Source organism: Lentzea sp. NPDC036955 (assembly GCF_055608005.1).
Genome location: NZ_JBVJRC010000003.1, coordinates 351,917 through 406,594, shown reverse-complemented (window position 1 = coordinate 406,594; position 54,678 = coordinate 351,917). Strand labels below are relative to the sequence as shown.

Annotated in this window: 62 protein-coding genes, 1 tRNA gene and 1 riboswitch (2 of these 64 only partly in view); of the genes, 42 read left to right on the top strand and 21 right to left on the bottom strand. The window is 70.9% G+C overall.

Features of this window, described 5'->3' with window-relative positions; genetic code table 11:
* A protein-coding gene (locus tag ACZ7CF_RS11150) for a response regulator (protein ID WP_065914918.1) crosses the window boundary here: on the top strand, positions 1–485 show its 3' portion. Its footprint begins 163 nt before the window's first position; the window shows 485 of its 648 coding nt (coding positions 164–648); the start codon falls outside the window, past its left edge; the stop codon is at positions 483–485.
* Between the two features lie 36 nt (positions 486–521).
* Here ACZ7CF_RS11150 and ACZ7CF_RS11145 read toward each other — a convergent pair whose 3' ends face one another.
* Both ACZ7CF_RS11145 and bluB read right to left on the bottom strand, forming a co-directional pair.
* The gene (locus ACZ7CF_RS11145; protein WP_360385739.1) at positions 522–2,021 is read right to left on the bottom strand and encodes a tetratricopeptide repeat-containing diguanylate cyclase; all 1,500 of its coding nucleotides are present in this window, start codon (positions 2,019–2,021) and stop codon (positions 522–524) included.
* A gap of 44 nt (positions 2,022–2,065) precedes the next feature.
* Positions 2,066–2,698: a 5,6-dimethylbenzimidazole synthase gene (bluB, locus tag ACZ7CF_RS11140; protein ID WP_360385741.1), complete on the bottom strand. Its 633-nt coding sequence runs from the start codon at positions 2,696–2,698 to the stop codon at positions 2,066–2,068.
* An 83-nt stretch (positions 2,699–2,781) separates the two neighbouring features.
* Here bluB and ACZ7CF_RS11135 point away from each other — a divergent pair, with 83 nt between their 5' ends.
* The gene (locus ACZ7CF_RS11135; RefSeq protein ID WP_360385743.1) at positions 2,782–3,138 is read left to right on the top strand and encodes a hypothetical protein; all 357 of its coding nucleotides are present in this window, start codon (positions 2,782–2,784) and stop codon (positions 3,136–3,138) included.
* Here ACZ7CF_RS11135 and rpsR read toward each other — a convergent pair.
* From rpsR to rpmB, 4 genes are read right to left on the bottom strand one after another with little or no spacing between them, the layout of a single operon-like run.
* Positions 3,086–3,319 carry a 30S ribosomal protein S18 gene (gene rpsR / locus ACZ7CF_RS11130; RefSeq protein WP_360386651.1) on the bottom strand — a complete coding sequence of 78 codons (234 nt, stop codon included), beginning with the start codon at positions 3,317–3,319 and terminating at the stop codon, positions 3,086–3,088. The two genes, ACZ7CF_RS11135 and rpsR, sit on opposite strands and share 53 nt — an antisense overlap.
* A complete protein-coding gene (gene rpsN, locus ACZ7CF_RS11125) occupies positions 3,313–3,606 on the bottom strand; it encodes a 30S ribosomal protein S14 (RefSeq protein ID WP_360385745.1) in 294 nt (97 codons plus the stop codon). Before rpsN ends, rpsR begins: the two co-directional genes overlap by 7 nt.
* On the bottom strand, positions 3,606–3,773 hold the full coding sequence (gene rpmG / locus ACZ7CF_RS11120; RefSeq protein ID WP_065914914.1) for a 50S ribosomal protein L33: 168 nt from the start codon (positions 3,771–3,773) through the stop codon (positions 3,606–3,608). The genes rpsN and rpmG overlap by 1 nt, the downstream gene beginning before the upstream one ends.
* Positions 3,773–4,003: a 50S ribosomal protein L28 gene (rpmB, locus tag ACZ7CF_RS11115; RefSeq protein WP_360385748.1), complete on the bottom strand. Its 231-nt coding sequence runs from the start codon at positions 4,001–4,003 to the stop codon at positions 3,773–3,775. The genes rpmG and rpmB overlap by 1 nt, the downstream gene beginning before the upstream one ends.
* 66 nt (positions 4,004–4,069) lie before the next feature.
* Here rpmB and ACZ7CF_RS11110 point away from each other — a divergent pair, with 66 nt between their 5' ends.
* Genes ACZ7CF_RS11110 through rpmF form a run of 3 tightly spaced genes read left to right on the top strand, consistent with a single transcriptional unit; the run spans position 4,070 to position 5,363 of the window.
* The gene (locus tag ACZ7CF_RS11110; protein ID WP_360385750.1) at positions 4,070–4,954 is read left to right on the top strand and encodes a GTP-binding protein; all 885 of its coding nucleotides are present in this window, start codon (positions 4,070–4,072) and stop codon (positions 4,952–4,954) included.
* A complete protein-coding gene (locus tag ACZ7CF_RS11105) occupies positions 4,951–5,202 on the top strand; it encodes a type B 50S ribosomal protein L31 (protein ID WP_360385751.1) in 252 nt (83 codons plus the stop codon). Before ACZ7CF_RS11110 ends, ACZ7CF_RS11105 begins: the two co-directional genes overlap by 4 nt.
* Positions 5,202–5,363, top strand: coding sequence for a 50S ribosomal protein L32 (rpmF, locus tag ACZ7CF_RS11100; RefSeq protein WP_360385753.1), 162 nt, complete (start codon positions 5,202–5,204; stop codon positions 5,361–5,363). Before ACZ7CF_RS11105 ends, rpmF begins: the two co-directional genes overlap by 1 nt.
* Here rpmF and ACZ7CF_RS11095 read toward each other — a convergent pair.
* Positions 5,360–6,007, bottom strand: coding sequence for a histidine phosphatase family protein (locus ACZ7CF_RS11095; protein ID WP_360385755.1), 648 nt, complete (start codon positions 6,005–6,007; stop codon positions 5,360–5,362). The genes rpmF and ACZ7CF_RS11095 overlap by 4 nt on opposite strands.
* Positions 6,008–6,081: 74 nt before the next feature.
* Here ACZ7CF_RS11095 and ACZ7CF_RS11090 point away from each other — a divergent pair, with 74 nt between their 5' ends.
* The 8 genes from ACZ7CF_RS11090 to lepB all read left to right on the top strand — a co-directional run bounded on the left by ACZ7CF_RS11090 (position 6,082) and on the right by lepB (position 12,876).
* Positions 6,082–6,402 (top strand): EthD family reductase, encoded by a 321-nt coding sequence (locus ACZ7CF_RS11090; protein WP_458429470.1) that lies wholly within the window; start codon positions 6,082–6,084, stop codon positions 6,400–6,402.
* On the top strand, positions 6,399–7,214 hold the full coding sequence (locus ACZ7CF_RS11085) for a 3-hydroxyacyl-CoA dehydrogenase family protein (protein ID WP_470369490.1): 816 nt from the start codon (positions 6,399–6,401) through the stop codon (positions 7,212–7,214). The genes ACZ7CF_RS11090 and ACZ7CF_RS11085 overlap by 4 nt, the downstream gene beginning before the upstream one ends.
* Positions 7,215–7,224: 10 nt before the next feature.
* Positions 7,225–8,394 (top strand): GNAT family N-acetyltransferase, encoded by a 1,170-nt coding sequence (locus tag ACZ7CF_RS11080; RefSeq protein WP_458429468.1) that lies wholly within the window; start codon positions 7,225–7,227, stop codon positions 8,392–8,394.
* A 69-nt stretch (positions 8,395–8,463) separates the two neighbouring features.
* Positions 8,464–9,225, top strand: coding sequence for a nucleotidyltransferase domain-containing protein (locus ACZ7CF_RS11075; RefSeq protein ID WP_360385763.1), 762 nt, complete (start codon positions 8,464–8,466; stop codon positions 9,223–9,225).
* 19 nt (positions 9,226–9,244) lie between these two features.
* Positions 9,245–9,856 carry a trimeric intracellular cation channel family protein gene (locus ACZ7CF_RS11070; RefSeq protein WP_360385765.1) on the top strand — a complete coding sequence of 204 codons (612 nt, stop codon included), beginning with the start codon at positions 9,245–9,247 and terminating at the stop codon, positions 9,854–9,856.
* 81 nt (positions 9,857–9,937) lie between these two features.
* Positions 9,938–10,633, top strand: a complete 696-nt coding sequence (locus ACZ7CF_RS11065) for a response regulator transcription factor (protein WP_360385767.1) — start codon at positions 9,938–9,940, stop codon at positions 10,631–10,633.
* Positions 10,630–12,015: a sensor histidine kinase gene (locus ACZ7CF_RS11060; protein WP_458429467.1), complete on the top strand. Its 1,386-nt coding sequence runs from the start codon at positions 10,630–10,632 to the stop codon at positions 12,013–12,015. Before ACZ7CF_RS11065 ends, ACZ7CF_RS11060 begins: the two co-directional genes overlap by 4 nt.
* Positions 12,016–12,024: 9 nt before the next feature.
* Complete coding sequence (lepB, locus tag ACZ7CF_RS11055) at positions 12,025–12,876, top strand: signal peptidase I (protein ID WP_360385769.1); 852 nt, start codon at positions 12,025–12,027, stop codon at positions 12,874–12,876.
* Between the two features lie 56 nt (positions 12,877–12,932).
* Here the strand turns inward: lepB and ACZ7CF_RS11050 are convergent, their stop codons facing one another.
* Genes ACZ7CF_RS11050 through ACZ7CF_RS11040 form a run of 3 tightly spaced genes read right to left on the bottom strand, consistent with a single transcriptional unit; the run spans position 12,933 to position 16,092 of the window.
* Positions 12,933–13,835: a carbohydrate ABC transporter permease gene (locus ACZ7CF_RS11050; RefSeq protein ID WP_458429466.1), complete on the bottom strand. Its 903-nt coding sequence runs from the start codon at positions 13,833–13,835 to the stop codon at positions 12,933–12,935.
* Entirely contained in the window at positions 13,832–14,788 is a 957-nt protein-coding gene (locus tag ACZ7CF_RS11045; protein ID WP_360385773.1) for a carbohydrate ABC transporter permease, read from the bottom strand. The genes ACZ7CF_RS11050 and ACZ7CF_RS11045 overlap by 4 nt, the downstream gene beginning before the upstream one ends.
* Positions 14,785–16,092 (bottom strand): ABC transporter substrate-binding protein, encoded by a 1,308-nt coding sequence (locus ACZ7CF_RS11040; protein ID WP_458429465.1) that lies wholly within the window; start codon positions 16,090–16,092, stop codon positions 14,785–14,787. The genes ACZ7CF_RS11045 and ACZ7CF_RS11040 overlap by 4 nt, the downstream gene beginning before the upstream one ends.
* Positions 16,093–16,343: 251 nt before the next feature.
* Between ACZ7CF_RS11040 and ACZ7CF_RS11035 the strand changes: the two genes are divergently transcribed.
* The 8 genes from ACZ7CF_RS11035 (at position 16,344) to ACZ7CF_RS11000 (ending at position 24,324) form a co-directional block, all read left to right on the top strand.
* Positions 16,344–18,326 (top strand): beta-galactosidase, encoded by a 1,983-nt coding sequence (locus ACZ7CF_RS11035; RefSeq protein WP_470369489.1) that lies wholly within the window; start codon positions 16,344–16,346, stop codon positions 18,324–18,326.
* 1 nt (position 18,327) lies between these two features.
* Positions 18,328–19,125 carry a DeoR/GlpR family DNA-binding transcription regulator gene (locus ACZ7CF_RS11030; RefSeq protein ID WP_360385779.1) on the top strand — a complete coding sequence of 266 codons (798 nt, stop codon included), beginning with the start codon at positions 18,328–18,330 and terminating at the stop codon, positions 19,123–19,125.
* Positions 19,122–20,204: a galactose-1-phosphate uridylyltransferase gene (gene galT, locus ACZ7CF_RS11025; protein WP_360385781.1), complete on the top strand. Its 1,083-nt coding sequence runs from the start codon at positions 19,122–19,124 to the stop codon at positions 20,202–20,204. The genes ACZ7CF_RS11030 and galT overlap by 4 nt, the downstream gene beginning before the upstream one ends.
* A 66-nt stretch (positions 20,205–20,270) precedes the next feature.
* Positions 20,271–21,830 (top strand): S1C family serine protease, encoded by a 1,560-nt coding sequence (locus ACZ7CF_RS11020; protein WP_470369488.1) that lies wholly within the window; start codon positions 20,271–20,273, stop codon positions 21,828–21,830.
* A gap of 224 nt (positions 21,831–22,054) precedes the next feature.
* Positions 22,055–22,741: a response regulator transcription factor gene (locus tag ACZ7CF_RS11015; protein ID WP_360385785.1), complete on the top strand. Its 687-nt coding sequence runs from the start codon at positions 22,055–22,057 to the stop codon at positions 22,739–22,741.
* Between the two features lie 23 nt (positions 22,742–22,764).
* Entirely contained in the window at positions 22,765–23,625 is an 861-nt protein-coding gene (locus ACZ7CF_RS11010) for a sensor histidine kinase (protein ID WP_470369673.1), read from the top strand.
* Between the two features lie 5 nt (positions 23,626–23,630).
* Positions 23,631–24,131, top strand: coding sequence for a MogA/MoaB family molybdenum cofactor biosynthesis protein (locus ACZ7CF_RS11005; RefSeq protein WP_360385787.1), 501 nt, complete (start codon positions 23,631–23,633; stop codon positions 24,129–24,131).
* A gap of 7 nt (positions 24,132–24,138) precedes the next feature.
* Positions 24,139–24,324, top strand: coding sequence for a hypothetical protein (locus ACZ7CF_RS11000; protein ID WP_458429462.1), 186 nt, complete (start codon positions 24,139–24,141; stop codon positions 24,322–24,324).
* Positions 24,325–24,518: 194 nt separating this feature from the next.
* Here the strand turns inward: ACZ7CF_RS11000 and mscL are convergent, their stop codons facing one another.
* The 4 genes from mscL to ACZ7CF_RS10980 form a co-directional block, all read right to left on the bottom strand.
* Positions 24,519–24,968 carry a large-conductance mechanosensitive channel protein MscL gene (gene mscL, locus ACZ7CF_RS10995; RefSeq protein WP_458429461.1) on the bottom strand — a complete coding sequence of 150 codons (450 nt, stop codon included), beginning with the start codon at positions 24,966–24,968 and terminating at the stop codon, positions 24,519–24,521.
* Entirely contained in the window at positions 24,968–25,522 is a 555-nt protein-coding gene (locus ACZ7CF_RS10990; RefSeq protein ID WP_360385793.1) for an SAF domain-containing protein, read from the bottom strand. The genes mscL and ACZ7CF_RS10990 overlap by 1 nt, the downstream gene beginning before the upstream one ends.
* A gap of 72 nt (positions 25,523–25,594) precedes the next feature.
* The gene (locus tag ACZ7CF_RS10985; RefSeq protein WP_470369487.1) at positions 25,595–25,915 is read right to left on the bottom strand and encodes an FmdB family zinc ribbon protein; all 321 of its coding nucleotides are present in this window, start codon (positions 25,913–25,915) and stop codon (positions 25,595–25,597) included.
* A 94-nt stretch (positions 25,916–26,009) separates the two neighbouring features.
* Positions 26,010–26,576: a 5-formyltetrahydrofolate cyclo-ligase gene (locus ACZ7CF_RS10980; protein ID WP_360385797.1), complete on the bottom strand. Its 567-nt coding sequence runs from the start codon at positions 26,574–26,576 to the stop codon at positions 26,010–26,012.
* Between the two features lie 38 nt (positions 26,577–26,614).
* Between ACZ7CF_RS10980 and ACZ7CF_RS10975 the strand changes: the two genes are divergently transcribed.
* From ACZ7CF_RS10975 to ACZ7CF_RS10945, 7 genes are all read left to right on the top strand, one after another.
* Positions 26,615–27,499, top strand: a complete 885-nt coding sequence (locus ACZ7CF_RS10975; RefSeq protein WP_360385799.1) for a UTP--glucose-1-phosphate uridylyltransferase — start codon at positions 26,615–26,617, stop codon at positions 27,497–27,499.
* A gap of 32 nt (positions 27,500–27,531) precedes the next feature.
* Positions 27,532–28,755, top strand: a complete 1,224-nt coding sequence (gene glp / locus ACZ7CF_RS10970) for a molybdotransferase-like divisome protein Glp (RefSeq protein ID WP_360385801.1) — start codon at positions 27,532–27,534, stop codon at positions 28,753–28,755.
* Positions 28,755–29,408, top strand: a complete 654-nt coding sequence (locus ACZ7CF_RS10965) for a GNAT family N-acetyltransferase (protein ID WP_360385803.1) — start codon at positions 28,755–28,757, stop codon at positions 29,406–29,408. Before glp ends, ACZ7CF_RS10965 begins: the two co-directional genes overlap by 1 nt.
* Positions 29,409–29,563: 155 nt before the next feature.
* The gene (gene sepX, locus ACZ7CF_RS10960) at positions 29,564–30,292 is read left to right on the top strand and encodes a divisome protein SepX/GlpR (RefSeq protein ID WP_360385805.1); all 729 of its coding nucleotides are present in this window, start codon (positions 29,564–29,566) and stop codon (positions 30,290–30,292) included.
* Between the two features lie 58 nt (positions 30,293–30,350).
* Positions 30,351–30,423: transfer RNA gene (locus ACZ7CF_RS10955), tRNA-Ala, on the top strand.
* A gap of 130 nt (positions 30,424–30,553) precedes the next feature.
* On the top strand, positions 30,554–31,315 hold the full coding sequence (locus ACZ7CF_RS10950) for an excalibur calcium-binding domain-containing protein (RefSeq protein ID WP_470369486.1): 762 nt from the start codon (positions 30,554–30,556) through the stop codon (positions 31,313–31,315).
* Between the two features lie 89 nt (positions 31,316–31,404).
* On the top strand, positions 31,405–31,776 hold the full coding sequence (locus tag ACZ7CF_RS10945; protein ID WP_360385809.1) for a cupin domain-containing protein: 372 nt from the start codon (positions 31,405–31,407) through the stop codon (positions 31,774–31,776).
* A gap of 595 nt (positions 31,777–32,371) precedes the next feature.
* Here ACZ7CF_RS10945 and ACZ7CF_RS10940 read toward each other — a convergent pair.
* Genes ACZ7CF_RS10940 through ACZ7CF_RS10930 form a run of 3 tightly spaced genes read right to left on the bottom strand, consistent with a single transcriptional unit; the run spans position 32,372 to position 35,867 of the window.
* Positions 32,372–34,384: a hypothetical protein gene (locus ACZ7CF_RS10940; RefSeq protein ID WP_470369485.1), complete on the bottom strand. Its 2,013-nt coding sequence runs from the start codon at positions 34,382–34,384 to the stop codon at positions 32,372–32,374.
* Positions 34,381–35,109: a nucleotidyl cyclase domain-containing protein gene (locus ACZ7CF_RS10935; protein ID WP_360385813.1), complete on the bottom strand. Its 729-nt coding sequence runs from the start codon at positions 35,107–35,109 to the stop codon at positions 34,381–34,383. The genes ACZ7CF_RS10940 and ACZ7CF_RS10935 overlap by 4 nt, the downstream gene beginning before the upstream one ends.
* Entirely contained in the window at positions 35,106–35,867 is a 762-nt protein-coding gene (locus tag ACZ7CF_RS10930; RefSeq protein WP_470369484.1) for a Crp/Fnr family transcriptional regulator, read from the bottom strand. The genes ACZ7CF_RS10935 and ACZ7CF_RS10930 overlap by 4 nt, the downstream gene beginning before the upstream one ends.
* Positions 35,868–35,930: 63 nt before the next feature.
* Between ACZ7CF_RS10930 and ACZ7CF_RS10925 the strand changes: the two genes are divergently transcribed.
* The 4 genes from ACZ7CF_RS10925 to ACZ7CF_RS10910 all read left to right on the top strand — a co-directional run bounded on the left by ACZ7CF_RS10925 (position 35,931) and on the right by ACZ7CF_RS10910 (position 39,871).
* On the top strand, positions 35,931–36,764 hold the full coding sequence (locus ACZ7CF_RS10925) for a hypothetical protein (RefSeq protein WP_470369483.1): 834 nt from the start codon (positions 35,931–35,933) through the stop codon (positions 36,762–36,764).
* Between the two features lie 45 nt (positions 36,765–36,809).
* Positions 36,810–37,073, top strand: coding sequence for a hypothetical protein (locus ACZ7CF_RS10920; RefSeq protein ID WP_360385821.1), 264 nt, complete (start codon positions 36,810–36,812; stop codon positions 37,071–37,073).
* The gene (locus ACZ7CF_RS10915; RefSeq protein ID WP_360385823.1) at positions 37,070–37,654 is read left to right on the top strand and encodes a hypothetical protein; all 585 of its coding nucleotides are present in this window, start codon (positions 37,070–37,072) and stop codon (positions 37,652–37,654) included. Before ACZ7CF_RS10920 ends, ACZ7CF_RS10915 begins: the two co-directional genes overlap by 4 nt.
* A gap of 243 nt (positions 37,655–37,897) precedes the next feature.
* Positions 37,898–39,871, top strand: coding sequence for a serine/threonine-protein kinase (locus ACZ7CF_RS10910; RefSeq protein ID WP_360385825.1), 1,974 nt, complete (start codon positions 37,898–37,900; stop codon positions 39,869–39,871).
* Positions 39,872–40,046: 175 nt separating this feature from the next.
* Here the strand turns inward: ACZ7CF_RS10910 and ACZ7CF_RS10905 are convergent, their stop codons facing one another.
* Positions 40,047–41,588, bottom strand: coding sequence for a dolichyl-phosphate-mannose--protein mannosyltransferase (locus ACZ7CF_RS10905; RefSeq protein ID WP_360385827.1), 1,542 nt, complete (start codon positions 41,586–41,588; stop codon positions 40,047–40,049).
* A gap of 24 nt (positions 41,589–41,612) precedes the next feature.
* On the opposite strand from ACZ7CF_RS10905, the gene rsmI reads away from it, so the two are divergent.
* Positions 41,613–42,458 carry a 16S rRNA (cytidine(1402)-2'-O)-methyltransferase gene (gene rsmI, locus ACZ7CF_RS10900; RefSeq protein ID WP_458429452.1) on the top strand — a complete coding sequence of 282 codons (846 nt, stop codon included), beginning with the start codon at positions 41,613–41,615 and terminating at the stop codon, positions 42,456–42,458.
* Positions 42,459–42,525: 67 nt separating this feature from the next.
* Here rsmI and ACZ7CF_RS10895 read toward each other — a convergent pair whose 3' ends face one another.
* From ACZ7CF_RS10895 to ACZ7CF_RS10885, 3 genes are read right to left on the bottom strand one after another with little or no spacing between them, the layout of a single operon-like run.
* On the bottom strand, positions 42,526–43,239 hold the full coding sequence (locus tag ACZ7CF_RS10895) for an ABC transporter permease (RefSeq protein ID WP_360385831.1): 714 nt from the start codon (positions 43,237–43,239) through the stop codon (positions 42,526–42,528).
* Entirely contained in the window at positions 43,229–44,161 is a 933-nt protein-coding gene (locus tag ACZ7CF_RS10890; protein WP_470369482.1) for an ATP-binding cassette domain-containing protein, read from the bottom strand. The genes ACZ7CF_RS10895 and ACZ7CF_RS10890 overlap by 11 nt, the downstream gene beginning before the upstream one ends.
* A gap of 58 nt (positions 44,162–44,219) precedes the next feature.
* Positions 44,220–44,771 (bottom strand): PadR family transcriptional regulator, encoded by a 552-nt coding sequence (locus ACZ7CF_RS10885; RefSeq protein WP_470369481.1) that lies wholly within the window; start codon positions 44,769–44,771, stop codon positions 44,220–44,222.
* Between the two features lie 54 nt (positions 44,772–44,825).
* Between ACZ7CF_RS10885 and metG the strand changes: the two genes are divergently transcribed.
* From metG to ACZ7CF_RS10840, 9 genes are all read left to right on the top strand, one after another.
* Positions 44,826–46,619 (top strand): methionine--tRNA ligase, encoded by a 1,794-nt coding sequence (gene metG / locus ACZ7CF_RS10880; protein ID WP_360385837.1) that lies wholly within the window; start codon positions 44,826–44,828, stop codon positions 46,617–46,619.
* Positions 46,620–46,645: 26 nt separating this feature from the next.
* Positions 46,646–47,440 (top strand): TatD family hydrolase, encoded by a 795-nt coding sequence (locus tag ACZ7CF_RS10875; RefSeq protein WP_470369480.1) that lies wholly within the window; start codon positions 46,646–46,648, stop codon positions 47,438–47,440.
* A gap of 301 nt (positions 47,441–47,741) precedes the next feature.
* Positions 47,742–49,151, top strand: a complete 1,410-nt coding sequence (locus ACZ7CF_RS10870; RefSeq protein ID WP_360385841.1) for a transglycosylase family protein — start codon at positions 47,742–47,744, stop codon at positions 49,149–49,151.
* A gap of 191 nt (positions 49,152–49,342) precedes the next feature.
* On the top strand, positions 49,343–50,164 hold the full coding sequence (rsmA, locus tag ACZ7CF_RS10865) for a 16S rRNA (adenine(1518)-N(6)/adenine(1519)-N(6))-dimethyltransferase RsmA (RefSeq protein ID WP_360386659.1): 822 nt from the start codon (positions 49,343–49,345) through the stop codon (positions 50,162–50,164).
* An 88-nt stretch (positions 50,165–50,252) separates the two neighbouring features.
* Positions 50,253–50,346, top strand: a riboswitch (SAM riboswitch).
* 218 nt (positions 50,347–50,564) lie between these two features.
* A complete protein-coding gene (locus ACZ7CF_RS10860) occupies positions 50,565–51,563 on the top strand; it encodes a methionine ABC transporter ATP-binding protein (protein WP_470369479.1) in 999 nt (332 codons plus the stop codon).
* Positions 51,560–52,243: a methionine ABC transporter permease gene (locus tag ACZ7CF_RS10855; protein WP_360385845.1), complete on the top strand. Its 684-nt coding sequence runs from the start codon at positions 51,560–51,562 to the stop codon at positions 52,241–52,243. Before ACZ7CF_RS10860 ends, ACZ7CF_RS10855 begins: the two co-directional genes overlap by 4 nt.
* A 28-nt stretch (positions 52,244–52,271) precedes the next feature.
* Complete coding sequence (locus ACZ7CF_RS10850) at positions 52,272–53,072, top strand: MetQ/NlpA family ABC transporter substrate-binding protein (RefSeq protein ID WP_470369478.1); 801 nt, start codon at positions 52,272–52,274, stop codon at positions 53,070–53,072.
* A gap of 57 nt (positions 53,073–53,129) precedes the next feature.
* The gene (locus tag ACZ7CF_RS10845; RefSeq protein ID WP_360385849.1) at positions 53,130–54,092 is read left to right on the top strand and encodes a 4-(cytidine 5'-diphospho)-2-C-methyl-D-erythritol kinase; all 963 of its coding nucleotides are present in this window, start codon (positions 53,130–53,132) and stop codon (positions 54,090–54,092) included.
* 245 nt (positions 54,093–54,337) lie between these two features.
* Positions 54,338–54,678, top strand: the 5' portion of a protein-coding gene (locus tag ACZ7CF_RS10840) for an ABC-F family ATP-binding cassette domain-containing protein (protein WP_360385851.1). 1,426 nt of this gene lie beyond the right edge of the window; the window shows 341 of its 1,767 coding nt (coding positions 1–341); the start codon lies at positions 54,338–54,340; the stop codon falls past the right edge of the window.

The window sequence follows — 54,678 nt, the reverse complement described above, 5'->3', positions numbered from 1 at the left end:
TCCGGATGCGCACCTCGGACGGACTCGCGGCCCTGCGGCGGCTGCGGACCCTGCCGGAACCACCACGGGTGTGCATCCTGACCACGTTCGACGTCGACGAGTACGTCTCGGAGGCGTTGAGACTCGGGGCCTCCGGGTTCTTGCTCAAGGACACCGAACCGGAACAGCTCGTGAAGGCCGTGCGCGACCTCGCGCGCGGGGGAGCGGTGCTCGACCCCGGTGTCGCGGCCCGCGTCCTGGCCGCGGTCGCCGACGGTGAGCGGATGGCCGAGCCGGCCCGCCGGTTGCTGGCGTCGCTGTCGGAACGCGAGCGCGAGGTGCTCGTGCTGATCGGGCAGGGCATGTCGAACGCGGAGATCGGTGGCACGCTGCACCTGTCGGAGGCGACGGTGAAGGGCTACGTGTCGTCGGTGCTCGGCAAGATCGGCGCGGTCAACCGCGTGCAGGCCGCCCTGGTGGCCTACCGAGGTGGGCTGATCGCCTGAGGACGGGCTGGGCCGGGCTCCCGCACGGGGCCCGGCTCAGCCACCGGAAACGATCTCCTGCACCTCGTCGGCGGAGGGCTCGACCTCGACCCGGTTGCGGCCGTGCCGCTTGGCCCGGTAGAGCGCCATGTCCGCTGCCGCGAACAGCTGGTCGAGCTTCGCGGGGCCGGCCGCCACGCCGATGCTCACGGTCGGGCGGCGGACCGCGCCGAGCACCATGGTCCAGTCGTGGCCGTCGACGGCCGCGCGGATGCGTTCGGCCACGGTGGGGCCCACGTCCATGTTCGGGCCGGTGTCGCCGAGCAGCACCACGAACTCGTCGCCCGCCCAGCGGGCGACCAGGTCGTCGGAACGGCACTCGCGACGCAGCAGCGCGGCGATCTCGCGCAGGGCGGCGTCGCCCGCGGCGTGACCGGCGTCGTCGTTCACGCCCTTGAACCAGTCCACGTCCACCAGCACCAGCCACGGAACCCGGCCGCGGGCCGCGGTCGACTCCAGCAGTGCCTGCGCCGCGCGTTCCAGGCCCAGGCGGTTGGCCAGGCCGGTCAACGGGTCGCGGGCCGCGGCTTCCTGGGCGGCCACCGCCAGGCGTTGTGCCTGGACGGCCACCCGGCGTTGTTCGAGCGCCTGGCCGAGTCCCTCCTGGAGGGTCTCGGTGGCGGTGCGGGCCGCGGTCATCGACCGGCGCAGCGCCTCGGCCTCCCCGACGGAGTCGCCCAGTGCGTGGCAGATGTCGGCGAGCTCGGTGGAGAAGCGCAGCAGCAGCGAGGTGTCGTTGATGCGCTCGGCGTTCGCCACCGCGCGGGCGGCGAACGTGCGGGCCTCGTCCAGCACGTCCTTCTCGCGGCGGACCACGGCGAGGACCCAGTTGCCGACCGAGATGCCCCACAGGTCGGCGGCGTCGAGCGCCAGGCGCAGCGTCTCCTCGCCGAACTCGTCGGCCTTCTCCAGCTGGCCGACGCCCGCGAGGGAACGACCGCAGGCGCCCATCAGGGCACGGCGGATCTTCTCGTCCTTCACCAGCCCGAGGCCTTCCTCCAGGTGGGCGAGGGCCTCCTCGAAGATCGCCGGTGCGGCGGCGGGCGGACCGGAGCAGGCGCGGAAGTTCAGCGAGCCGCCGAGGCGCTGCAGGCAGCGCGCCAGGGTGTCGGTGTTGCCCGCGCGGCGGGCCACCTGCACCGACAGCCGCAGCATGTCGAGCGATGCCCGGCGGTTGCCGATGCCCTCCATGAGGTAGCCCAGGCCGGCCATGGTCTCGGCGACGGCGGGGCTGTCGGCGCGGTCGGTGTCGAGGTCGGTCCAGCCCTCCGCGGCCAGCTCCAGTGCGAGGGGGATGCGGCCGAGGCGCCACGCCATGACCGCGCGGTTCACCAGCACGGCCGACCGCACCCAGCGGTCTGCTCCGGGGGACACCTTGGTGACCACCTCGTCGAACAGGCTGTTGGCCTCCGGCTTGCGGCCAGCGTCGAGCAACGCGCGGACCTCCCGGTCCAGCCGCGGTACCTCGCCCGCTACCAGCGGATCGCGCTGCTCCACTCGTTCATCGACTCCGTTCCGACTCGCCGAGCGGCCCGCACAGGCTACCGGGTCGGTCGCGCCCCGTACCGATCGTGGTGCAGGACGTCATCGAGGGGTAGGCGGTTGCGCCAACCGTGACGTTCCAGATCAGGCGTGTCGGGCAGTGATCGGACCGGACCCACGCACAGCCACGCGACCGGGCGGACCCTCGTGGGGATGCCCAGCAGCCGGCGCAGCACATCCTCCCGGTAGAAGCTCACCCAGCCCACACCGAGGCCCTCCTCGGTGGCGGCGAGCCACAGGTTCTGGATGGCCAGGCACACCGAGTACAGCCCGGCGTCGGCGATGGCGTGCCGGCCGAGCACCGCGGGCGAGCCGCGGTCGGGGTCGTAGGTGACGACGATGCCCAGCGAGGACTCCAGGACGCCCTCGACCTTGATGCGGGAGAACGTCTCGGCGCGCTCGGCGTCCAGCGAGGCGGCGAACACGCTGCGCTCGGCCTGCACGTGGTCGCGGAACGCGCGGCGCACGGAGTCGTCGCGCACCAGCACGAAGTCCCACGGCTGGGAGAGCCCCACGCTGGGGGCGGCGTGGGCGGCGGTCAGCACGCGGCGCAGGACGTCGGGCGGGATCTCCGCACCGGTGAACTCCGCGCGGGTGTCGCGGCGGCGGTGCACAGCTTCGTACAGGTTCATTCGCGTGATCGTGCCTCACACGAAAGCACCAACTTCACACCGGAGAGGTGGCGCCGATCTCAACTTCGCGATATGGACCACGGATGACGAGAATGGCAGGTGGTTATGGCTCCGCCCTGGGTTTCGGCGCCGGGGTCGGTGTGACCGCGTTCACCGGTGCCTGGCCGGTGCTGGCGCTCGCCGGGCTGGCCGCGGTCGTGGTGGTCGTGTCGCTGCGCACGACGGTCCTCGGTGCCGCGCTGGCCGCGTTGCAGTGCTGGGGTCTGTACGCGACCTTCCTGGTCGGTGTTCGGGGCGATCTCACGGTCGACGAACACACGACCTGGGTGCTCGCGTTGCTGGTGCAGCTCGCCGCGCTGGCCTTCCTGGCCAGCGCGGCGATCCGCGTCATCGCCCTTGTGACGGGTACGGCAGCAAAGCCATCTCCCGTGCGTTTTTGACCGCGGTGGCGACCTGGCGCTGCTGCTGCGGCGTCAGGCCGGTCACCCGGCGCGACCGGATCTTGCCCCGGTCCGAGATGAACTTGCGCAGCAGCGCGACGTCCTTCCAGTCGACGACCGCCACGCCCTCCCTCGCGAGCAGGTTCTGCCTGCGCTTCGCAGGCCGCGGCGGCTTCACCAGCTGGCCTTCGACACGCCGGGGAGCTCACCGCGGTGGGCCATCTCCCGCAGCCGCAACCGCGACAACCCGAACGCGCGGAAGTAGGCGCGCGGCCGTCCGTCCACGACGTCCCGGTTGCGCAGCCGGGTCGGCGACGCGTCCCGCGGCAGCTTCTGCAGCCCCCGCAACGCTTCCGCGCGCGTCTCCGGGTGCCGCAGCATCTCCTTGAGCTCGGCGCGGCGGGACGCGTGACGCGCCACGACCTCGCGCCGGCGCCGGTCGGCCGCGATCTTGGACTTCTTCGCCATCAGCGCTCCTCCTTGAAGTCGACGTGCTTGCGCGCCACGGGGTCGTACTTGCGCAGCACCAGCCGGTCCGGGTCGTTGCGGCGGTTCTTGCGGGTCACGTAGGTGAACCCGGTGCCCGCGGTCGACCGCATCTTGATGATCGGCCGGACGTCGTTGCCCTTCGCCATCAGACCTTCACCCCCTGCTTGCGCAGCTGGGCCACCACGGCTTCGATGCCGCGCTTGTCGACGGTCTTGACGGCCTTCGTGGACAGCGTCAGCGTCACGAACCGGTTCAGCGACGGCACCCAGTACCGCTTGCGCTGGACGTTCGGGTTCCAGCGCCGCCGCGTCTTGCGGTGCGAGTGCGAGACGCGGTTGCCGAAGCCGGGCTCACGGCCCGTCAGCTGGCAGCGCATTGCGTACCTCCCAGGTCGGAACAACACAGATTGAAACGACATTCGTTTTCAACTACGGTAGCGCACATGGAAACCGTTGTCGTCATGGTGGCGGGGCTGGTCGAGCACGACGTGGCCGTGCGGGTGTGGCGCGACCGGCCCGGATCGGTGCTGGTGCGGCACGTCGCCACGCCCACCGCGGTCCGGCGCTGGGTCGACGGCGTCGCCACCGAGGTCGACCTGCTGCACGGCTGCGTGTCCTGCACCGTGCGCGACGACCTGAAGGCGTTGCTCGAAGCACTCCGAGGTCACACGGTCGTGCTGCACCTGGACCCGTTGCTGGAACCGGACGTCGTGCGCCGCGACCTCGACGTGGACGTCGAGTGCGTGATCACCGTGCTGGACGCGGCGACCTGGCTGGACGACGCGCTGGGTGACGCCTCGGTGGTCAGCGACCAGCGCACGGTCGCCCAGGTCGTGGTCGCGCAGGCCGAGGCCGCCGACGTGCTGGTGCTGAAGGGCGACGCCGACGACCGCACCCTCGCCGTGCTCGACCGGCTGGCTCCCGGCGCGCACCGCTGCACGCCCGACACCGTGGAGGTCAGGCGCGGCACCAGGCCGCGGATGATCCCGCTCGTCCCCGAGTGCGGTGTCTCCACGGCGGTCTTCACCGCCGACCGCCCGTTCCACCCGAAGCGGCTCGACGACGCGCTGGACGCGTTGCTCGACGGCACGGTCGTGCGCTCGCGCGGCCGGCTGTGGGTCGCCGACGAACCGGACACCGCGCTGCACCTGGAGTCCGCGGGCGGTGGCCTGCACGTCGGCACCGGCGGGCCGCGCGAGGGCAGGACCACCCAGATCGTGGCGATCACCGTGGGCGAGCCGGACGGCATCACCGCGGCGTTCGCCGACGCACTGCTCACCGACGACGAACTGTCCTTCGTGGACTCGATCAGGAAGTTGCAGACATGAAGCCCGGCATCCACCCCGACTACCACCCGGTGGTCTTCCAGGACGCGTCCACCGGAAGGACGTTCCTGACCCGCTCGACCGCCACCTCGAACCGGACGGTCGAGTGGGAGGACGGCAACACCTACCCGTTGCTCACCGTCGACATCACCGCCGACTCGCACCCGTTCTGGACGGGCACGCAACGGCTCGTCGACACCGCGGGCCGGGTCGAGAAGTTCAACCGCCGCTACGGGAAGCGTGAGCGCTGATGGCCGTTCCCAAGCGCAAGACCTCGCGTTCCAACACCCGCCACCGCCGTTCGCAGTGGAAGGCCACCGCACCGGACCTGGTGCGCGTGAAGACGTTGGACGGCAAGGAACTCCTCGTCCCACGCCGTCTCGTCGCCGCCTACAAGCGCGGACTCCTCTAGTGGGCCAGCTGGGTCGTCCCGTCCGGTGAGTCGCGCCACTGGACGAACGGGCGATCCAGCCTCCACCGCGTCCCGTCGTGGTCGAGCACGCGGTGCTCGCACGTGTCCGGGTTGGACAGCGACTCGAACAGGTCGATGCTCCAGTCGAAGAACCTGCGGCACAGCAACCTGATCGTCAGCCCGTGCGACACGACCAGCACGGTCTTCGGGTGCTCCTCGTCCTCGTGCATCCGCACCGTGAGGCCGTCGAGGAACGCCGCCACGCGGTCGTCCACGTCCGCGCCGGACTCGCCGTTGGGCAACCGGAAGAAGAAGTGCCCGAACGCGTGCCGCTGGTGCTTGAGCACCTCCTGCTGCACCGGGTCCTGGAGGTTGCCCCAGTCCTGCTCGCGCACCCGCGGCTCGGTGACGACCCGCTCGGTGTCGAGGCCCAGCAGCTCGAACGTCCGCCTCGTCCTGCGGTACGGCGACACGTAGGCCGCGACCGGCTCGTCGCCGGCCAGCGCCCTGATCACCGGGCCGGCCGCGCGGGCCTGCTCCTCACCGGTCTCAGTCAGCGGCAGGGCGTGGTCGGGGATGCGGCAGTAGGCGAGCTCGTCGACGTTGCCGAGGCTCTGGCCGTGGCGCAGCAGGATGATCCGCACCTCCCCATCGTGCCCTGCGCCCGCGGGTGCCGTCGGCGTTACAGTGCTCGGCGAGTCGAGGAGGAAGCCGTCACATGATCAAGTACATCGCGCTGTACAAGAGGCCCGCCGACCCCGAGGGCTTCGACCAGAGGTACTTCGAGTCGCACCTGCCGATCGTCGCCTCCGTGCCCGGATTGGTGCGGGCCGAGGTCGCGAGGGTGCAGCAGGTGTTCTTCGCCGGATTCCTGGGCGACACCGAGCCGCACCTGGTCGCCGAGATGTACTTCGAGTCCGCCGAGTCGATGAGGGCCGCCGTGCAGACGCCGGAGTGGGCCTCGTCGGGCGCCAACCTCGCCGAGATCGGCGGCATGGAGCTCGTGGCGATGTTCAGCGCCGAGGTGGTCGAACGGTGAAGGCCGTCGTCATCGGCGGCGGCACGATGGGCGCCGGCATCGCCCACGTGCTGCTCGCGGGCGGCCACCAGGTCACGCTGGCCGAGGCGGACGCCGAGCGGGCCGAACAGGGCGCGCGCACCGTCAAGCGGTCGCTCGACAAGGCGCAGGAGAAGGGCAAGCTCGCGGACGCCGACGCGGTGTTCGCGAACCTGAGCACCGGTGAGCTGCCCGCGGACGCCGAGCTGGTCGTCGAGGCCGTGCCGGAGAACGTGCCGCTCAAGCAGCAGGTCCTCGGCAACGCCGCCCGGCGGTGCCCGGACGCGGTGCTCGCGTCCAACACCTCGTCGCTGTCGATCGCCGAGATCGCCGCGGGACTGCCCGGCGAACGCGTGCTGGGCATGCACTTCTTCAACCCCGTCCCGGTGCAGCAGCTCGTCGAGCTCGTCCACCACGACGGCGTCGACCCCGCCACCGTCGCCAAGGTGCGGACCTGGGCCGAACAGCTGGGCAAGACCGTCATCGAGGTCAGGGACTCGCCCGGCTTCGCGACGTCCCGGCTCGGCGTCGCGGTCGGCCTGGAGGCCATCAGGATGCTGGAGGAGGAGGTCGCCTCCGCGGCCGACATCGACACCGGCATGAAGCTCGGCTACCGCTGGCCGATGGGCCCGCTGGAGCTCACCGACCTGGTCGGGCTCGACGTGCGGCTGGCCATCGCCGACCACCTCGCGGCCCAGCTCGGACCGCGCTTCGCGCCGCCGCGGCTGCTGCGCGACAAGGTGGCGGCCGGTGAGCTGGGGCGCAAGACCGGCCAGGGCTTCTTCACCTGGTAGAGAGGTGCCCGTGCACATCCGTGAGTACGGCGAGGACGACCTGGACGCGGTGTTCCGGCTGCGGAGGGTCGCGTTCAACTCGACCGAGCGGCCGGAACGGCTGGTGCGCCCCGGCACGCACGGCCTGGTCGCCGAGGTCGACGGCCAGGTCGCCGGCGTCCTCGGCATCGGCGCGTACGCCCAGTTCTACGGCGGCGCCGCGGTCCCCATGGGCGGGATCGGCGGTGTCGCCGTGGACGGGTCGTTCCGCGGCAGGGGCGTCGCGGGCGCGCTGCTCGACGCGGCGCTGGGCGTCATGCGGGAGCAGGGTCAGGCCGTCTCCGCGCTGTACCCGACCGTGCCCGCGCTCTACCGGGGTTTCGGCTGGGAACGCGCGGGGCGCTTCGAGTGGGTCGAGCTGCCGATGGACCGGGTGCTCTCGATCCCCGGCCCCGCCGAGCGGGTCCCGGCGCGGCCCGCGCGGGAGAGCGACCTGGCGGCGATCCACGAGTGCTACCTGGAGGTGGCGCGGACCGTCGACGGCCTCGCCGACCGGCGGCCACCCCGGATCGACCCGGCCGAGGTGCTGGAGCTGGACGTCGTCACCGTGCTGCCGGGACCGGACGGGCTGCGCGGCTACCTCACCGCCAAGCGCGAACCCGGCGACGGCATGGGCCGGCTCAAGGTGTTCGACCTCGTCGGCGCCGACCTCGACGCCCAGCTGACGCTGCTCGCGTCGCTGAAGTCGTGGGCGGGCACGCTGGAGGCCGTCGACCTGCGGATCGTGGACCCGGCGACGGTCGACCTGCTCGGCGCGACCCCGGTGCGCCACTCGGTGCTGACCTCGACCTGGATGCTGCGGGTCGTCGACCTGCCCGCCGCCGTCGCCGCACGGGGCTGGTCGTGCACCGGCGACCCGGCCGCGGACCTGGCCGTGGACCTGGAGGTCGTCGACCCGCGGGCGCCGTGGCACGCCGGACCGTGCCGGATCGTCGCCTCGGACGGCGTGGTGCGGGTCGAACCGGGCGGGTCGGGCGCGGTGCGGGTGCACGCCCGTGCGCTGGGACCGTGGTTCTCCGGCCTGCAGAACACGCACGCGCTGCGGCGGGCCGGGCTGCTCGAAGGCGACCCGGCGGACGCGGTGGCGCTGGACCGGCTCGTCGGCTCGGCGGGCGTGCCGCGGCTGGCCGACTTCTTCTGACGGCGCCGTTACCGGCCGTCCCGCATGTCACTCGTCGCCCGACCGCCCCCATCGGGTGACAATGGCGGCATGTCTGGGGAGATCAGGCGTGCGCAGTGGTACCCGAACGGGCACCCGCTGTGCCGGGACCGGGAACCGGTGGCCGCCGCGCGGGACCTGCTCGACGAGCACTTCGCGCTCGCACGGGCCGCGTTCCTCGGTGGCAGTGCCGCCGCCGGTGACTACACACCGAACTCCGACCTCGACCTCGTCGTGATCATCGACGGGCTGCGCGGCGCGTACCGGGAGACGTTCGTGCACCGCGGCTGGCCGGTCGAGCTGTTCTGCCACACCGTCGAGTCCTTCCTGGACTTCGTCGCCCGCGACACGAAGGAACGCCGCCCGCCGCTGCTGTACATGTGCGCGGAGGGGCTGATGATGCTCGACGCGGACGGCACCGGCGCGCGGCTGCGGGCCGAGGCGCGGCTCCTGCTCGACGCGGGCCCGCCGCCGCCGACCGTGACCGAGCTGGAGGACCGCCGCTACGCCGTCACCGACATGCTGGAGGACCTCGTCTCCGCGCGGGACGACGACGAGCTGCTGTTCGTCGCGGCGAAGCTGCTGACCGGCGCGGGCGAGCTGGCGCTGGTGGTGCGCAACCGGTGGCTCGGCCACGGCAAGTGGCTGCTGCGCCGGCTGCGCGACGCGGGCGAGGGCGAGCTCGTGGACGCCTACCGGGCGCTGGCGCGCGGCGGTGACCCGAAGTGGTTCGCGCAGTGCGTCGAACGCGTGCTGGCCGCCGCGGGAGGGCGGCTGGAGGCCGGTTACCGCAGGGAGGCGCCACCCCGGTGACCACGTACCCTTCTCGTCCGTGCTGCTCACCGCACTCGAGCTGATCGGGATCGCCGTCTTCGCCGCCTCCGGCGCGCTCGCCGCCGTGCGGGCCAGGCTCGACGTGTTCGGCGTCGTGATCCTGGCGCTCACCACGGCGCTGGGCGGCGGCATCGTGCGCGACGTCCTGCTCGGCGTGCACCCGCCCACGAGCCTGCGGACCTGGCCGTACCTGCTGGTCGCCGGCGTGACCGGGGTGCTCGTCTTCTGGTTCAGCCCGCAGGTGGCGAAGCTGCGGCGCTCGGTGCTGGTGCTCGACGCCGTCGGCCTGGGGCTGTTCGTCACCTCCGGCACGACGACCGCGCTCACCCTCGGCGCACCCCCGTACGCGGCGTGCCTGGTCGGCATGACCACCGGCATCGGCGGTGGCGCGTTGCGCGACTTGCTGCTGCGGGAGATCCCGTTGGTGCTGCGGCGGGAGATCTACGCCGTCGCCGCGCTGGCCGGAGCGGTGGTCGTGGCGGTCGGCGAGTGGGCGCGGCTGCCGAAGGGCCTGGTCGCGCTGGCCGGTGCGGTGCTGATCATCACCGTGCGGCTGGTGGCGCTGTGGCGGAAGTGGAACGCCCCCGTCGCGCGGGGCCTGGACGGCTGAGCGGCGGCTAACGCCGAACTCACACCCGCTGTTGAGGACCTTCTCAGGCGCCTCTCAGTTCCCTCGGCAAGACTGACCCACATGCGCATCCTCGTTGTCGATGACGATCGGGCGGTCCGGGAGTCGCTCCGGCGCTCGCTGCAGTTCAACGGCTACCAGGTCGAGACCGCCGGTGACGGCATGCAGGCACTGGAGTCGGTGACCGCCGCCAGGCCGGACGCGATGGTGCTCGACGTGATGATGCCGCGCCTCGACGGGCTCGAGGTGTGCCGCAGGCTGCGCAGCACCGGTGACGACCTGCCCATCCTCGTGCTCACGGCGCGGGACGCGGTGAGCGACCGGGTGTCCGGTCTGGACGCCGGTGCCGACGACTACCTGCCCAAGCCGTTCGCGCTGGAGGAGCTGCTCGCCCGGCTGCGGGCGCTGCTGCGGCGGGCCACCCACGACACCGAGGCCGCGTCCGGCTCCGCCGCCGTGCTGAGGTTCGCCGACCTGGAGCTCGACCCGTCCACGCGGGACGTGCGCCGCGGCGAGCGGCCGATCAGCCTGACCCGCACCGAGTTCGCGCTGCTCGAGCTCCTGCTGGCGCACCCGCGCCAGGTGCTCACCCGCGGCCGCATCCTGGAGGACGTGTGGGGATACGACTTCCCGACCTCGGGCAACGCGCTGGAGGTCTACGTGGGCTACCTGCGCCGCAAGACGGAGGCGGAGGGCGAGCCCCGGTTGATCCACACGGTGCGCGGGGTGGGCTACGTCCTGCGGGAGACGCCTCCGTGATCGCCGAACCCCAGGGACGGCTGCAACGGGCGTCGCTGCGGGCTCGGGTCACCTGGCTGGCGGCCTTCTGCGTCGCCGGCGCGGTCGCACTGGTGTCGTTCGGCGCGTACATGATCGTGCGCAAGAACGTCTACGACGCCCTGGACGAGAGCCTGCGCGAACGCGCCGTGGCCGTCGTCAACGGCGTGGCGATCAACGACGCCCAGGTGACGACGTACCCGGCGGCGTTCCTCGCGGCCGGTGACGTGCGGATGGGCCTGCTGTCCGGCTCGACCGGCACGTTGCGCTACCCGGAGAACTCGCAGGAGCCGCCGAACGCACCGCAGGCGCGCGAGGTCGCGCAGGGCCTGCGCAGCGACTTCCTGTGGACCGACTACAAGACGGACACGCGGGCGATCGCCGTCGGCTACCGCAACGGCTCGGCGATCGTGATCGCGCAGTCGCTGGAGCCGCAACGCGCCACGCTCGCGAAGCTCAGCATCGTGCTGCTGCTGATCGGCGGTGCCGGCGTGCTGCTCGCTGCCATCGCGGGCACGGCCGTGGCACGCACCGGTCTGCGGCCGGTGCAACGGCTGACCGAGGCCACCGAACGCGTCGCGAACACCGGTGACCTCACGCCGATCCCGGTCTCCGGCGACGACGAGCTGGCCCGGTTGACGCACAGCTTCAACGCCATGCTCGGCGCGGTCGCGGAGTCGCAGGAACGGCAACGCCGCCTGGTCGCCGACGCGGGCCACGAGCTGCGCACCCCGCTGACGTCGATGCGCACCAACCTGGAGCTGCTGCTCGCGTCGGAACGCCCGGATTCACCCACGTTGTCCGAAGAGGACAAGCGGGAGATCCAGTCCGATGTGCGCGCTCAGCTCGACGAGCTCACCACGCTCATCGGTGACCTGGTCGAACTGGCCCGTGAGGACGCACCTCAGGTCGTGCACGAGCCCGTCGACCTCGTGGAGGTCGTGGAACGGGCGCTGGACCGCGCCCGCCGCCGTGCCTCCGGTGCCGTCACCTTCGACGTGCGGCTGCAACCGTGGACACTTCTGGGTGATTCGAGTGCGCTCGAACGCGCGGTGCTGAACCTCCTCGACAACGCGGTGAAGTTCAGCCCCTCGGGCTCGGCGGTGCGGCTGGAGCTCCGCCAGCTCGGCGACGGCAGTGCCGCGGTGGAGGTGGCGGACGCGGGCCCCGGCATCGCGGATGCCGATCTACCTCACGTTTTCGAGCGGTTCTACCGTTCGTCGGAGGCGCGCACGCTGCCGGGTTCCGGGCTGGGGCTCGCCATCGTGAAGCAGGTCGCGCAACGGCACGGCGGCACGGCCACCGCGGGCAGGGCGCCCGAGGGCGGTGCCCTGTTCACGTTGCGCCTACCCGGACGTCCGTAAGGTGGGGGTGTGAGTCATCGCGTGAACGACGATTCTTCGTCGACCTGGGAGACGACCCCGCCGGCCGGGGACGGTCCTGCCGAGCCCACGTCGCGCTTCTCCACGTCCGCGTCCCGGTCCTCCGCGCAGTCGTCGTCGTCCTCACCCGACGACGACTCGACGCCGGGGTTCTCGAAGAAGAAGCCGAAGAAGAAGCAGCCGTTCTGGAAAGAGCTGCTGGTCATCTTCGGCGTGGCGCTGCTGCTGACCGTCGTCATCCAGACGTTCATCGCGCGCGTGTTCGTCATCCCGTCGGCCTCGATGGAGACGACGCTGCACGGCTGCACGGGCTGCGTGAACGACAAGGTGCTGGTCGAGAAGATCACCTACCTGTTCCGCGACCCCCAGCCCGGTGACGTGATCGTCTTCCGCGGCCCGCCGAACTGGACCGGCGGCAAGCAGCCCCCCGGTTTCGTGCAGGGCACGCTGCAGGACCTCGGCTCGATGGTGAACCTCTCCGAGCCCAGCGGCACCGACTTCATCAAGCGCGTCATCGCCGTCGGCGGGCAGACCGTCGAGTGCTGTGACGACAAGGGCCGCGTCCTCGTCGACGGCAAGCCGCTGGACGAGCCGTACATCAACTTCGGTCCCGGCCCGAAGCAGCAGGAGACGTTCGAGAAGGTCACCGTTCCCGCGGGCAAGCTGTGGGTGATGGGCGACAACCGCAACAACTCGTCCGACTCGCGCAAGCACGGCGACCCGACGCCCGCCGACGGTGCGATCCCGATCGACAACGTCGTGGGCAAGGCGCGGGTGATCGTGATCCCGGTCAGCCGGTGGGGCACGATCTCGGACCACAACCCGCAGACCGGCGGCAAGTAGTCCGCACACGACAACGCCCCCGAGCCGATGGCCCGGGGGCGTTGCGCGTTGCCCGGTCAGCCCTTCGTCGACCCCAGCGTGAGGCCGCCGACGAACTGCCGTTGCAGCACGAAGAACACCACCAGCGTGGGCAGTGCCACGAGCAGCGAGCCGGCTGCGACGAGGTTGTTGTCGGTGAAGAACGTGCCCTTGAGGTTCTGCAGCGCCGAGGTGACCGGCATCTTGTCGCCGTCCTGGATCAGCACCAACGCCCACAGGAAGTCGTTGTAGATCCAGGTGAACTCCAGCGTCGCGAGCGCGGCGAGCACCGGACGGCACAGCGGCAGGGTGAGCTGCCAGTACTGCCGGAACACCGACGCGCCGTCCACGCGGGCGGCCTCGGTCAGCTCGTACGGGATGGTCTTCATGTAGTTCGACAGCACGAACGTGCAGAAGCCCATCTGGAACGCGATGTGGATCAGGATCACGCCGAGCGGGGAGTCGATCAGCGACTCGCTCTCCGACAGCCACGCCGGCAGCTCGATCAGCCGGTACAGCCGCCACAGCGGCGTCACGATCACCTGCTGCGGCAGCAGGTTGCCCGCCGTGAAGACCATCAGCAGCGCGATGTTGAACTTGAAGCTGAACCGGGACACGCCGAACGCGACCATCGAGCTGAGCACCAGCGTGACGACCAGCGCCGGGACGGTGATCAGGAACGTGTTCCAGTAGAAGTGCGGCAGGTCGCCGACCTCCCACGCCTTGGCGAAGTTGTCGAGCGTCAGCGACTTCGCGATGGAGAAGTAGCCGTTGACCGACGTGTCGTCGTAGGTGCGCAGCGAGGCGTAGACCGCCCACAGCAGCGGCGCCAGGGTCACCAGGCAGGTGAGGACCAGGAACACGTGCAGTGCGACCCGCGCGGGGGTCACCGGGTGCTTCTTCACGGCCGGCACCGAGGGCCGTTCCAGCGTGGCCGTCACGTCCGGTTCTCCTTGCTGAACACCTGGTACAGGTACGGGATGATGACGCCGAGCGAGATCGTCAACAGGATCACCGCGACCGCGGAGCCGCGGCCGATGCGGGAGGCCTCGCCGATGATGTTGTCGGTCACCAGCACCGACAGCAGCTCCAGTCCGTTGCGGCCCTTGTTGATGACGTAGACGATGTCGAACGCGCGCAGCGCCTCGATCACCGTCACGACGGCCACCACGATGTTGACCGGCTTCATCACCGGGAAGGTGACGCGGAAGAACGTCTGCGCCGCCGACGCGCCGTCCAGTGCCGCGGCCTCCTTGAGCGCCGGGTCCACCGCCTTCAGGCCCGCCAGGTACAGCAGCATGATGTAGCCGGTGTGCCGCCACGCCGCCGCGACGAGCACCGCGTACAGGTTGATGTCCGAGTCGCCGATGAAGTCGACCGGGTTGTCCCCGAGCCCCAGCAGCGAGTTGAGCAGGCCGCCGTCGGGCGTGTAGATCAGCTGCCAGATGAAGCCGACCAGCGCGAGCGACAGCACCATCGGCATGTACAGCGCGCTCTGGTAGACCCGGCTGAACCGCAGCTCGCGGTCGAGCAGCACGGCCAGCAGCAGACCGGCGCAGGTCGGGACGACCAGCAGGAACGCCAGCCACACCAGGTTGTGCTGCACCGCGGGCCAGAACCGCGGGTACTCGGTGAAGATCTCGGCGTAGTTCCCGACACCGATCCACTCGATGTCCTCGAAGCCGCCGATGCCGTTCCACTTGCTGAACGACAGCGCGACCGAGCCCAATGCCGGGACCCACACGAACATGAGGTGCACGAGCGTGGGGATGCCGAGCATGAGCGCCAGCACCAGCTTGTCCGTGCCCGCCAGCGCGGTGGCGCGCTTCCCACGCCGGCGAGGCGGCGGCCCGCTGGGGACCACCGCCTTCGGCTTCTCCTGGACCGCGGTCACTTGAAGATGTTCTTCGCCTGGTCGGCCATGCCCTTGAGCACGGAGTCGACGCTGTTCGGGTCCTTGATGAACGCGATCAGCCCGTTGGTCGCCGCCTCGCTCGCGAAGCCGGGGTCGGTGTCGCGGTCGAGGAACTGCGTGATGTGCTTGGCGTTCTTGATGGTGTCCGCCACCTTCTTCTGCAGCGGGCTGTAGCTCGCCTGGTCCGCCTTCTGGTTGGTCGCGACCGCGGTCGGGTCGGCCTTGAGGTAGGCGAGCTGCGGCTCGGCGGAGGACAGGTACTCCAGGAGCTTGAGCGCGCCCTCGGAGTTGGCCGGCTTCTTCGCCATCAGGTAGCCGTCGATCGGCGCCTCGACCGTGTCGGTGCCGTGCGCGGGGTTGATCTCCGGGAACGGGAAGAAGTCGAGGTCGGCCTTGTCGGCGTCGGGGAACTGCTGGCCCACGAACGCGCCCAGCAGGTACATGCCGGACTTCTTCTGCTGCAACGTCTGCGCGGCTTCCTGCCACTCGCGGCCGAGCGCGTTCTCCTGGTGGAACGGCAGCAGCCGCTTCCAGGTGTCGAAGACGTCCTTGACCCGCTTGTCCTGCCAGTCCTCCTTGCCGGCCAGCAGGTCGACGTGGAACTGGTAGCCGTTGATGCGGAAGTTGAGCTGGTCGAACGTGCCCATGCCCGGCCAGCCCTGCTTCTGCGCGAAGGCGATCGGGATCAGGCCGTCCGCCTTCATCCTCGTGGACAGCGCCACGAGCTCGTCGAGCGTCTTGGGCACCTCGTAGCCGCGCTCCTGCCACAGGCTCTTGCGGTAGAACATGCCCCACGCGTACTGGGTGAACGGCACGAAGTACTGCTTGCCGTCGGTGCCGGTGGAGGCCTGCTTGAGCGCGTCGGAGTAGTTGCCGCCGACCTTGCCCCACAGGTCGCTGAGGTCGCCGGTCAGGCCCTGGTCGGCGAAGAACCGCATCCGGTAGCCGGCGAACCACGCCAGTACGTCGTCCGGCTTGCCCTGCAGGTAGTTGTTGATCTGCTCCTGGTACTGCTCGTGCTGCTTGGTGTTGATCGTGACCGACAGGCCGCCCGAGCTCGCCTCGAACGCCTTCAGCGCCGCGGTGATCGCGTCCTTCGGCACCTGGTCGCTGAGGTTGTTGCCGAACGTCACGACCTTCGAGTCCGCACCGGAGCCCGAGCCGCCGCCGCAGGCCGCGAGGCCACCGGTGGCGGCGACACCCGCACCGGCCAGCATGACGCGCAGCATGGTGCGCCTGCCGAAGTGCGGCAGGGGAGTGGAACCCGACGCGTACCGAACCATCATCGCTCCTACAGGTGACACTCGCTCGTGCGAACCGAACAGGACTCCAACAAAGTTGCGCACAATGTGGTCCCAGCCACACAGCATGTCAAGTCCCGTTACGGAGCTGTTAAACCAGTGCACACGCAGTGCACGCGCTGTGTCCGGACCGTTCCCGGTACTCGTTGCGGTCAACCGCCGAACAGAGCCAAACGCGAAGTGTTGTTTGCTTGTGTTGACGTTGGGGGTTGTTGTCGGCCACGCTTGCCGCCGTGACGACTTGGCCCACGGGCATGCCAGGCCTCGGCTGGGGTGCCGACTACAACCCCGAGCAGTGGCCGGAACACGTCTGGGCGGAGGACGTCGAGCTCATGCGCGGGGCCGGGGTCAACCTGGTCAGCGTCGGGATCTTCTCCTGGGCGAAGATCGAGGTCAGCAAAGGTGAGTACCGGTTCGGCTGGCTCGACCGGGTGCTCGACCTGCTGCACGACAACGGCATCCGCGCCGACCTCGCCACCGCCACCGCCGCACCCCCGCCGTGGCTGACGACCGAGTACCCCGAGATGCTCCCCGTCCGCGCGGACGGCGTGCGGCTCTCGCACGGCTCACGGCAGGCCTACTGCCCGTCGTCGCCGGTCTACCGCGACCGGGCGACGGCGCTCGCGGCCGAGATGGCCGGGCACTACCGCGACCACCCGGCGCTGGCCGCGTGGCACGTCGGCAACGAGTACGGCTGCCACGTCAACCGCTGCTACTGCGACACGTGCGCGGCGTCGTTCCGCGAGTGGCTGGCCGCCCGCTACACGCTCGACCAGCTCAACGACGCGTGGTCCACGGCGTTCTGGAGCCAGGGCTACACCGACTTCGCGCAGGTCCTGCCGCCGCGGGTGACGCCGACGTTCGCGAACCCCGCGCACGTGCTCGACTTCGACCGCTTCAGCGACGACGCGCTGCTGGAGCTCTACAAGGCCGAGCGCGACGTGCTGCGGATGATCACGCCGGACGTGCCGGTCACGACCAACTTCATGGTCAACTGGACGTTCGGCGCGCTGGACTACTGGAAGTGGGCGCGCGAGGTCGACTTCGTCTCCAACGACCACTACACGCAGGCGGAGTCGCCCGACCGGCACGTCGAGCTCGCGATGTCCGCCGACCTCACCCGCGGGCTGGCCGGCGGCAGGCCGTGGCTGCTGATGGAGCAGTCGACGTCGGCGGTCAACTGGCAGCACCGCAACATCGCGAAGCTGCCCGGCGAGATGCGCCGGCACTCGTTCCAGCACGTCGCGCACGGCGCGGACGGGACGCTGTTCTTCCAGTGGCGGCAGTCGCGCGGCGGCAGCGAGCGCTACCACTCGGCGATGGTCCCGCACGCCGGCCCGGACACCGAGGTCCACCGCGAGGTCCGCCAGGTCGGCGCGGAGTACGCGAAGCTGGCCGACGTCGTCGATTCCACTGTGGACGCCGCGGTGGCGGTGCTGTTCGACTTCCAGTCCGGCTGGGCGCTGCGCCAGGACGCGCACCCCACCGCGGACTTCGACCACTGGCAGCACGTCTTGGGTTACTACAGGGCGCTCTGGCAGGCCGGCGTCACCGTCGACTTCGTCGCACCCGGCACGAACCTCTCGAAGTACGCCCTGGTCGTGGTCCCGGCGTTCTACGCGGTGTCCGACGCGCACGCGGCGGTGGTCGCGGACTACGTGGCCGGCGGCGGTCATGTCCTGGTGACCTACCTGTCCGGGGTCACCGACGAGCACACGCGGGTGCGGCTGGGCGGCTACCCCGGTGCGTTCCGCGATGTGCTGGGCGCGTACTCGGAGGAGTTCTTCCCGCTGCGGCAGGGAGAAACCGTCTCGCTGACCGACGGGTCGACCTGCTCGTTGTGGACCGAGCACCTGCACACCCGCAGCGCCGAGGTCATCGCCTCCTACGCCGACGGGCCGCTGCCGGGCGTCGCGGCGGTCACGCGGAACGCGTTTGGGAACGGCGTCGCGTGGTACGTCGCATGTGACCTCGACGAGGCAGGTCTCCGCCGAACGGTGGAAAGCGCGCTTTCCGGTGCGGGGGTCGCGGTGTCACGGACCGGGATCGAGCTCGTGCGGCGGCACGGGGCCGTATCGTGGCTCTTCGCCGTCAACCACACCGACACCGACGCGGAGATCGAGGCGTCCGGTGTCGACGTGGTGTCCGGCACGCAGGTCTCCGGGCGCCTCACCGTGCGGGCCGGGGACGTCGTCGTCCTCAGGGAAGAGGTGTGAGGTGCTGGCACGTCAACGGCAAGCGGTGATCCTGGAAGAGGTCAGGCGGACGGGAGCGGTGCGCGTCAGCGACCTGGTCGTCCGCCTCGGCGTCTCCGACATGACCGTGCGCCGCGACCTCGACGTGCTCGCCTCCCGCGGACTGGTGGAGAAGGTCTACGGCGGCGCCACCACGGTGGTCGGCCGCTCGACCGACGAGCCCGGGTTCGAGGCGAAGTCGGTCCGGCAGCTGCCGGAGAAGGAGGCGATCGCGGCCCAGGCCGCGGGCCTCGTGCGGCCGGGGACCGCCATCGGCCTGTCCGCGGGCACCACGACGTGGACGTTGGCCAGGTTCCTCGACGACATCCCCGACCTGACGGTCGTCACGAACTCGATCCGGGTCGCGGACGTGCTGCAGCAGAGCGGGCGCACCGACCGCACGGTGGTGCTCACCGGTGGCGTGCGCACGCCGTCCGACGCGCTGGTCGGCCCGGTGGCCGTGCAGGCGCTGCGGTCGCTGCACCTGGACGTGGTGTTCCTGGGCGTGCACGGCATGGCCGAGCGCTCCGGCTTCACCACCCCGAACCTGAACGAGAGCGAGACGGACCGCGCGCTGGTCGACGCCGCGGGCCGGGTCGTGGTGGTCGCCGACCACACCAAGTGGGGCACCGTGGGCATCTCCACGATTGCCGATCTCGACGAGGCGGACGTGCTGGTGACCGACGAGGGTCTGCCGGACGCCGCGCGCGCAGTGCTCGCCGAGCAGGTGGGCGAGATGGTGCTGGCCCATGTACCGGGAAGTGGCGAGGAGTTGGCGTGAGGCGTACCGCGGGGAAGCTGGCGGACGGCCGGGAGATCATCTACTTCGACGACAGCGCTGAGGCACCACCGCGGGTCGCGGCGGACACGCGGGACCTGCCCGCGACCCAGCCGATGTCCGAGGTGCGGCTGGACCCGTTGACCCGCGAGTGGGTCGCCATGGCGGCCCACCGGCAGACGCGGACCTACAAGCCGCCGGCCGACCTGTGCCCGCTGTGCCCGTCGACACCGGGGCGGCCCACCGAGATCCCCGAGGCCGACTACGACGTCGTCGTGTTCGAGAACCGGTTCCCGTCGCTGGCGCAGAACGTGCCGGACGTGCCGTCCACTGTGGATGGCGAGGAGCTGTTCGTGCGCGCGCCGGGGCGTGGGCGGTGCGAGGTCGTGTGCTTCACCTCGGACCACGGCAAGTCGTTCGGCGAGCTGTCCGAGTCGCGCGTGCGGACCGTCGTCGACGCGTGGGCGGACCGCGTCGCCTTCTTGTCAACGTTGCCAGGGGTCGAGCAGGTCTTCCCGTTCGAGAACCGCGGCGAAGAGATCGGCGTGACGCTCTCGCACCCGCACGGGCAGATCTACGCCTACCCGTTCGTGACGCCGCGGACCGAGCGGATGCTCTCGGCGGCGCTGGACTACCACGAGCAGCACGGGCGGCCGTTGTTCGGCGACGTGCTGGAGGCGGAGCTCCGCGCGGGCACGCGGGTGGTGGAGGAGTCGGCGCACTGGGTGGCGTTCGTGCCCGCCGCGGCGCGGTGGCCGGTCGAGGTCGTGCTGGCACCCCGCCGCCAGGTGCCCGACCTGGCCGCTCTGTCCTCTGTGGAGCGTGACGACCTGGCCGCGCTGTACCTGAAGGTGCTGCACCGCCTGGACGCGCTCTACGACCGGCCGCTGCCCTACATCGCGGCCTGGCACCAGGCGCCGGTGAACGCCGGTCGCGCGGAGATGTGGCTGCACCTCCAGGTGTTCTCGGTGCTGCGGACCAAGGACAAGCTGAAGTACCTCGCCGGCTCCGAGTCCGGCGAGGCGGTGTGGATCAACGACGTGACGCCGGAGCAGATCGCGGAGCGGCTGCGCGCGCTCTGAGGAACCCTCACGGACCTCAAAGGCTGGTTTAAGGCTGCTCTCAGGACGGCACCCGACACTATGGGTATGACCGAGAGCAACGAGCCAGCGCAGCAGCCGGACGAGTCCCGCTCCGTGCCGCCGACCGCCGGTCACCCCGACTCCGGTGCGCGGGAGCAGGGCCCGCAGCCGCCGGAACCCGGCCAGCCGGATCCTTTGCAGGGGGGATCCGGCCAGGCCGGGACAACTTCTCCACCGGCCCAGCCGCAGGTGCACGCACCTGACGCGGGCCAGGCGCAGCTCGGCGGGTCCGGACCCGGCCGGCAGCAGTTCCCGCCCTCCGGGTCCGGCCAACTTCCCCCGGCGCACCCGCTGGGGCTGGGGAGCACCACCGCGCAGTTCGACACCCCCGGTCAGCCGGGTCCGTTCAGCCCTCCCGGTCAGCACGGCCAACCCGGTGACCACGGTCAGCCGGGGCAGCCGGGTCCGTTCGGCCAGCCCGGTGAGCACGGTCAGCCTGGGACCGGTGCCTTCTACCTCCCGCCCGGCTACCAGTCGTCGGTGCCGAACCGCCCGAAGGGCCGCGGCAAGGTCGTGGCCGGTGTGGCGGCGTTGATGCTGCTGGTCGGCGGTGCCTCCGGCGGTGTCGGCGGCTACCTCGGGTACACGTTCGCCAACGAGTCGTCCGCGGTGAGCTCGCTCGACACCCCGCGCCCCGCCTCGCAGACGAGCAACGCGGCCCCCGGCTCGGTCGAGGAGGTCGCGGCGAAGATGCTGCAGTCCGTCGTGCAGATCCAGGTCGTCACGCGGTCCGGTGCCGGCGAGGGCTCCGGGTTCGTGATCTCCAGCAACGGTCAGATCGTGACGAACAACCACGTCATCGAGGGCGCGGCGAGCGGCGGCAGCATCAAGGTCGTATTCCAGGACGGCAAGACCGCCACCGCCAAGATCCTCGGCCGCGACCCCAGCTCCGACATCGCCGTGATCCAGGCCGACGGCGTCTCCGGCGCCCCGGTCGTGCAGCTCGGCAACTCCGGTGACCTGAAGATCGGTCAGAGCGTCGTCGCCATCGGCTCGCCGTTCGAGCTGTCCGGCACCGTCACGTCCGGCATCGTCAGCTCGCTCAACCGGCCGGTCTCCGCCGGCGGCGACGCCCGCAACTCGCAGGCCACCGTGCTGAACGCCATCCAGACCGACGCCGCGATCAACCCCGGCAACTCCGGCGGCCCGCTGGTGAACATGCAGGGCCAGGTCGTCGGCATCAACAGCGCCATCTACAGCCCGAACTCCGCGGGCGGCCAGGCCGGTTCGGTCGGCATCGGCTTCGCCATCCCGATGGACCAGGCCCGCCGCACGATCGACGAGATCGTGAAGACCGGCAAGCCCAAGCAGACCGTGCTCGGCGTCGAGGTCCGCGAGGCCCAGGACGGCGGTGCCCAGATCAGCAAGGTCACCTCCGGCGGTGCCGCGGAGCAGGCCGGCCTGAAGGAGGGCGACGTCATCACCAAGTTCGGCGACCGCCGCATCGACAGCTCGGACACCCTCGTGGCCGCCGTCCGCTCCAAGGCGCCCGGCGACAAGGTGACCGTGACGCTGTCGGACGGCAAGACCGTGGAAGCCACCCTCGGCGGAGTCGAGGTGGGGTAGGTCGGGGCACGCCCGGCTCGGACAACCGCCCGTCCGAGCCGGGCGTGACGACCCGGAGGCCACATCTGCACGCACCTGCCCCGCGCGCAGATGTGGCCCCCTTTTTTTCAGGTCACGCGGGAGTCCCGCGTGTCCCACAGGGGAACGCGGGACTCCCGCGTGACCTGATTACGGAGTGCTGACGGGTGCGGGTGACGGGGTCGTTCGTGGCCTAGCGTGGTGACGTGGTGGAACGGGTGCTGGTCGTCGAGGACGACACGACGGTGCGGGACGTGGTGCGCCGGTACCTCGAACACGCCGGGTACGAGGTGGAGCTCGCCGGCGACGGGGAACAGGCGTTGCGGGTGCTCGCCGTGCGGGAACCGGACATCGTGGTGCTGGACCTGATGCTGCCCGGCATCGACGGCCTCGAGGTGTGCAGGCGGATCCGCGAGCGCGGGGCGACACCGGTGGTGATGCTGACGGCGCTGGGCGAGGAGGAGGACCGGATCGCCGGGCTGCAGATCGGCGCGGACGACTACGTCACGAAGCCGTTCAGCCCGCGCGAGCTGGCGTTGCGCGTGAGCTCGGTGCTGCGCAGGGCCAACCGCGCCTACGAACCGCGCACGGTCCGCGACGGCGACCTCGTGCTCGACCTGGCCGCGCACACGGCGACGTTGAACGGCATGCCGTTGCAGCTGACGACCCGCGAGTTCGACCTGCTGGCGTTCTTCATCGGCAACGCCGGCCGCGCGTTCGGCCGCGCCGAGCTGCTGGAACGCGTGTGGGGCTGGCAGTTCGGCGACCAGTCGACCGTGACCGTCCACGTGCGACGGCTGCGGGAGAAGATCGAACAGGACCCGGCACGGCCCGTGCGGCTCAGCACCGTGTGGGGCGTCGGCTACCGGTACGACCCGTGTTCGACCGGCTGAGCCGCGTCTCGCTGACGAGCGCGATGACCGTCATGGTCATCGTGCCGGTCGTGGCGACCATCGCGGGTGTGCTGATGGTCAGCGGTTTCATGTTCACGCCGATGCTGACGGCGACCCTGCTGGCGTGCGCGCTGGTGGCCGTCGTGACGGTGCCGTTCTCGATCATGCTGGGCCGCGCGATCGCCCGCCGCAGCGTCTGGGAACGCGAGGCGGAGGCCCAGCGGCGCCAGCTGGTGGCGTGGATCAGCCACGACCTGCGCACGCCCCTGGCGGGCATCAGGGCCATGACGGAGGCGCTGGAGGACGGCGTCGTGTCCGAACCGGGCGAGGTCGCCGTCTACGCGAAGCAGATCGCCCAGGAGGCCGACCACCTGTCGAAGATGGTGGACGACCTGTTCGAGCTCTCCCGCATCACCGCGGGCGCCCTGAAGCTCACGCTGCACGACGTGCGCCTGGCCGACGTGGTGAGCGACGTCGTGGCCGCCTCCGCTCCCGTGGCCGCGCTGAGGGGCGTGGAACTGCGCGCCGACGCCCGTGAATGGCCGGTCGTCCGCGGCACCGAACCGGAGCTGATGCGGGTCGTGCGCAACCTCGTGTCGAATGCGATCCGCCACACCCCGCAGGGCGAGGCGGTGGCCGTGCAGGTCGATGTGGACGGACCCGACGCGGTGGTGCGGGTCGACGACGCGTGCGGCGGCATCCCCGCCGACGTGCTGCCGCAGGTCTTCGACGTGGGCTTCCGCGGCGCCGTCCACCGCAACCCGGTGGGCGCGGGCCTGGGCCTCGCGATCGCCCGCGGCCTCGTCGACGCCCACCACGGCCGCATCGACGTCGAGAACCACGGTCCTGGCTGCCGCTTCGAAGTCCGACTCCCGCTACGGTGATCGGTATGGAACGCAGCGCGCAGCGCCTTGGCCGCGCTTTGGTCGTGATCGTGGACGACCGGGTGGCGCACGGCGAGCAGGACGACAGCTCCGGCCCCCTCGTCACCGAACTCCTGGAAGAAGCCGGCTTCATCGTCGACGGCACCGTCGCCGTCGAGGGCGAGGTCGTCGACATCAGGGCCGCCCTCAACACCGCCGTCATCGGCGGCGTCGACCTGGTGGTCACCGTCGGCGGCACGGGCGTCTCACCCCGCGACGTCGCCCCCGACGCCACGCAGGGCGTGCTCGACCGCCCCATCCACGGCATCGCGGAAGCCCTCCGGGCCTCCGGCCTGGCCGCGGGAGCGGTCGACGCGGGCATCTCGCGCGGCCTCGCCGGCGTGTCGGGCAGCACGCTGGTCGTCAACCTGGCCGGGTCGCGCTCCGCGGTCCGCGACGGCATGGCGACCTTGTCGTCGCTGGTGCCCTACGTGATCGAACAGCTGTCCGGGCTCGACGAAGAGTGAAGTAGCAGTGGCGGAGCAGGGAACACGGGCAGCCGATGACGGCGACGACGCGGACCGGCGTCGGCGGCGGCGTCGGCTGGCCGAGGTGTTCGGGGACGTGCTGCCGGAGACCACGTCGGACGAGCGCGGGGAGACCGGCGGTGACTCCGAGGCCTGGTACCGGGAGAACCGGCCGCCGCACCACGGCGGTTGAGGCCGGGGCGCCTCGGCGCTCCGGCCGGTGAACGCAGCGCGTCCCGCCCTCGCACCGCACCCCGCCCTACCTCGGCACCCGAACCACCGGCGGGTGCGCTGAACCAGCGCCGCCTCGCCCGCACGGCGCTCGCCCCGCACGGCGCGTGAGAGGTGGGTGGGCCGGCCGCCGTCGGGACGGCGGCCGGTGGGGACTCAGATCGCCGGGTCGCGGCGGTCGCGGGTGGGGGTGGTCGGCGGCTGGCTGGCCTGGGCGGCCAGGAGGTCGCGGATCTCCTTGAGCAGTTCGACGTCGGTGGGCTCGGCCGGGCCGCTCTCCTCTCCCCTCTTGCGGCGCTCCTGGATCTTCTTGATCGGCAGCACCAGCACGAAGTAGACGACCGCGGCCACGATCAGGAAGTTGATGACGGCGTTGATGAACGAGCTCAGGTCGATGAAGGTCGAGTCCTTCAGCGCCTGGGTGTCGGTGCGCAGGGAGAAACCGAGGCCCTTGGTCTCCGCGCCGCCGAACACGTTGATCAGCGGCTTGATGATGCTCGTGGTGAACGCGGTGACGATCGCGGTGAACGCCGTGCCGATGACCACGGCCACGGCCAGGTCGACGACGTTCCCGCGCATCAGGAAGTCCTTGAAACCCTTCAGCATCAGCGGAGAGTAACGGCTAAGGCGTGCTCCAGTGATGCCGCGGCCACGCGCGTCGCGTTTCGTCTCGGCAACGTCAGGACGACGACCTGGCCCCTCGTCTCGCGGACGGAGGCGTCCGAGGCGAGGACCTCACCCTCCGCGGACACGACGTCCACGCGGTCCTGCACCCGCACCACGGCGGCGAGCTCCTGGTCAGCGACGCGGACGGCCACGGAGGCGAGGTCGGGTGGACCGGTCGCGAGGGCGAAGTCCGTCAGCGGGACGCCCGCGCGGGTCGGGGTGGACAGGGTGCGACCGATCACCGCACCGGGTGAGGGGAACGACCCCGGTAGTGGGACGGACAGCGGCTGCACGCGGACGTCGGAGGGGCCGAGCGGCACGCCGGCGGGCAGGTCGCGGGTCGCGACGACCGCGGGGTGGCCCACGTCGGGCCAGAAGAACGTCGAGAGCGCCAGCAGGGTCAGCCCGAGCGCCAGGAGACGGCGCCAGAACGGCGGGACACCGCGGCGGAGCAGCGAGCGGAGGCGGTCGGACGGGGTCGGGGACAGCGTCATGCCCTCGACGGTAGGACCGGCGAGGGCATGACGGAGGTGTCGAGCCGCGAGGTTGTGGACAACTCGCGATCTTCAGGAGGCCGCGGCCGCCGGGGAGCTCGTCGAGGACTTCGTGGAGTTCGACGAAGACGCCGTGGACGACGACGAGGACTCCGTGGACGAGGACGTCGACGAGGTCGAGGTCGAGGTCGACGAGGCGGCGGGGGCCTTGGTCGACGAACGGCTGTCCGTGCGGTAGAAACCGCTGCCCTTGAAGACCACACCGACGGCACCGAACAGCTTGCGCAGCTTGCCCGAGCACTCCGGGCACTCGGTGAGGGAGGCGTCGCTGAACGACTGCACCGCCTCGAACCGGTGCTCACACGCGGTGCAGGCGTACTGGTACGTAGGCACTGGGTTCGCTCCTAGATCTGGCACTCGACCGTTGTGAGTGCCAACACGATTTTCGCCCAGGACCTTCCCCGAGCGCAAACACCACAGGTCAACGTCACAGCCACCGCAGGCCCGCGGCGGGCGTCAGCACGCCGTTCATCCGCACGTCGTGGGGTTCCGCGGGCACCGACTCCAGCACCTCCGCATCCCTCACCACGGCCACCAGCGGCGCGGTGACCAGCGGCAACGACCGGTCGTAGTGCCCCTTGCCCTTCCCGAGCCGCACCCCGTCCACCGACACCGCGAGCGCGGGCACGAGCACCAGCGCGGCTCCAGCGATCGCCGAGGCGCCGAGCCGGGGCCCGGTGGGTTCGAGCAGCCGCAACGCCGCCGGGGCGAGGTCGGCGGGACCGGTGTGGACCGCCCAGTCGAGCGGCGAGTCACCCGTCACGACCGGCAGCAGCACCCGGCACCGCAACCCGTCGAGCCACGAGGCGTCACCGGGCTCCGACCCGACCGGCAGGAACGCGCACACGGTCTGGTCGGGCCCCACCTCCAGCCGGGCCACGTGCGCGGCCAGCGCGGCGGCCTCACGGGCGCGCACGTCGGCGGGCACCGCGCGGCGCTGCGCCAGCAACCGCGAACGCAGGGTGGCCTTCCGGTCACGAAGATCGGACGTCATGGTGGGTATCCCCCGGTATGTCGTTAGCATCGCAGCCCATGAGCAGCGCTTTCCACACCGCCATCGTGCCCGCGGCCGGCCTGGGCACTCGCTTCCTCCCCACGACCAAGGCCGTGCCGAAGGAGTTGCTGCCGCTCGTCGACACCCCCGCCATCGAGTACGTGGCCAGGGAGGCGGCCGGTGCGGGTGCCACCAGGCTCGTGATCGTGACCTCGCCGGAGAAGGCGTCGGTCGCCAACTACTTCGACGAGAACCCCGAGCTCGAGCAGACGCTCGCCGACCGCGGCAAGCCCGAGCTCGTCGAGAAGATCCGGCGTGCCCCTCAGCTGATCAAGGCCGAGACCGCGATCCAGGAGCAGGCCCTGGGCCTCGGCCACGCGGTCGGCTGCGCAGAGGCCAACCTGACCGGTGAGGACGAGGCCGTCGCGGTGCTGCTGCCCGACGACATCATCCTGCCCACGGACGCGCTCAAGAAGATGGCACAGGTGCGCGAGGAGAAGGGCGGCAGCGTCCTGCTGGCGTTCGACATCCCGCGCGAGCAGATCTCCGCGTACGGCGTGTTCGACGTCCGCGACACCGGCTCCGACGACGTCAAGCAGGTCGTCGGCATGGTCGAGAAGCCGAAGCCGGAGGAGGCGCCCTCGACGTTCGCCGCCGCCGGGCGCTACCTGCTCGACCGGGCGATCTTCGACGCGCTCAAGCGCATCACCCCCGGTGCGGGCGGCGAGCTGCAGCTCACCGACGCCATCGCGCTGCTGATCAACGAGGGGCACCCGGTGCACGTCGTGGTCCACCGCGGTGGGCGACACGACCTCGGCAATCCCGCGGGATTCCTGCGGGCTGCGGTTGACTTCGCACTCAACACCCCGGAGTACGGACCCGACCTGCGCGAGTGGTTGCGGGAACGCCTTGACAAATCCTGATCAACACCATTCTGGGCGCGAGGACCAATCACATGAGGTCAGTGGACGAGCAGCTCGCCCGGGTGATCGCGGCCGCGGTGCGGCCCGCGCCGGTGCGGGTGGCGATCTCCGAGTCGCAGGGCCTGCTCTGCGCCGAAGAGGTCGTGGCGGAACGCGCGTTGCCCGGTTTCGACCAGGCGGCGGTGGACGGGTACGCGGTGCGCAGCGTGGACGTGTCCGGTGCGAACGCGGACCCGGTGCAGCTGCCGGTCGTGGGGGAGATCCCCGCGGGCTCCCGGCAGCCGCGCAGGCTGCAACCCGGCCAGGCGGTGCGGGTCGCGACCGGTGCGCCGCTGCCCACGCTGGCCGACGCGGTGGTGCCGCTGGGCTACACCGACGGCCACCACGCCAAGGTCACCGTCAACCGCAGCGTGCCCTCCGCCGGGTTCGTCCGCCGCACCGGTGAGGACGTGCAGACCGGTGACGTCGCGGTGCGCCGCGGCGCGTCCATCGGGGCCGCCCAGGTGGGCCTGCTGGCCGCCGTCGGCCGCAACAAGGTGCTCGTCCACCCGCGCCCGCGGGTGTCGGTGATCTCGCTCGGCGAGGAGCTCGTCGACGTCGACCGCACGCCCGGCCAGGGCCAGGTCTACGACGTGAACTCGTACGCGCTGGCCGCCGCCGCCCGCGACGCGGGAGCCGAGGTCAGCCGGGTCGGCATCACGTCGGCCGACCCGCGCCGGCTGCGCGAGGTCGTCGAGGGCCGGCTGCTGCTGTCCGAGATCGTCGTCATCGCCGGTGGCGTGGGCGGCGCGATCGGCGACGAGGTCAGGGCGGCGCTGTCGGAGCTGGGCGACATGGACGTCACCCGCGTCGCCATGCACCCCGGCTCCGCGCAGGGCTTCGGCCGGCTCGGACCGGACGCGGTGCCGACGTTCCTGCTGCCGGCGAACCCGATGAGCGCGCTGGTCGTGTTCGAGGTGCTGGTCAGGCCGCTGATCAGGGCCGCGCTCGGCAAGAAGAACCCGTACCGCCGCGCGGTGTCGGCCCGCCTGCTGTCACCGCTGCAGTCGACGAAGGGCCGCCGCGGGTTCCTGCGCGGCCAGCTGCTGCGCGACGCCGACAACGGCGAGTACCTGGTGCAGCCGCTGGGCACCTCCGGGTCGCACCTGCTCGCCTCCCTCGCCGAGGCGAACTGCCTGGTCATGGTCGACGAGGACGTCACGGACGTCTCCGCCGGCGAGGAAGTGCGGGTCAGCTTCCTGGCCCAGAGGAGTTGATGAGCGCCTTCGCCGATCTCGGACGGCACCCCGGCTGGCCCGTCCGGCTGGGGCCGCTCGACGTGCGCGCGGGAACCGTCGTTCTGCGCGGCCCGCGGCTCTTCGACGGCGCGCGGTGGTCGCGGCTGCGCATCCGCGACCGCGAGTACCTGGAGCAGTGGGAACCGACCGCCGTGGAGGGCTGGGACGAGCGCAACGCCGTGCTCTCCTGGCCCGCCCAGTGGTCGACGCTGCGCTCCACGGCCCGGCGCGGCACCACCCTGCCGTTCATGATCCTCGTCAACGGCGAGGTGGCCGGCCAGATCACCGTCGGCAACATCGTCCGCGGAGCACTGCGCTCGGCCTGGATCGGCTACTGGGTGGCCGCCGACCGGGCGGGCGGCGGCGTCGCGACGGCCGCCGTGGCGTTGCTCACGGACCACGCCTTCCGCGGGGCCGGTCTGCACCGCCTCGAAGCGACCGTCCGGCCCGAGAACGGGCCCTCCTTACGGGTGCTCGCCAAGTCCGGGTACCGCGAGGAAGGCCTCCTCAAGCGTTATCTGGATGTTGCCGGGCAGTGGCGTGACCACCTCTGCCTGGCCCTCACGGCCGAAGAGGTCCCTGATGGCCTAGTGCGCCGTTTGGTCGCACGCGGAGAGGCCCGTCTTCCCTGACATCCGCTTCCGTTCGTCCTAATCGCTTCACCCGAAAGTGGGTGATACACCACACTTTGGTACGCACCGCGCTCGGCGAGCCTCCGACACAGGTGTGACTGTTGTGACTAGCGTGGTGACAGCACCACGCGTGGGCCGGGGGAGGTGAACGGGGAATGCCGAGTTCGCTGATCATCGTTGCGCTGGTAGTGGCGTGGCTGGTCGTCCTCGTCCCCATGGTGGCCCGCAAGCGCCAGGAGAGTGCGCGCAGCGTGGGGGAGGAGTACGACGCCATGCCCGACGCCGAGTACGACGACATCCACGACATCGACGACGACTACTTCGACGAGGAGGAGTACGTCGAACGCCCGTTCCGGCGTGGCCGCGGTGGCTACGACCCGGAGACCGCCGCGCTGGTCGCGCAGGCGAAGTACGCGTTCCGCCGCAGAGTCGTGGCGTTCCTGCTGGTCGCCGCCGTGGCGACCGGTGTGGTCGCCGGCGTCTTCTGGACGCCGCTCTGGTACGCCCACGCGGGCCTCGACCTCCTGCTGGCCGGCTACCTGACGTACCTGCGCCGCCAGGTGCGGATCGAGGAGGAGATCCGCGCCCGCCGGCTCGCCCGCCTGCAACAGGTCCGCCGCCGCCGTGCGACGGGCCCGCAGCAGCAGACCCCGGCCGTCGAGGCGGACGCGCCGGTGGTCGTCGAGGCGCTGGAGACCACCGAGGTCGAGGTCGTCGACGTCGCCGAGGTGGCCGACGACCTCCCGGCGCTGCCGCCGTTGCCGCGCTACGAGCACCACGTGCTCCCGGGCACGATCCCGGTCGACTCCGACGACGAGGACCCGGTGTTCGTCGAGCTCGACGGAGTGGAGTCGCTGCGGTACCGGGGTGCTGTCGGGGCATAGGAGGGGGGTGGTGAAACACCTCTTTCCGCCCTGCTATAGTTCTCTCGTAACACCGCAAGGGGCTGTAGCACAGTTGGTAGCGCGTCTCGTTCGCATCGAGAAGGTCAGGGGTTCGATTCCCCTCAGCTCCACACAAGAAGAAGTCCGGTGGTCACCACGACCGCCGGACTTCTTCTTTTTGTCCTGAATGGACGTTCGGTCCACTGGGCCTTTTGAGTGACACGGGTAACACCGGATGCGGGGCTTCGCGATGTGACGGCCATGACCGCCGCACGCGCCCTCTGGCGACAACTGCCGAAGAACCCCCGCATCGTCCTGGTCGCCATCACGGCCGTGTTCCTGATGGTCGTCGCGGGCTGTGGGCAGGAACCCGTCGACCTCGCCGGTTCCACGTCCACGTCGAGCACGACGACGACCACGACCACCACGACGACGACCACGACGACACCGCCGCCGGTGACCGTCGCGTCCGTTGTGGACGGTCGCACGGTGGCGTTGTCGGACGGCAGCAAGGTGGTCGTCGCCGGGCTGGCCGTGCCCGGCGAGTGCTGGGCGGCGGCGTCGGCCGAGTTCGCGACGAGGACCCTGGTGGGCAAGCCGGTGAAGGTGTCGGGGCTGCGGCTGCTCCTGCCCGACGGCAACGACTACTCGGTGCTCGCCGTGAGCCAGGGCGCCGCGCGGGCGCTGGCCGAGGCCGACACGGCCGTCCAGCAGGCGCAGGCGGTCGCGAAGCAGGCCGCGCTGGGGTTCTGGGGCCCGTCGTGCGGCGGCCTGGACGTGAAGCCCGCTCCGCAACCCGTTGTCCCGCAACCGGTCGCCCCGCAGCCCGTGGCGCCCCAGCCCGCACCGCAGCCCGTCGCACCCCAGCCGCAGCCGCAACCCCAGCCGCAGCCGGCGCCCGCTCCCGCGTACTACGCGAACTGCGCAGCGGCCAGGGCGGCCGGCGCGGCGCCGCTCTACCGCGGCCAGCCGGGTTACCGGTCCGCACTCGACCGGGACAACGACGGCGTGGCGTGCGAATAGCGCAAGGACGCGGGCATCCACAGGCGTAATGCCCGCGGCCTTTTCGCCTATACAACGGTCATAGCCCCCGATCCGGAAAGGCCGTGCCCGTGAGTGACACGCCGCAGGACAAGGTCACCGTCATCTCGCCGGATGCCCTCGCGCAGATGAAGCCGTTCCCGCTGCACGGCGACGAAGGGCTGCAGAACCGCATGCTGTGGAGGTCACCCACCGGCGACACGGTCGTCGGCCTGATCCAGATGGCACCGGGCGCACGGGACGCCGGCCACGTCCACCCGACGGCCGCGCAGCACACGTGGGTCGTCGACGGCACGGTCAGCATCGGCGGCGTCGAGGCCACGGCCGGTTCCTACGCCGTCGTCCCGCCCGGTGTCGACCACGAGACGGTCGCGGGTGACCAGCCGGTGACGATGTTCTACGTCTTCCAGCCGTTCGCGCCGAAGCACGACCACGGGCACTGACCCGTCCGGTGTGGACTCGGAACCCTGAGTCACCTGCGGTACAACGTTTCCGGGCTCACCCGCCCGTGGGGTGAAGCTGGTCGGCGAACGCGCCGGTCGGGGCTAGGTTGGTCTCATGGAATCGGTGGTCGCCGCCTTATTACTCGGGGCCGCCACCTCCGGCGGGTCACCGGCGTCAGCCACGGCCCCGCACGCGAGGTGAGCGGCCGCCCACCCCACGGTCGTGCCCGGCGCGACGGCGGTCGAGGCGCGGGTGCTGGTCGGTAGCACGGCCGGCGAGCCCGTCGTCCTCCGCGCCGCCCTCGCCGCCCGCACCCACGGCCCTGCACCGCGACTCGCGGGCCGGGGGACGGGAACCGAACCCGGTCGCCCGCCTCGAACCGGCCCGCGCTCCCGGACGGGCGCCTCGCCCCACACGCCAGCCGTGACGCGTCGAGGACGGACATCCCACCTCGCACGCGAGCCGTGGTGCGTCGGGGACAGGCACCTCGCCTTGCGCGCGCCACCCCGCGCACGCCAGCCATAACGCGTCGGGACGGGCACCTCGCCTCGCACGCCGCGGTCGACGCACCCGGCTGCTGGCCGAGCACGAGGTCTACGACGGCTGAGCCCGGCCCTTCTGCACCTTGCACGCGATGCGGAAGATCCGCTGGATCTCCGAGCGCTTGGCCGGGTGCTGGAAGCACACCGCGTCGACCGCGTCCCTGCGCCGCCACCACGACAGGTCCGGCGCGATCAGCCGGGTGAGCCGGACGAGCTCGGCCGCCTTCACGGCGTCCCACCGGGCGTGCAGTGCCAGCTCCCCCAGGTGTTCGAGCACGTAACCGCCGAATTCCTCGTCCGCGAGCACGTGCTTGAGCAGGTCCCTGACCTGCTTCGGGAACGCGCGGCCGAACTCGACGAAGTACTCGTGGCGGGTCCGGTAGATCCCGGACACCCAGAGCCCCAGCACGAGGGAGATCGGCTGCAGGCCGGTGCGCCGGTAACGCCCCGCGGTCCAGGACACCACCGTGTCGAGCGCGATCCCGCGGATGTCCTCCTCCACGAGCATCTCCAGCACGGCGAAAACGACCTCGCGCTGCGGTGTGTACTGCTCGGACTTGCCGATCTCGGTCAGCTTCGCGAGCGCGGTGGTGAGGTCCCGGCGGCCGAACGCGGACGAGTACACCCGAGCTGCCGTCGCCCTCTGGTAGGCGTAGTCGGATTTGACCCACTTCTCCAACGCCTTCTCGGCGAGCGGCTGGACGACGACGTCGTCCATCAGCACCTCCAACGCCCGCGCCGCCAACCTGCGGCGGCCGTAATACCGTTGCAGGGCGAGGTTCTCGACGATCGCCAGCGGCTCGTGGGCCGGAACGGTCCGCACCACCTCGCACACGGCCTGGGCGCTCTCCTCCTCGAACCGGTCGAGCGCGGCGTCCGCGGACATCCAGTCGCGCAGGACCTGGTGGGCCGCCGGGTACTGGCGCCACATGTGCTTGAACACGCCGCGCGCCCAGTCGTGGCGTTCGAACCGGACCGTCTCCTCGAACATGTCCTTGTGCTTCGGGTGGGCGCGGACCTCGGTCGTCGCCCTGATCTCCCGCAGCAGCTGGTCCTTGGGCTTGTGGAGCACGCAGCACGGCCGCAACCTGCGGCCCTCGGCGAGCCGCGCCTTCCTGATGTCCCTGTCCAGCGCCCAGGCCCGGTCCATGACGTGCTCGTAGGGCTGGTTCTCCAGCACCGCCACCGCGAACGAGTACGCGTGCCCACGGACGTCCAGCTCCTCGAACCACCGCGCGACGGCCGCGGTGACCTCCTCCCGCAGCGACGCGAGCGCCTCCGCGACGGGCAGGCCTTCCTCGTGGATCTGCACGGCGAGGTCCGCTGCGCGCACGGCCTTGTCCGGCGAGGCGCCGTCCAGCGCGGGAGCCAGCTCGTCCTTGAGCGTCTGCAGCTCCGCCTCGCCGGCGTGCCCGCGCCGGCGCAGCTCCGCCTGCGCGACCTCGACCGGTGCCGGTGCGGTGAGCAGGACGGCGTCCTTCGCCGCACCGGCGGGTACCTGGCCGAGGTGGTCCAGCAGGACCACGAGGTGGCAGCCCGCGTCCTTCAGGACGTTGCGGCACTGGGAGAAGTCCTGGTCGGTGAACGGCCGGTCGCGGCTGTCCCGGACGTCCAGCACGACACCGGTGCCCGGTTCCAGCTCGGTGGCCCGCAGGGTGCCCAGCGTGCGGGACCGGTTCATGTCGGCGATCCGCGCGACCCGCAGCTCGTAGGCCAGCAACCGGCGGGCGGCGAACGTGCGCCCGGTGCCCGGACCGCACAGGACGACGACGTTGTCCCTGCGCAGCGCGGCGAGTGCCGACGCGAAGCCTCCCGGCGGCACGAACTCGCGCTGCACGTCCTCGATGTCTTGAGGCGCCGCGTAGCGCACGATGAGGTCGGCTTGTGACTTGCTCACGGCGGCGTAGTAGTTGACGTCGCCGGCCACGTCCCCGGTCTGCATCCCGTGCATGTCGCCGTGCGAGACGTTCGACGTGTGCCGGCCCTCGCCCGGCGACAGCGGCGCGGCGTCGGCCGGGACCTTCTGCGGTTCCGGCTGCGGCTGGTCCTTCTTCTCCTCGCTCACGGCCGGTGCCCCGCGTACAGCGTGACCCCGCCGTGGATGTCGCCCGCCTGCACCCCGTGGTTGGTGCCGTGCACCGTGTTCACCACCCGCGCCGCGCTCTCCGGCGGCGCGGGCGTGGTGGTCAGCGCGGTCAGTGCGCGCGGGTCGAAGCCGGGCACGCGCACCCACGCGGTGTGCCGGTACTCCTTGTTGGCCACCGGGAGCGGGCCGAACTCGGCGCGCCGGGCCAGGCGGGTGTGGTTGCCGCTGAAGGCGGTGTCGAGGGCTTCCGCGGAGACGATGAGGCCGGTGTTGGCGGTCTCCTCGCCGCCCTCCTCGCGGCAGCGGGTGAGCAGGGCCTTGAACTCCCGGGCGTCCAGGAGCCGGGTGTGGGTGATCCTGGCCTGGTAGAAGCCGCCGTCCGCACCGACCGGACCGGTGTGGACGGCCGCGCGCAGGCGGACCTCCGGCTTGCGCCAGCGGTTGTGCTCGGTGGTGAGCTGGTCGAGGTGCGCGGCCGCGTCGACGGCGGCGCCCAGCAGCTCGCTCGGCAGGACGAGCAGGGCGCCGTCGCCGGGTGACTCGACGGCGAGCACGTCCGACCGGTCGATGCCCGCGGCCGAGAGGGCGGCGTGCAGCAGCTCCGAGACGGTGGTGGGGACTGCCGCCAGCAGGTGGGGCGGCAGCTGTGCCGAGCCGATGACGTCGACACCGAGCAAGGTGCGGTGCTGGGGAACGGGGTTCAACTCACTGCCTCCGAGGTGCTCGCGCCCGAACTGAGCTGTCGAGTCTGGCGGCTCGCGGCGGTGGCCATCCCCGGAAAACCGGGACAACAAGTTGTCAGTTCCCGCGGTCCGCTTTGGCAATGAAATGTCCCAGCCGGTCCGGGTCCGGCAGCCAGAACCGCAGCCGGCCGGTGTGCAGCAGGCCCTGCGGACCGCAGTGCCTTCAACGTCTCCTGGACGTGCTGCACCGACGCCGCGACCGCCTGGGACAGCTCGTCCTGGCTCAGGCCGCGCAGCTCCAGACCTCCGCCGTCGACCTCCTCGCCGAACGCCAGGGCCCACCGCAGCAGGCAGAGCGCCACCCGCTCCGGCACCGGCCGCACGAGCAGTCGCTGGAGCTCGTCCGCGTTGCGCTGGCGGTCGCGCCACGTCTGGTCGACCAGGCGCTGCACGTCCGGGTTCGTCGCCCGCAGCGCCACGAACCGGCTGCCGGCCACGTGCCACGCCGAGCCTGCGGCGAGCGCGATCACGTGGGCGCTGCGCGGGACGCCGCCGGTGACGCCCAGCTCGCCGAGCAGGTCGCCGCGGCCGAACAGGCCGGTGATCGGTTCCCGGTCGCCCGCTGTCGGCAGCACGACCTTGACCAGGCCCGAGTCGAGCAGCAGCACCTCGTCGCTGCGCTCACCCGCGTTGATCAGGTGCTCGCCCGCGGCGAACGGCCGCAGCGCACCCGCGGTGCGCAACGCGCCGCGTCCGCGGGCTGCCGAGGAATCCGCCACGATCGTCCATCGTGCCCGGCTTAATCCGTTGGAGTCCATACGACCGGCTGCCATGATTCCGCGATGCAGCCGCAAGCCTTCGTCGTCTGGGCGCACAGCAGCCCCGGCTGGGACGCCGCCCGCGTCCAGGCGTGGCGGGACACCGTGCACGCGTTCGCGCAGCTGCTGCACCGCCTCGGCGTGGACGCCGACCTCGACCTGTTCAACCAGCACCTGCCCGTCGACTGGTCCACGTACTGCCTGCAGCGCATGGAGGACGCGGACCGGATCGTGGTCGCGGTGTCGGCGGGGTGGCGGCTCGCGTTCCGCGGTGACAGCCCGATGAGCGCCGGTGCCGAGTACGAGCTCAAGCACCTGCGCGGCATGCTCATGCGCAAGCCCGAGGAGTTCAAGCGCAAGGTCGTCGTCGCGGTGCTGCCGGGCGCGAGCGTCGACGACATCCCGTTCGCGCTGAACTGCGTGCCGCACTTCCGCGTCGACCCCTCGGTGCCGTCGACCGCCGTGGAGCTGGAGCACGTCCTGCACGGGCGGCCGATGTACCGCAGGCCGCGCGCGGAGCCGCGGGTACGCGAGCTGGCGCGGGCAGGTGATCCCGGCGTGGCCGCGGAGCTGCTCGGCACCACCGTGTTCCTGCCCGACCCTGGGGAGCCGGGGCTGGTCACCACGAGCGTCGACGGCTACGAGAAGGCCGTGCTCGTGTTCACCGGGCTCGACCGGCTCGTGGCCTACCGGCGGGCGAAGGAGCTGCCGTGGGAGGACCGGTGGCTGGAGGTCGAGGGCGCGGAGCTGCTGTCGTTCGTGGCGTCGGCGCGGCTCGCGGTCGTGGTCGACGCGGGCGCCGCGGAGGAGGAGACCGTCTTCCTGTCCAGTTCGGACGTCGGCGCGCTCATCAGGTAACAGGTTGGTATCGTTCAGCGTCAAACTTCCGGTGTGGAGGGTGCCGTGCGGGGGTTCGAGGTCGACCCGGCCGAGCTGAGAGCGCTCACCGGACCGCTCGCGAGGGCGGTCGAGCAGGTCGCGGAGCAGGCGGTCCACCCGGACGGCGAGGTGGACGGGCGGCGCGGTGAGCTGTTCGCGGCGCTGAGCAGGTTCCGCGGTGCGGCCGGCCACGCGACCGGCGTGCTGGGCGGCGACGCCGACGAGACCGTGCACCGGCTGAGGGACACCGCTCGGTTGTACGAGCAGGTGGACACCCCGCCGGCGTGACGCTCCCCGACGAGTTCCACTCCCTGCGGACCGTCCAGGAGTGGCTGAGGCGGATGCGCGACGAGAGCGCATCGGCCGCGGCCGCGCACGCCGCCGCGACGGCACCGGCGTGGCGCGGGGCGGCGAGCGAGGCGTTCGACGACTACCGGCACCGGGCGCGGATGAGGTGGCTCGACACGTCCGAGGCGTTCGGGTCCGCGCACGACGCCGTCGAGGCCTACCTGCACACGGTCGCCGAGGTCGTGCGGCTCGGCCTGGGCGCCGACGGCGAGCTGCTCGACCGGCTCGACCAGCAGCGGGCCGGGGAGGAACGGCTGGCGGTCCGCGCGGTCGACCGGGCCGCGGAGGAGCTGTGGAACGTCCGGTCGGAGCTGCCGGTGCTGGTCGCGCCGCCGTTCGTCCCGCTGGTGCCGCGCCCGGCCGTACCACCACCACCCGTGCCCGCCGCTCCGGAGCCCGCCGCCCAGCCGGGGCCGGCGAGGTCGCGTGCCGCGGACTTCATGGCGAAACCGCACGTGGAGGGGGTCCTGACCTCGCTCGCCCTGGCCGCGCGGTACCGGCACTGGCTGCGCAGCAACTGAGCGGCGATTCCACACCGCAGGTCGTGGCACGTGACGCTTCCGAGTCGCAAACCGGCTCCAACCGTGATGAGCCGCCGTTCAACGGACAAGGCCGCGGACACGTCCTAGAGGGCAGAAGAGCGCATTTCTCGCGAGGTCCGGCCAGGTGCGGGAGGTGCAACGCAGTGGACGCGATTTTGGTTGCTGTGGCGTCGGCCGCACACCGATCACGCACCGTAGGCTGAATCGGCACCTAGGCTGGGGATGATCGCGGAAGGGGTGGTTCGGGTCGTGGGGCTCGCGGAGTCCTTGCTCACGTGGCTGCACGGTTTCGTGGGCGCCAGCGTCTGCCCCGGTGACTGGGTGTGGACCACGACGGCGCTCGGTGCCGTTCTCGGCCTTTTCCCCACCGTGGCCGCGTTGCTCGCCATCGCGGTGCGCCGGGTGGTCGGCAACTCCTACGGCGCCGTGACGGGCGCCGTCTTCGCCGTGCTCGGCGTCGCCGGCACGCTGGTGCTGCCGTGGCTGATCCTGCGCGGCACCGTGCAGGGCCTCGGTCAGCGCACGATCGCCGGGTCCGACTCGCTCGACCAGGCGACCTGCTTCGGACAGTTCTCCCAGGGCGCCTACCTCGTCGACGGCACGCCGTCGATCCTCGGCGTGTTCCGCGCGCCGGGCGACGAGTGGCTGTTCCTGGTCGCCGCCGGAATCACGATCGTGCTCGGCCTGCTGTGCCTGCTGTTCGTCATGCTGCAGGCCGGGTCGGCGTTCCGGCTCGGGCCCAACTGGCCGCGCCGGGTGTTCTGGCCGCCGTTCCTGGTGCTCCTCGCGTCCACGTCGGCACTGCCCGTGACGCTGGTGGGGCACGTCCTGCTCGGGTTCTTCCCGATCGCGGTGATCGGGTCGATCGTCGTGCGCATCTTCGGGTTGACTACCGCCATGCTGAACCGCCCCGGCCGTGACCGGTCCCAGGACCGCAACGCGAACCAGGCGCCACCCCAGCCGGTGGCGCGCAACACCGCGCAGCAGCCCTCTCAGCAGCCCCAGCTGCCGCAGAAGAAGGCGGCGACCAAGCCGATCACGGCCGCCCAGCAGCAGCCGCCGCCCTACCAGCCGGCACAGGTGCCGAAGTACCAGCCGGCGCCGATGAACCGGCCGATGCGCCCGGTGAACCAGCCGCCGCCCCCGCCGCAGCAGTACCCGCCGACGCGGGTGGCCGAGGTGCTCCAGCAGCCGTCCCAGGCGAACCCGCAGCCACCGCAGCCGTCCCGGCCCGCGGTGCTCGCGGACACCCCCGGCCCGCTGCCGTTCGGCCCCGGCGCCGCGAACGCGGAGTCGCCCGCACCGGTGCAGAAGTCGGGCAAGGTGTGGAACCCCGGCAACGGCCGGTTCCGCCGCGTCCGCCAGCTCGGCTCCGGCGGCTTCGGCACGGTCTGGCTCGCCGTCGACGAACAGCTCGACCGCACCGTCGCCGTGAAGCTCGCGCACGCCCCGGACAACGACACCGAGCAGCGCATGCTCCGCGAGGCCCGCGCACTGGCCGCGGTCCGCCACCCGAACTGCGTGCGGGTGTTCGACATCGTCCAGGACCCGGACGGCCTCGCGCTGGTGATGGAGTACATCGAGGGCGCGTCGCTGTCCGAGACGGTCATGAAGAACGGCCTGATCGACGACAAGCTGGCGGCCCGGCTGTGGCTGAACATGGCCGACGCCCTCACCTCCGCCCACACCCGCGGCGTCCTGCACCGCGACGTGAAGCCGTCCAACGTCATCGTCGACGTCCAGGGCACCGCCCACCTGATCGACTTCGGCATCGCCCGCTCCAAGGGCGACAGCACCCTCACCGCCACCGGCATGATGGTCGGCACCCCCGACTTCCTCGCGCCGGAGACGGCACGCGGTGAGGCCGCGTCCCCCGCCTCGGACTCGTGGCAGCTCGCCGCCACCGTGTCCTACGCCCTCACCGGCCACCCGCCACGCGGCTCCCGCGAGAACCCGATCTCCTCGCTGATGGCCGCCGCCCAGGGCGAACCGGTGACGAAGCTGCCGCAGAACAGCGCCCACGCGCGGCTGCTGCTGGCGGCGATGGACCCGGAACCGGGCCGCCGCCCGACGCTGGCGCAGGTGCGCGGCGAGATGGCGCAGTTCCTGGAACGGGCCGGGATGAGCAAGGAGGGGCCGGTCACGAAGTTCATCAGCAAGCCGGGACCGCCGCCGACGAAGCACATGCCGATGTAGGCGAACCGGGTGAACCCCTCGCGGGGCGGTAACGGTTGTTTCGTCGCCAACGACCTAGGCGGTGGTCCACCCGCGAAGCCCCGGCATCGGAGCACCACCGCGATGCCCCGCGAAGAGTGGTGAGGCGGTTTCCGCCGATCGCCTCACCACTCACCCGCGCACCGGCCGCGACCGCTCAGCGCCAGCTGGGCAGCCACAGCTGTTGCTGCCACATCTCCGGCGTGATCGGGTTGCCGTTGAGGATCGGCCACAGCCACACGAAGTTCGCCACCACGATGCCGACGTACAGCGCCACGACCAGCAGACCGGTGCCGCGGCGTTCGGAGCCCGCGCGCGCACGGCCGAGGACCTCGCCCAGCGCCAGCACGATCAGCAGCACCAGGAACGGTGCCATCGGCGTGACGTAGAAGAAGTACATCTGCCGGTCGAGGTTGAGGAACCACGGCAGCAGGCCCGCCAGGTAGCCGACGAGCACGCCGGCGTAGCGCCAGTCCAGGCTGCCGACGGCCCGCCAGATCGCCCAGCCGATCGCCGGGAACGCCACCCACCACAGCGCCGGGGTGCCGATCAGCATGATCGCGCCGAGGCACGAGGCCTGGCCGCAGCCGGTCACCGAGTTGTCGTAGTAGTAGAGCATCGGGCGCAGGCCCATCGGCCACGTCCACGGCTTCGACTCCCACGGGTGCCGGTTGGTCTCCGAGGTGACCAGCTCGACGTGGAACTTGTAGACGTTCTTCGCGTTGTACCAGAGCGACTGGAGCACGTCCGGGACGTAGCTGATGTCCTGCACCTTCGTGCCGACCACGTGCCGGTCGATGCCGGTCTCGCTGGCCATCCACGGGAACCACGTCACCAGGTACACCAGGACCGGGATCGCGACCAGACCGCCCAGCGAGGGCAGGACGTCCTTCGCGATCGACCCGAGCCACGGCTCCTCGACGCCGGCCGCCCGCCGTGCCAGTGCGGTCCAGACGACCGTCAGCAGGCCGAACGCCGCGATGTACCAGATGCCCGACCACTTGATGCCGCACGCCAGGCCGAGCATCACGCCCGCGCCGAAGCGCCACCAGCGGAAGCCCAGCCACGGGCCGAAGGCCGAGTTCGTCACGAAACCCTCGCGCACGGCGACCGCGAGCCGTTCCCGCACCTGTTCGCGGTCCACGACCAGGCAGCCGAACGCGGCGACCACGAACAGCGCCAGGAAGATGTCGAGCATGCCCATCCGGGACTGGACGTGCGAGACGCCGTCCGCGATGAGCAGCACGCCCGCCAGCGCGCCCAGCAGGTCCGAGCGGGTCAGGCGGCGGGCGATCCGCACGATCAGCAGGATCGTGATCGCGCCCGCCAGTGCGGAGGCGAACCGCCAGCCGATGCCGTCGTAGCCGAAGAGCGCCTGGCCGATGGCCATGAGCTGCTTGGCGAGCGGCGGGTGGACGATCAGCTCGTAGCCGGGGTTGTCCTCGTAGCCGCCGTTGCGCAGCACCTGCGCCGCCTGCGGCACGTAGTGCTTCTCGTCGAAGATCGGCGTGCCCTTGTCCGTCGGGTACCCGACGTTCCAGAACCGCACGACCGCGCCGATCAGCGTCACGGCGATCGTGACCAGCCACCCGCGCAACCGGTTGCCGTGCGGAGGTGGGTCGAGGGCCGCCGCGCGGTCCGTCCGCGGTTCCTCCGCGACGGCGGCGGGCGCCTCTCCTGGCTGCACGAGGACTGTCACGTCGCCGATCGTAGGGTGAACCACGTGAGTCCTGTATCCGGTTCAGGCCGTCTGGTCCTCGCCGCTACTCCGCTCGGCGACATCCGCGACGCCTCCGCGCGCCTGGTGGAGGCGTTGGCGACGGCGGACGTCATCGCCGCGGAGGACACCCGCAGACTGCACAGCCTCGCGGCGGCACTGCAGGTCAAACCCTCCGGGCGGGTGATCAGCTTCTACGACCAGGTCGAGCAGGCGCGCCTGCCGGGGCTCCTCGAGTCGCTGCACGGCGGCGAGACCGTGCTGCTCGTGACGGACGCCGGCATGCCGTCGGTGTCCGATCCGGGCTACCGGCTCGTCGCCGCGTGTGTCGAGCAGGACATCACCGTCACGTGCCTGCCGGGGCCGTCCGCGGTCACGACGGCGCTGGCGCTGTCCGGGCTGCCGAGCGACCGGTTCGCGTTCGACGGGTTCCCGCCGCGCAAGTCCGGTGAGCGCAAGCGCTGGTTCGCCCCGTTGGCCACCGAGCAGCGCACCGTCGTCTTCTTCGAGGCCCCGCACCGGCTCGCGGACACGCTCCAGGACGCCGTCGAGGTGCTCGGGCCCGGCCGCCGTGCCGCCGTGTGCCGCGAGCTCACGAAGAAGTACGAGGAGGTCGTGCGCGGGTCGCTGGCCGAACTCGCCGCGTGGGCCGTGGACGGCGCACGCGGCGAGATCACCGTGGTGCTCGGCCCCGCCCCCGTGGCGGACACGCCGGACCTCGACACGCTCGTCGCCGAGGTCAGGCAGCGCGTCGCCGACGGGGAGCGGATGAAGTCGGCCGCCGCCGAGGTCGCGGAGGCGGCCGGGATCAGCAAGAAGACGCTCTACGACGCGGCGGTCAGGTCAAGCTGACCTGCCTTTTCAGGGGAACGCGGGACTCCCGCGTTCCCCTGGGGGAAACGCGAGGCCCCCGCGTTCCTCAAGCTGACTCCCGGTTGAACGTGCGGATGCCGTAGAGCACGCCGGCCACGACCAGCAGCGCGACCGAGATCAGCCCGTACGTCACCGTGCCGGGGTTGAAGATCGACCGCTCGGCGTCCACGACGTGCGCCAGCGGGTTGACCCGCGACAGCCAGTAGAGCCACTGCGGGCCGTTCGACATGGGCAGCAGCACGCCGCTCAACAGCATCAACGGCACGATGGACGCCGACAGCACGGACGCGAAGACGTACTCCAGCTTCACCTTCAACGCGATCGCGTACGACACCGAGCCGATCGCGACGCCGAGCAACGCCACCAGCCCGAGGCCGAGCAGCACCTGCCCCGCCGACGCCCGGAAGCCGAACAGCATCGCGGCCAGCATGATCAACAGGCTCTGCACGACCAGCAGCACCACGTCCTTGCCGACCCGCCCGACGAGCAGCGCGACCCGGCTGACCGGGGTGACCCGCAGGCGTTCCATCACGCCCGTGCGCACCTCCGGCAGCAGCGAGAAGCCCGCGTAGGCCGTGCCGAACAACGCCATCTGCACCAGCAGGCCCGGCACGAACCACTGCCAGCCGCCCTCGCCCAGCAACGGCCCGAAGAGCCCGAGGTAGAGCAACGGCTGGGCGATGCCGAAGACCACCGCCACGGGGTTGCGCAGCACGGGCAGCATCACCCGCCAGAACACGAGCCAGGTGTCACGCAGCATTGCTGTCCTCCCGCAGTGAGCGGCCGGTCATGGTCAGGAACACGTCGTCGAGCGTCGGCCGGTGCACCTGGACGGAGTGCAGCTCGACACCGATGTTGTCGAGGTCCTTCAGCAACGACGGCAGCGCGCGGTCGCCGTTCGGGATGCGGAAGCTGACCTCCTCGCCGTCCACGGCGGCGTCGGCGAACTTGGTCGCGACCAGCGCGGCCTGCGGCGTGCCGAGCACGACCAGGTCGCCGGAGACGCGGTGCTTCAGCTCGTCCGGCGACCCCTCGGCGACGATCGTGCCCTGGTCGATGACGAGCAGCCGGTCGCTGAGGTGGTCGGCCTCGTCGAGGTAGTGGGTGGTCAGGAAGACCGTCACGCCGTCGGCCCTGAGCTGCCGGATGTGGTCCCACAGGTTGCGGCGGCTCTGCGGGTCGAGCGCGGTGGACGGTTCGTCGAGGAACAGCAGCCGCGGGTCGTGCAGCATGCCCATCGCGAGGTCGAGCCTGCGCTGCTGGCCGCCGGAGAGCGTGCCGACGCCGCGCTGCTCCAGCCCGGTCAGGTCGAACCGTTCGAGCAGGCCGGCGACCTTCCTGCGGGCGTCGTGCCGGGAAAGGCCGTAGAACCGGGCCTGGAGCTCCAGCTCGTCGGCGACCCGCTGGTCCAGGCCCGCGCCGGGCTTCTGGCCGACGTAGCCGATGTTGCGGCGCACGCCCGCCGGGTCGGTGAGCAGGTCGTGCCCGGCGACGAGCGCTTCGCCCGCCGTGGGCCGCAGCAGTGTCGTGAGCATGCGCAGCGTCGTCGACTTGCCGGCGCCGTTGGGTCCGAGGAACCCGACGAGCTCGCCCTCGGCGACGTCGATGTCGACGCCGCGCACCGCGTCCACCGGACCGGCCTTCGTCGTGAAGCGGCGTGCGAGGCCGCGTGCCTTGATCATGCCGGAACCCCCTCTAGTCAAGTTTGACCAGAGGCTAGTCGGGACTATTCAAGTTTGACTAGTCCCGAAGTTCGTACGCACCGGCCTCCAGGCGTTCGATCAGCTCCCGAGTCCACCGGACCTGACCTTCGAGGTGGACGAGCCACAGTCGAAACAGCTCGCTGACGTGCGCGGGCTTGCTCATCTCCGGCATCGAGGTGATGCCGTGCCGGGTCGGGGTGAGCTGCCCCTCCAGGCCTGCGAGGCGGTTCTTCAGCAGCACGACGGCCTGCTTGCGCGGGACGAGGGTGAGCATCGCGACGCCCGCGGACACCTCGTCGTTGCCGGCGGCCGGGTTCGCGAGCGCGTGCGCGAGGAGGTCGTCCAGCTCGTGCTCACCGGACGGCGTGATCCGGTAGGAGGTGCGGGCGGGGCCCTCGCGGGACTCGGTGCCGACCGGTTCCAGCAGTCCGTCCTTGGCCAGCGACTTCAGCGCGTGGTAGATCGAACCTGGCTGCACGTTCGCCCAAGACTCCGCCGACCACGACTGCAGCTCACGGCGCACCTGGTAGCCGTGCGCCTCGCCGACGAGCTTGACCACGCCGAGCACCAGCATCCTGGTCGCGGACAAACCGACCTCCCATGCAGTGAAAAGCGGCTGGCACCGCCTCCGTAGGCTATGCACATGAGTGCCTCCGTACTGACCGCGGTGGCCTGGCCTTATGCCAACGGCCCCAGGCACATCGGTCACGTCTCCGGTTTCGGTGTCCCGTCCGACGTCTTCTCCCGCTACATGCGAATGTCCGGACACCGGGTGCTCATGGTCAGCGGCACGGACGAGCACGGCACGCCCATCCAGGTGCAGGCCGAGAAGGAGGGCCTGACGGCCCGCGAGCTCGCCGACAAGTACAACCGCGTCATCGCCTCCGACCTGCAGGGCCTCGGCCTGTCCTACGACCTCTTCACCCGCACCACCACCGGCAACCACTACCAGGTGGTGCAGGACCTGTTCTCCGCGCTGTGGAAGAACGGCTACGTCATCCCCAAGGTCGAGATGGGCGCCATCAGCCCGTCGACCGGCCGGACGCTGCCCGACCGCTTCATCGAGGGCACCTGCCCGATCTGCGGCTACGACGGCGCGCGCGGCGACCAGTGCGACAACTGCGGCAACCAGCTCGACCCGATCGACCTGAAGAACCCGCGCTCGCGGATCAACGGCGAGACGCCGAAGTTCGTCGAGACCGAGCACCTGTTCCTCGACCTGCCCTCGTTCATCGAGTCGCTGGGCTCGTGGATGGGCACGCGGTCCGAGTGGCGGCCGAACGTGCTCAAGTTCTCGCAGAACCTGATCAAGGACCTGCGGCCGCGCGCCATCACCCGCGACCTCGACTGGGGTGTGCCGATCCCGCTCGACGGGTGGAGCGACCAGCCGATGAAGCGGTTCTACGTGTGGTTCGACGCCGTCATCGGGTACCTGAGCGCGTCCGTCGAGTGGGCACGGCGCACTGGGAACCCCGACGCCTGGAAGGAGTTCTGGACCGGTGACGCCCAGGGCTACTACTTCATGGGCAAGGACAACATCGTCTTCCACTCGCTGATCTGGCCGTCGCTGCTGCTGGGCCAGAACGGCGCGGGCGACAAGGGCGGCGAGCCCGGCCGGTTCGGCACGCTGAACCTGCCGACCGAGGTCGTGTCGTCGGAGTACCTGACGATGAGCGGCTCGAAGTTCTCCACCTCGCGCGGCACCGTGATCTACGTCGGCGACTTCCTGAAGGAGTTCGGGCCGGACGCGCTGCGGTACTTCATCTCCGTCGCGGGTCCCGAGAACCAGGACACCGACTTCACCTGGGAGGAGTTCGTCCGCCGGACCAACTTCGAGCTGGCGAACGAGTGGGGCAACCTGGTCAACCGCTCGATCTCCATGGCGCACAAGAACGTCGGCGCCATCCCGAAGGCGACCGCGCTGACCGACGCCGATCACGAGCTGCTGCGCCAGTCGAAGGCGGCGTTCGACACGGTCGGCGCGCACCTGCGCCGCTCGCGGTTCAAGCAGGCCTCCGGCGAGGCCATGCGCGTGATCTCGCTGGCGAACAAGTACCTGTCCGACCAGGAGCCGTGGAAGCTCAAGGACGACCCGGACCGCCGCGACTCCGTGCTGCACACGGCGTTGCAGGTCGTGCAGGACGCGAACACGCTCATGACGCCGTTCCTGCCGCACTCGGCGCAGCAGGTGCACGAGGCGCTGGGCGGCACGGGCGTGTGGGCCGCGCAGCCGTCGATGGACGAGGTCACCGACCTCGACGTGCCCGACCGCTCGTACCCGGTGCTGACCGGTGACTACGCGGGCGAGCAGGCGAAGTGGGAGTCGACGCCGATCGAGGTCGGCCGGCCGCTGCAGAAGCCCTCGCCGCTGTTCGCGAAGCTCGACCCGAAGCTGGGCGAGACCGGGCCCGAGTGGGCCCCGATCGTCACCGACTAGTGGCGGAGAAGCGGGAACGACCGCCGGTGCCGGAAGCCCTTCCGGTGCCGGTGGTCGACGCCCACACCCATCTCGACGCGTGCGGTGCCGTCGACGCCGCCGACGTGGCCGTGCTGCTGGACCGGGCGGAGGCCGCCGGCGTCTCGCACGTCGTGACGGTCGCGGACGACCTGAAGTCCGCGCAGTGGGCCGCGGAGGCGTCCACCTGGGACCCGCGGGTCTACGCGGCCGTGGCGGTCCACCCGACCCGCACCGCCGCGTTCGGCGACGCGGAGAAGGCCGAGCTGGAGCGGCTGGCCCGGTTCGACCGCGTCGTGGCGATCGGCGAGACCGGTCTCGACTACTACTGGGACTACTCGCCGCCGGCCGCGCAGCAAGACGCTTTCCGTTGGCACATCGACCTTTCCAAGCGCGTCGGGAAGCCGTTGATGATCCACGACCGGGACGCGCACGAGGACGTCCTCAAGGTGCTCGACGCCGAGGGTGCACCGTCCACAGTGGTCTTCCACTGCTTCTCCGGTGACGCGGACTTCGCGCGCCGGTGCGTGGACGCGGGGTACGTGCTGTCGTTCGCGGGCCCGGTGACGTTCAAGAACTCCCGTGCCCTGCAGGAGGCGGCCCGGCTGGTGCCGCAGGATCAGCTGCTCGTCGAGACGGACGCGCCTTTCCTGACGCCCCACCCGTTCCGGGGGCGGCCGAACGAACCCTATTGTGTGAATTACACAGTTCGGGCCTTGGCCACCCTGCGTGGCGAAGATCTTTCTGAACTCGCTGCCGCCGTCACCCGTACTGCTCAACGACTCTTCGGGCTTGGCCACTGAGATGCGACTTGAGACGAACGGAGCAAAGGGTTCCTACCTCTACGGGTGACTGAGGTCACAACATCGGTGGGGGTGTTTGCGCAACGTCGGCTGCCCCGTTACTGTCCCGTGACCGTGCCACCTGAACCGACCCTGTCGGTTCGGAGCACGCCCGCAGTCGGGGCGGGTCCCAAGCCGGAAGCGCGAAGCAGCGAGACCACGTAGGAGGAGTTGCCGGGAACCTTCGAGCTGCAACTCGAATGATCTTGTCAACGCCAACTGTGCGGTGGCCTCGGAGCTTCCGCAATGGAGGTATCGACCCTTGTCTGGTAGCGACAGAACTGCCGCTCCGTACGACTTCAACGAGGACACCGACTGGTTCACGCCGGTCGGGAACACCGCGGTCGCGGTGGCCGACCCCCACCCGAGCTTCCCCGCCGGTGCGCTGACGATCTCGCCCGCGGACGTGCTCGAGGTGCTCGGCCCTGACGCCGACGAGCTCCTCGCGACGGCGAACGTCGACGTCGACGAGCTGATCCGGCTCATCAACGCCGAGACGACGATCATGCCGCCCCTCGTCCTCCCCACGGAGGAAGAGGAGAAGGAGGACCCGCAGCTCCTCGTCACGGCCGTCTCGTCCTGGAAGCGCCGCTTCCTCAAGGGTGCGGTCGCCGCGGTCCTGGTCTCCATCTCCGGCGGTGGCGTGACCGCGATGGCGATGGACAAGTCCGTGGCCGTGGACATCGACGGCATCACCTCGACCGTCCACTCCTACGAGGGCACGGTCGGCGAGGTCCTCGCGGAGGAGGGCATCAGGGTCGGCGAGCACGACGCGCTGTCCCCGTCGCTCAACGCCCCGATCTCCGACGGCGGCAAGATCACCCTCGACCGCGGCCGCCTGCTCAAGATGAGCGTCGACGGCCAGTCCCGTGAGGACTGGGTCCGCTCGGTCACCGTCGAGGAGGCCGCCAAGCAGCTCGGCGTCCCGGTCGACGGCTCGTGGTTCTCCGCGCCCACCGGCTCCGAGGTCCCCCTCGACGGCATGAACCTCGAGGTGAAGACCCGCAAGGTCGTCAAGCTCTTCGACGGCGCGAACCCGGTCCGCGAGGTCCAGACCACCGCCGTCACCGTCGACGAGCTGCTGAAGAGCGAGAACCTCACCCTCGGTCCCGAGGACGCGGTCCAGGCCGGCACCGACGTGCGCCTGGCCTCCGGCGCCGAGGTCTACATCTCCCGCACCGGCGTCACGGTCATCAACGTGAACGAGCCGGTCGCCCCGCCCGTCGAGAAGACCAACGACCCGACCCTGAACCAGGGTCAGCAGAAGGTCCTGGAGCCCGGCGAGGCCGGCGAGCAGATCTCCACCTACCGCGTGACGGTGAAGAACGGCAAGGAGATCAACCGCGAGAAGATCGGCGGCAAGGTCACCAAGGAGCCGAAGCCGAAGAAGATCGCGGTCGGCACCAAGCCCCTCCCCGACGGCGAGGTCTGGGACCGCCTGGCCAAGTGCGAGGCCGGCGGCAACTGGGCCATCAACACCGGCAACGGCTACTACGGCGGCCTCCAGTTCAACGCGAGCACCTGGGCGGCCTACGGCGGCACCGCCTACGCGGCCCTGCCGCACCAGGCGACCCGCGAACAGCAGATCGCCATCGCCACCAAGCTCCGCGACGGCCGTGGCGGCACGTACTCCGCGTGGCCCGGCTGCCGCGCGAAGCTCGGCCTGCCGTAACCCCGCCTCCCCACCCATCCCTCCCCTCTGCTTGACCGCACGCGGGGACCTTTCGTACTCCAGGTGAGTACGAAAGCTCCCCGCGTGCACTCGTCGCAGCAGGGGGCGGGGGTCTTCGGTGGGTGACTTGAGGTCTTCGGTGGGCAACCTGAGGTCTTTGGTGGGTGACCTGAGACAATGCCCCGGTGAGCCTGTTGGGACCCGCCGAAGTCCGCCGTCTAGCTGAAGAGCTGGGCATCCGCCCGACCAAGAAGCTGGGCCAGAACTTCGTGCACGACCCCAACACGGTCCGCAAGATCGTCGCCGCCGCCGGTCTGACCGACGAGGACGTCGTCCTGGAGGTCGGCCCCGGCCTGGGCTCGCTGACCCTCGCGCTCCTCCCGGCGGCCGCTGAGGTGGTCGCGGTCGAGATCGACCCGCCGTTGGCGCACCGGCTGCCCCAGACGGTCCAGGAGCACGACCCGGCCAACGCCGGCAAGCTCCACGTGGTCCTCAAGGACGCCATGAAAGTCACCCAAGAGGACCTGCCGGTACAACCGACCGCGATCGTCGCCAACCTGCCGTACAACGTCGCGGTGCCCGTGGTGCTGCACCTCCTGCACGAGCTGCCGAGCCTGCGCAAGGGGCTCGTCATGGTCCAGGCGGAGGTCGCCGACCGGATGGCGGCGAAGCCCGGCAGCAAGGTCTACGGGGTGCCCAGCGTGAAGCTCGCCTGGTACGCCGACGCGCGCAAGGCGGGGTCGGTCGGGCGCAACGTCTTCTGGCCCGCGCCCAACGTCGACTCCGGGCTGGTTGCCTTCCAGCGCCACGAAAAGCTGTTGTCCACAGTGGACAAGAACAAGCTGTTCAAGATCGTCGACACGGCCTTCGCGCAACGCCGCAAGACCCTCAGGGCCGCCCTCAAGAGCTACACGCCGCACGTCGACGAACTGCTGGCCGAAGCGGGCATCGATCCCCAGGTCAGGGGCGAGCAGTTGAGCGTGATCGACTTTGTCCGGATCGCCGAGGTCTGATCCGGCGATCCTTCGGCCAACAGTGTGATCTGTCGAACGAATCCGAATCTGGCTTGCGCAACCGAACGTCCGTCCGGTTGACTGCTAACTGCCATCCGGAGCGACTGAGAGACCTGGCTCTACGACGTCGCAGCAACCACCCGCTGGATGCGGGCAGGTGCTAACGCCAGGACCGATGGAGGATCACGTGGGTACCTCGCGAATGCTGACGCGCCGTCGAGTCGTCGACCAGTGCCGTCGCACCGCTTCTGCATGTCGTCGCCACCTCGTCTAAGGCGCCTTCTCAAAGTCCTTTGACGCGCACTCGGTCGCTGAGTGGCGCACACACCTGAGCAGAACTTCGACCGCGCACCCCCGCACAACGGGAGCGTGCGCCGTCGCGCGCAGCCGTGGAGCAGAAGTGATCACTGTCGAAAACCTCACCAAGTCCTTCCAGGGTGTCAACGCGCTGAACGGCGTCACCCTCGACGTCCAGGCCGGCACCGTGCTCGGCGTCGTCGGCCCGAGCGGCGCCGGCAAGTCCACGCTGGCCCGCTGCGTCGCACTGCTGGAGCGCCCCGACTCGGGTGCGATCCGCGTCGACGGCACCGACATCACCTCGCTCGACGGCTCGGCGCTGCGTGCCGCCCGCCGGCAGATCGGCGTTGTGCCGCAAGGGGACTCGCTGCTGCGGCAGCGGACCGCGGCCGGCAACATCGCGTTGCCGCTGGAGTCCGCCGGCGTGCCGGGACCGCAGCGGCGCACCCGCGTGGGCGAGCTGCTGGACCTCGTCGGGCTCACCGACAAGGCCGCCACCTACCCCGACCAGCTCTCCGGTGGGCAGCGCCAGCGCATCGCCGTTGCGCGCGCCCTCGCCGCCAACCCGTCCGTCCTGCTGGCCGACGAGCCCACCAGCGCACTCGACCCGGAGACCACCGGGTCCGTGCTGGCGGTGCTCGACCGTGCGCGCGCAGAGCTGGGTGTGACCGTCCTCGTCGTCACGCACGACATGGGTGTGGTCCGCAAGATCTGCGATGACGTCGCGGTCCTGGAGCAGGGCCAGGTCGTCGAGCACGGCAAGGTGCTCGACCTCGTCAACAACGCCGCCAGCCGTACGAGCTCCGCGCTGCTGCCCGCCGTCGACCTGAACCCGATCAACGAGAACGCCTACGACCGCGTCGCGGACGTCGTGCTCGTCGGGTTCGCCGCGGTCGGCGCGCTGCTGCCCGAGGCCGCGCACCGGTTCGGCGTCGAGCTGAACATCGTCGGCGGCGGGCTCACCCGCCTCGGCGAGACCCCCGTCGCGCGGTTCCGCCTCGGCCTGAACGGCGAGCGGTCCGACTCGGCGCTGGAGTGGATCGGTGAGGCCGGCGGCGCGGTTCAGAGGTCCCTGAAGGGGCCGCAGGGAGTAGCTGCGTGAGGTCTGCAACACCCTGGTCCGACGTGGTGAGCTACCTCGTCGAGGCCACCGGGGAGACGCTGTACATGGTCGGCGTCTCCACCGTGATCGCCACAGTTCTCGGAGTTCCCGTCGGGGTCTGGCTGCAGCTCACCGCCAAGGGCGGGCTGCGGCCGAACGCCGCGGTGCACAGGGCCCTCAGCTTCGTCACCGACCTGGGCCGCTCGATGCCGTTCATCGTGCTGCTCGTCGCCCTCACGTCCGTGACCCGCCTGATCGTCGGCGGGTCCATCGGCAGCACGGCGGTCATCGTGCCGCTGGCCGTGGGAGCGATCCCGTTCGTCGGGCGGCTCGTGCAGAACATCCTGTCCGAGGTGCACGTGACCGTGGTCGAGGCCGCGATCACGACCGGTGCCTCGACGCTCAGGATCGTGCGCAGCGTGCTCATCCGCGAGTCGTTGCCGGCGCTCATCAACGCCATCGGCGTCACGGTCATCGCCCTCATCGGCTACTCGGCCATGGCGGGCGTGATCGGCGGCGGTGGCCTCGGCGACCTGGCCATCCGCGAGGGCTACCAGCGCTTCAACGACCGGATCCTGTGGAGCACCGTGGCGTGGCTCGCCGTGCTCACCACCGTGATCCAGTTCGGCTTCACCCGTGCCGCCCGTGCGTCGGACCGACGCCGGCACGCCTCCGTCTGACCCAGTAGCAATTCTCAAAAGGAACGTCATGCGCATTCGTGCTGCCCTCATCGCTGCCGCTTTGACCGGTTTGACCGCTCTGTCCGCCTGCTCGTCCGGTGGTTCGTCCGCTTCGGACACGCTGAAGGTCGGCGTCTCGCCGGTCCCGCACGCGCAGATCCTCAAGTACGTCGCCGACAACCTCGCGGCCTCCAAGGGCCTGAAGATCGAGGTCGTCGAGTTCACCGACTACATCCAGCCGAACACGGCACTGGTCGACGGCTCGCTCGACGCCAACTACTTCCAGACCGTCCCGTACCTGGCGACGTTCACGAAGGAGAGCGGCGCGAAGGTCGAGTGGGTCGAGGGCGTGCACGTCGAGCCGCTGGGCCTGTACTCCAAGAAGGTCAAGAAGGTCGACGAGCTGCCGCAGAACGCCAAGGTCGCGGTCGCCAACGACGCCACCAACGAGGGCCGCGGCCTGAAGCTGCTGGAGGCCAACGGCCTGATCAAGCTCAAGGCCGTGGACCAGCCGACCGTCCGCGACGTCGCGGAGAACCCGAAGAACCTGCAGTTCGTGCCCCTGGAGGCGGCCCAGCTGCCGCGCTCGCTGGAGGACACCGACGCCGCGGTGATCAACGGCAACTACGCCATCGACGCGCAGCTCAAGCCCGCCACCGACGCGCTGGTGCTGGAGAAGGCCGAGGGCAACCCCAACGCCAACGGCCTCGTCACCCGCAGCGAGCTCAAGGACGACAAGCGGATCAGGGACCTCGCCGAGCTGCTGGCGTCGCAGCAGGTCAAGGACTACATCAAGCAGACCTTCAACGGCTCCGTCATCCCGGTCTGAGGCCCGTGGTGACCGGGGGAGGAGTCCGCACACGCCGATCGCCCGTAGGCTGACGAGGTGCTCGCTGTCGTTCCCCCTCCGGTCACGGTCCGCGTCCCGGCCAAGGTCAACCTGCACCTGGCCGTCGGCGACGTGCGACCGGACGGCTACCACGACCTGGTGACCATCTTCCAGGCGCTGTCCCTGGCCGACGAGGTCACCGTCGCCGTCGCGGACGAGCCCGGCGTCGAGGTCCACGGCGAGGGCGCCGACCAGGTGCCCACCGGTGCCGGCAACCTCGCCTGGCGTGCCGTGCGGCTGCTCGCCGCCCACGTCGGCAAGGACCCGGACGACCCCAAGGTCCGCGTCGTGATCCGCAAGGCCATCCCCGTCGCCGGCGGCATGGCCGGTGGCAGCGCGGACGCCGCGGCCACCCTGGTCGGCCTGGCCGCGCTGTGGCGGCTGGAGATCAGCCGCGACGAGCTGGCCGAGCTGGCCGCGAAGCTCGGCGCCGACGTCCCGTTCTGCCTCTACGGCGGCACCGCGCTCGGCACCGGCCGCGGCGAGCGGATCGTGCCGGTGCTGGCCCGCCACCAGTTCCACTGGGTGCTGGCGTTCGACCGGCGCGGACTGTCCACGCCGGACGTGTTCGACGAGCTCGACCGGCTGCGCACCGAGGGCGACCCGCCCCGCGTCGGCGCGGTCGAGGCGGTGCTGGAGGGCCTGTCCTCCGGTGACCCGCGCCAGCTCGCGCTGCTGCTGGGCAACGACCTGCAGGCCGCCGCCGTCTCGCTGCGGCCGAACCTGCGCCGCACGTTGCGCGCGGGCGTCGACGCGGGCGCGCTGGCCGGCATCGTGTCCGGTTCGGGTCCCACGACGGCGTTCCTGTGCGAGGACAACGACACGGCCGTGCGTGTCGCTGCCGAGCTCGCGGGCGCGGGTGTGTGCCGGACCGTGCGCGTCGCACAGGGCCCGGTGCCCGGTGCGCGGGTGATCACGACCGAGGAACCGAAGCCCACCCCGCCCGAGGTCCACGCCTGACCCCGCCCTCCGTTTTCCGCATCCCGGAACTCACGCGGGGAGCTTTCGTACCCTCTACGAGTACGCAAGCTCCCCGCGTGCACTTCGGGGGTACGTAGGGTCCCCGCGTGCACCTAGGGGGTACGTAGGGTCCCCGCGTGCACTTCGGGGGTTACGTAGGGTCCCCGCGTGCGGTCGGGGAGCGGGGGCGTTGGCGGTGCTGGGTAGCCTTCACCGGGCAGTTTCTTACGAGTCGTGAGGTTTTGATGGCCAACCTGGTCAACCTGGAGTCCGTGTCGAAGTCGTTCAGCGTCCGGCCGCTGCTCGACGGCGTGTCGCTCGGCGTCAACGAGGGCGACCGCATCGGCGTCGTCGGCCTGAACGGCGGCGGCAAGACGACGCTGCTCGAGGTGCTGGCCGGGGTCGAACCCGCCGACGACGGCCGGGTGTCGCGCTCGCGCGACCTGCGGATGGCGGTCGTGACGCAGCGGACCGAGCTGCCGGAGGGGTCGACCGTGCGCAACGCGGTCATCGACCCGCTCGGCTTCGACGCCGAGCACGAGTGGGCCTCCGACGCGCGTGTTCGGTCCATTTTGGACGGACTCGG

Excerpts from the sequence above, each read along its gene's own strand:
- bluB (WP_360385741.1), bottom strand. The coding sequence starts at position 2,698 with ATGAACCTGTACGAAGCTGTGCACCGCCGCCGCGACACCCGCGCGGAG.
- ACZ7CF_RS11135 (WP_360385743.1), top strand. The coding sequence starts at position 2,782 with ATGACGAGAATGGCAGGTGGTTATGGCTCCGCCCTGGGTTTCGGCGCC.
- rpsN (WP_360385745.1), bottom strand. The coding sequence starts at position 3,606 with ATGGCGAAGAAGTCCAAGATCGCGGCCGACCGGCGCCGGCGCGAGGTC.
- rpmG (WP_065914914.1), bottom strand. The coding sequence starts at position 3,773 with ATGGCGAAGGGCAACGACGTCCGGCCGATCATCAAGATGCGGTCGACC.
- rpmB (WP_360385748.1), bottom strand. The coding sequence starts at position 4,003 with ATGCGCTGCCAGCTGACGGGCCGTGAGCCCGGCTTCGGCAACCGCGTC.
- ACZ7CF_RS11110 (WP_360385750.1), top strand. The coding sequence starts at position 4,070 with ATGGAAACCGTTGTCGTCATGGTGGCGGGGCTGGTCGAGCACGACGTG.
- ACZ7CF_RS11105 (WP_360385751.1), top strand. The coding sequence starts at position 4,951 with ATGAAGCCCGGCATCCACCCCGACTACCACCCGGTGGTCTTCCAGGAC.
- rpmF (WP_360385753.1), top strand. The coding sequence starts at position 5,202 with ATGGCCGTTCCCAAGCGCAAGACCTCGCGTTCCAACACCCGCCACCGC.
- ACZ7CF_RS11090 (WP_458429470.1), top strand. The coding sequence starts at position 6,082 with ATGATCAAGTACATCGCGCTGTACAAGAGGCCCGCCGACCCCGAGGGC.
- ACZ7CF_RS11075 (WP_360385763.1), top strand. The coding sequence starts at position 8,464 with ATGTCTGGGGAGATCAGGCGTGCGCAGTGGTACCCGAACGGGCACCCG.
- ACZ7CF_RS11065 (WP_360385767.1), top strand. The coding sequence starts at position 9,938 with ATGCGCATCCTCGTTGTCGATGACGATCGGGCGGTCCGGGAGTCGCTC.
- ACZ7CF_RS11040 (WP_458429465.1), bottom strand. The coding sequence starts at position 16,092 with ATGGTTCGGTACGCGTCGGGTTCCACTCCCCTGCCGCACTTCGGCAGG.
- ACZ7CF_RS11020 (WP_470369488.1), top strand. The coding sequence starts at position 20,271 with ATGACCGAGAGCAACGAGCCAGCGCAGCAGCCGGACGAGTCCCGCTCC.
- ACZ7CF_RS11010 (WP_470369673.1), top strand. The coding sequence starts at position 22,765 with ATGACCGTCATGGTCATCGTGCCGGTCGTGGCGACCATCGCGGGTGTG.
- ACZ7CF_RS11005 (WP_360385787.1), top strand. The coding sequence starts at position 23,631 with ATGGAACGCAGCGCGCAGCGCCTTGGCCGCGCTTTGGTCGTGATCGTG.
- mscL (WP_458429461.1), bottom strand. The coding sequence starts at position 24,968 with ATGCTGAAGGGTTTCAAGGACTTCCTGATGCGCGGGAACGTCGTCGAC.
- ACZ7CF_RS10990 (WP_360385793.1), bottom strand. The coding sequence starts at position 25,522 with ATGACGCTGTCCCCGACCCCGTCCGACCGCCTCCGCTCGCTGCTCCGC.
- ACZ7CF_RS10980 (WP_360385797.1), bottom strand. The coding sequence starts at position 26,576 with ATGACGTCCGATCTTCGTGACCGGAAGGCCACCCTGCGTTCGCGGTTG.
- ACZ7CF_RS10975 (WP_360385799.1), top strand. The coding sequence starts at position 26,615 with ATGAGCAGCGCTTTCCACACCGCCATCGTGCCCGCGGCCGGCCTGGGC.
- glp (WP_360385801.1), top strand. The coding sequence starts at position 27,532 with ATGAGGTCAGTGGACGAGCAGCTCGCCCGGGTGATCGCGGCCGCGGTG.
- ACZ7CF_RS10965 (WP_360385803.1), top strand. The coding sequence starts at position 28,755 with ATGAGCGCCTTCGCCGATCTCGGACGGCACCCCGGCTGGCCCGTCCGG.
- sepX (WP_360385805.1), top strand. The coding sequence starts at position 29,564 with ATGCCGAGTTCGCTGATCATCGTTGCGCTGGTAGTGGCGTGGCTGGTC.
- ACZ7CF_RS10950 (WP_470369486.1), top strand. The coding sequence starts at position 30,554 with ATGACCGCCGCACGCGCCCTCTGGCGACAACTGCCGAAGAACCCCCGC.
- ACZ7CF_RS10925 (WP_470369483.1), top strand. The coding sequence starts at position 35,931 with ATGCAGCCGCAAGCCTTCGTCGTCTGGGCGCACAGCAGCCCCGGCTGG.
- ACZ7CF_RS10910 (WP_360385825.1), top strand. The coding sequence starts at position 37,898 with ATGATCGCGGAAGGGGTGGTTCGGGTCGTGGGGCTCGCGGAGTCCTTG.
- ACZ7CF_RS10895 (WP_360385831.1), bottom strand. The coding sequence starts at position 43,239 with ATGCTGCGTGACACCTGGCTCGTGTTCTGGCGGGTGATGCTGCCCGTG.
- ACZ7CF_RS10890 (WP_470369482.1), bottom strand. The coding sequence starts at position 44,161 with ATGATCAAGGCACGCGGCCTCGCACGCCGCTTCACGACGAAGGCCGGT.
- metG (WP_360385837.1), top strand. The coding sequence starts at position 44,826 with ATGAGTGCCTCCGTACTGACCGCGGTGGCCTGGCCTTATGCCAACGGC.
- ACZ7CF_RS10850 (WP_470369478.1), top strand. The coding sequence starts at position 52,272 with ATGCGCATTCGTGCTGCCCTCATCGCTGCCGCTTTGACCGGTTTGACC.